Origin of the sequence: Rhizobium sp. BK049, from assembly GCF_014193135.1 — a bacterium.
GTDB lineage: Bacteria > Pseudomonadota > Alphaproteobacteria > Rhizobiales > Rhizobiaceae > Rhizobium.
Genome location: NZ_JACHYV010000023.1, coordinates 57,330 through 113,516, shown reverse-complemented (window position 1 = coordinate 113,516; position 56,187 = coordinate 57,330). Strand labels below are relative to the sequence as shown.

52 protein-coding genes and 9 pseudogenes (2 of these 61 running past the window's edge) are annotated in these 56,187 nt (G+C 59.7%); 40 read left to right on the top strand and 21 right to left on the bottom strand.

What is annotated here, in order from left to right:
• On the top strand, positions 1-460 hold the end of the coding sequence (locus tag FHT70_RS22350) for a Fic family protein (protein WP_183704908.1). 719 nt of this gene lie to the left of the window's left edge; only the last 460 of its 1,179 coding nucleotides appear in the window; its start codon lies off the left edge, out of view; its stop codon occupies positions 458-460.
• 504 nt (positions 461-964) lie between these two features.
• On the opposite strand, the gene FHT70_RS22345 is transcribed toward FHT70_RS22350, so the two are convergent.
• A complete protein-coding gene (locus FHT70_RS22345; protein WP_348649562.1) occupies positions 965-1,354 on the bottom strand; it encodes an SDR family NAD(P)-dependent oxidoreductase in 390 nt (129 codons plus the stop codon).
• Positions 1,355-1,682: 328 nt separating this feature from the next.
• On the opposite strand from FHT70_RS22345, the gene FHT70_RS22340 reads away from it, so the two are divergent.
• The 9 genes from FHT70_RS22340 (at position 1,683) to FHT70_RS22300 (ending at position 10,140) form a co-directional block, all read left to right on the top strand.
• On the top strand, positions 1,683-2,303 hold the full coding sequence (locus tag FHT70_RS22340; RefSeq protein WP_245421348.1) for a cupin domain-containing protein: 621 nt from the start codon (positions 1,683-1,685) through the stop codon (positions 2,301-2,303).
• A gap of 135 nt (positions 2,304-2,438) precedes the next feature.
• Positions 2,439-3,380, top strand: a complete 942-nt coding sequence (locus tag FHT70_RS22335; protein WP_183704906.1) for a substrate-binding domain-containing protein — start codon at positions 2,439-2,441, stop codon at positions 3,378-3,380.
• A gap of 70 nt (positions 3,381-3,450) precedes the next feature.
• A complete protein-coding gene (locus FHT70_RS22330) occupies positions 3,451-4,248 on the top strand; it encodes an ATP-binding cassette domain-containing protein (protein ID WP_183704904.1) in 798 nt (265 codons plus the stop codon).
• Positions 4,249-4,286: 38 nt separating this feature from the next.
• Positions 4,287-5,255 (top strand): ABC transporter permease, encoded by a 969-nt coding sequence (locus FHT70_RS22325; protein ID WP_246721920.1) that lies wholly within the window; start codon positions 4,287-4,289, stop codon positions 5,253-5,255.
• 2 nt (positions 5,256-5,257) lie between these two features.
• Complete coding sequence (locus tag FHT70_RS22320) at positions 5,258-6,349, top strand: phosphotriesterase (RefSeq protein WP_183704900.1); 1,092 nt, start codon at positions 5,258-5,260, stop codon at positions 6,347-6,349.
• 28 nt (positions 6,350-6,377) lie between these two features.
• Entirely contained in the window at positions 6,378-7,142 is a 765-nt protein-coding gene (locus FHT70_RS22315) for a glutamine amidotransferase (protein WP_097600228.1), read from the top strand.
• An 18-nt stretch (positions 7,143-7,160) separates the two neighbouring features.
• On the top strand, positions 7,161-8,066 hold the full coding sequence (locus tag FHT70_RS22310; RefSeq protein ID WP_183704898.1) for a ribokinase: 906 nt from the start codon (positions 7,161-7,163) through the stop codon (positions 8,064-8,066).
• A 5-nt stretch (positions 8,067-8,071) separates the two neighbouring features.
• On the top strand, positions 8,072-8,905 hold the full coding sequence (locus FHT70_RS22305) for a BtpA/SgcQ family protein (protein ID WP_183704896.1): 834 nt from the start codon (positions 8,072-8,074) through the stop codon (positions 8,903-8,905).
• A complete protein-coding gene (locus FHT70_RS22300) occupies positions 8,902-10,140 on the top strand; it encodes a Zn-dependent hydrolase (protein ID WP_183704894.1) in 1,239 nt (412 codons plus the stop codon). Before FHT70_RS22305 ends, FHT70_RS22300 begins: the two co-directional genes overlap by 4 nt.
• Positions 10,141-10,448: 308 nt before the next feature.
• On the opposite strand, the gene FHT70_RS22295 is transcribed toward FHT70_RS22300, so the two are convergent.
• Positions 10,449-11,174: a DUF2726 domain-containing protein gene (locus FHT70_RS22295; protein ID WP_183704892.1), complete on the bottom strand. Its 726-nt coding sequence runs from the start codon at positions 11,172-11,174 to the stop codon at positions 10,449-10,451.
• A gap of 198 nt (positions 11,175-11,372) precedes the next feature.
• Between FHT70_RS22295 and FHT70_RS22290 the strand changes: the two genes are divergently transcribed.
• The 3 genes from FHT70_RS22290 (at position 11,373) to FHT70_RS22280 (ending at position 13,166) form a co-directional block, all read left to right on the top strand.
• Positions 11,373-11,804 (top strand): SyrB2 regulator, encoded by a 432-nt coding sequence (locus FHT70_RS22290; protein WP_183704890.1) that lies wholly within the window; start codon positions 11,373-11,375, stop codon positions 11,802-11,804.
• 159 nt (positions 11,805-11,963) lie between these two features.
• Entirely contained in the window at positions 11,964-12,551 is a 588-nt protein-coding gene (locus FHT70_RS22285) for a hypothetical protein (RefSeq protein WP_183704888.1), read from the top strand.
• A gap of 168 nt (positions 12,552-12,719) precedes the next feature.
• Positions 12,720-13,166 (top strand): hypothetical protein, encoded by a 447-nt coding sequence (locus FHT70_RS22280; RefSeq protein WP_183704886.1) that lies wholly within the window; start codon positions 12,720-12,722, stop codon positions 13,164-13,166.
• A gap of 221 nt (positions 13,167-13,387) precedes the next feature.
• Here FHT70_RS22280 and FHT70_RS22275 read toward each other — a convergent pair whose 3' ends face one another.
• Complete coding sequence (locus FHT70_RS22275) at positions 13,388-13,978, bottom strand: SOS response-associated peptidase (RefSeq protein ID WP_183704883.1); 591 nt, start codon at positions 13,976-13,978, stop codon at positions 13,388-13,390.
• A gap of 57 nt (positions 13,979-14,035) precedes the next feature.
• On the opposite strand from FHT70_RS22275, the gene FHT70_RS22270 reads away from it, so the two are divergent.
• Positions 14,036-14,533, top strand: coding sequence for an SOS response-associated peptidase (locus FHT70_RS22270; RefSeq protein ID WP_183704881.1), 498 nt, complete (start codon positions 14,036-14,038; stop codon positions 14,531-14,533).
• Here the strand turns inward: FHT70_RS22270 and dinB are convergent.
• Positions 14,530-15,621 (bottom strand): DNA polymerase IV, encoded by a 1,092-nt coding sequence (gene dinB / locus FHT70_RS22265; protein ID WP_183704880.1) that lies wholly within the window; start codon positions 15,619-15,621, stop codon positions 14,530-14,532. The two genes, FHT70_RS22270 and dinB, sit on opposite strands and share 4 nt — an antisense overlap.
• 13 nt (positions 15,622-15,634) lie before the next feature.
• Complete coding sequence (locus FHT70_RS30465; protein ID WP_246721918.1) at positions 15,635-15,895, bottom strand: hypothetical protein; 261 nt, start codon at positions 15,893-15,895, stop codon at positions 15,635-15,637.
• 174 nt (positions 15,896-16,069) lie between these two features.
• Here FHT70_RS30465 and FHT70_RS22260 point away from each other — a divergent pair, with 174 nt between their 5' ends.
• From FHT70_RS22260 to FHT70_RS22250, 3 genes are read left to right on the top strand one after another with little or no spacing between them, the layout of a single operon-like run.
• Positions 16,070-16,831: an ImuA family protein gene (locus FHT70_RS22260; protein ID WP_183704878.1), complete on the top strand. Its 762-nt coding sequence runs from the start codon at positions 16,070-16,072 to the stop codon at positions 16,829-16,831.
• On the top strand, positions 16,752-18,266 hold the full coding sequence (locus tag FHT70_RS22255; protein WP_183704876.1) for a DNA polymerase Y family protein: 1,515 nt from the start codon (positions 16,752-16,754) through the stop codon (positions 18,264-18,266). The genes FHT70_RS22260 and FHT70_RS22255 overlap by 80 nt, the downstream gene beginning before the upstream one ends.
• Complete coding sequence (locus FHT70_RS22250) at positions 18,266-21,529, top strand: error-prone DNA polymerase (RefSeq protein WP_183704929.1); 3,264 nt, start codon at positions 18,266-18,268, stop codon at positions 21,527-21,529. Before FHT70_RS22255 ends, FHT70_RS22250 begins: the two co-directional genes overlap by 1 nt.
• An 80-nt stretch (positions 21,530-21,609) precedes the next feature.
• On the opposite strand, the pseudogene FHT70_RS30460 reads toward FHT70_RS22250, so the two are convergent.
• Positions 21,610-21,878, bottom strand: a pseudogene (locus FHT70_RS30460) (LysR family transcriptional regulator); the annotation flags it as partial.
• On the opposite strand from FHT70_RS30460, the pseudogene FHT70_RS22245 reads away from it, so the two are divergent.
• The 6 genes and pseudogenes from FHT70_RS22245 to FHT70_RS22220 form a co-directional block, all read left to right on the top strand.
• A pseudogene (locus tag FHT70_RS22245) lies at positions 21,879-21,956 on the top strand (Atu4866 domain-containing protein); the annotation flags it as partial.
• Positions 21,957-22,056: 100 nt separating this feature from the next.
• Positions 22,057-23,061 carry an AraC family transcriptional regulator gene (locus FHT70_RS22240; protein WP_183704874.1) on the top strand — a complete coding sequence of 335 codons (1,005 nt, stop codon included), beginning with the start codon at positions 22,057-22,059 and terminating at the stop codon, positions 23,059-23,061.
• Positions 23,062-23,210: 149 nt separating this feature from the next.
• Positions 23,211-23,960: an SDR family oxidoreductase gene (locus FHT70_RS22235; protein ID WP_183704928.1), complete on the top strand. Its 750-nt coding sequence runs from the start codon at positions 23,211-23,213 to the stop codon at positions 23,958-23,960.
• Between the two features lie 57 nt (positions 23,961-24,017).
• Positions 24,018-24,563, top strand: a pseudogene (locus tag FHT70_RS22230) (flavin reductase family protein).
• Positions 24,564-24,615: 52 nt separating this feature from the next.
• The gene (locus FHT70_RS22225; protein ID WP_183704872.1) at positions 24,616-24,900 is read left to right on the top strand and encodes a DUF1330 domain-containing protein; all 285 of its coding nucleotides are present in this window, start codon (positions 24,616-24,618) and stop codon (positions 24,898-24,900) included.
• Positions 24,901-24,925: 25 nt separating this feature from the next.
• The gene (locus tag FHT70_RS22220) at positions 24,926-25,147 is read left to right on the top strand and encodes an antibiotic biosynthesis monooxygenase family protein (protein ID WP_183704870.1); all 222 of its coding nucleotides are present in this window, start codon (positions 24,926-24,928) and stop codon (positions 25,145-25,147) included.
• 186 nt (positions 25,148-25,333) lie between these two features.
• On the opposite strand, the gene FHT70_RS22215 is transcribed toward FHT70_RS22220, so the two are convergent.
• Positions 25,334-25,951: an isochorismatase family protein gene (locus FHT70_RS22215; protein ID WP_183704868.1), complete on the bottom strand. Its 618-nt coding sequence runs from the start codon at positions 25,949-25,951 to the stop codon at positions 25,334-25,336.
• Between the two features lie 487 nt (positions 25,952-26,438).
• On the opposite strand from FHT70_RS22215, the gene FHT70_RS22210 reads away from it, so the two are divergent.
• The 5 genes from FHT70_RS22210 (at position 26,439) to FHT70_RS22190 (ending at position 31,419) form a co-directional block, all read left to right on the top strand.
• Positions 26,439-26,756 carry a hypothetical protein gene (locus FHT70_RS22210; protein ID WP_183704867.1) on the top strand — a complete coding sequence of 106 codons (318 nt, stop codon included), beginning with the start codon at positions 26,439-26,441 and terminating at the stop codon, positions 26,754-26,756.
• Between the two features lie 294 nt (positions 26,757-27,050).
• Positions 27,051-27,962: a LysR substrate-binding domain-containing protein gene (locus tag FHT70_RS22205; RefSeq protein ID WP_183704866.1), complete on the top strand. Its 912-nt coding sequence runs from the start codon at positions 27,051-27,053 to the stop codon at positions 27,960-27,962.
• Between the two features lie 105 nt (positions 27,963-28,067).
• Positions 28,068-28,844, top strand: a complete 777-nt coding sequence (locus tag FHT70_RS22200) for a pirin family protein (protein WP_183704865.1) — start codon at positions 28,068-28,070, stop codon at positions 28,842-28,844.
• 126 nt (positions 28,845-28,970) lie between these two features.
• Positions 28,971-29,918 (top strand): alpha/beta hydrolase, encoded by a 948-nt coding sequence (locus FHT70_RS22195; RefSeq protein WP_183704864.1) that lies wholly within the window; start codon positions 28,971-28,973, stop codon positions 29,916-29,918.
• 28 nt (positions 29,919-29,946) lie between these two features.
• On the top strand, positions 29,947-31,419 hold the full coding sequence (locus FHT70_RS22190) for a GMC family oxidoreductase N-terminal domain-containing protein (RefSeq protein WP_348649563.1): 1,473 nt from the start codon (positions 29,947-29,949) through the stop codon (positions 31,417-31,419).
• Positions 31,420-31,768: 349 nt separating this feature from the next.
• Here the strand turns inward: FHT70_RS22190 and FHT70_RS22185 are convergent, their stop codons facing one another.
• The gene (locus FHT70_RS22185; protein ID WP_183704863.1) at positions 31,769-32,125 is read right to left on the bottom strand and encodes an MFS transporter; all 357 of its coding nucleotides are present in this window, start codon (positions 32,123-32,125) and stop codon (positions 31,769-31,771) included.
• Complete coding sequence (locus FHT70_RS22180; RefSeq protein ID WP_183704862.1) at positions 32,103-32,843, bottom strand: SDR family oxidoreductase; 741 nt, start codon at positions 32,841-32,843, stop codon at positions 32,103-32,105. Before FHT70_RS22180 ends, FHT70_RS22185 begins: the two co-directional genes overlap by 23 nt.
• A gap of 326 nt (positions 32,844-33,169) precedes the next feature.
• Between FHT70_RS22180 and FHT70_RS30455 the strand changes: the two are divergent.
• Positions 33,170-33,280: pseudogene (locus FHT70_RS30455) on the top strand (homoserine dehydrogenase); the annotation flags it as partial.
• A 133-nt stretch (positions 33,281-33,413) separates the two neighbouring features.
• Here FHT70_RS30455 and istB read toward each other — a convergent pair.
• A pseudogene (gene istB, locus FHT70_RS22175) lies at positions 33,414-34,098 on the bottom strand (IS21-like element helper ATPase IstB); the annotation flags it as partial.
• Between the two features lie 250 nt (positions 34,099-34,348).
• Between istB and FHT70_RS22170 the strand changes: the two are divergent.
• Positions 34,349-34,657, top strand: coding sequence for a type II toxin-antitoxin system RelB/DinJ family antitoxin (locus FHT70_RS22170; RefSeq protein ID WP_183704861.1), 309 nt, complete (start codon positions 34,349-34,351; stop codon positions 34,655-34,657).
• Positions 34,654-34,947, top strand: coding sequence for a type II toxin-antitoxin system RelE/ParE family toxin (locus FHT70_RS22165; protein ID WP_183704859.1), 294 nt, complete (start codon positions 34,654-34,656; stop codon positions 34,945-34,947). Before FHT70_RS22170 ends, FHT70_RS22165 begins: the two co-directional genes overlap by 4 nt.
• Positions 34,948-35,200: 253 nt before the next feature.
• Here FHT70_RS22165 and FHT70_RS22160 read toward each other — a convergent pair.
• The 4 genes and pseudogenes from FHT70_RS22160 to FHT70_RS22145 form a co-directional block, all read right to left on the bottom strand.
• Positions 35,201-35,812: pseudogene (locus FHT70_RS22160) on the bottom strand (2'-5' RNA ligase family protein).
• Between the two features lie 104 nt (positions 35,813-35,916).
• Entirely contained in the window at positions 35,917-36,348 is a 432-nt protein-coding gene (locus FHT70_RS22155) for a DNA mismatch repair protein MutT (protein ID WP_246721916.1), read from the bottom strand.
• 53 nt (positions 36,349-36,401) lie between these two features.
• Positions 36,402-37,829 (bottom strand): annotated as a pseudogene (locus FHT70_RS22150) (ATP-binding protein); the annotation flags it as partial.
• 127 nt (positions 37,830-37,956) lie between these two features.
• A complete protein-coding gene (locus FHT70_RS22145; protein ID WP_183704857.1) occupies positions 37,957-38,697 on the bottom strand; it encodes a response regulator transcription factor in 741 nt (246 codons plus the stop codon).
• A gap of 215 nt (positions 38,698-38,912) precedes the next feature.
• Here FHT70_RS22145 and FHT70_RS22140 point away from each other — a divergent pair, with 215 nt between their 5' ends.
• The 5 genes from FHT70_RS22140 to FHT70_RS22120 all read left to right on the top strand — a co-directional run bounded on the left by FHT70_RS22140 (position 38,913) and on the right by FHT70_RS22120 (position 45,310).
• Positions 38,913-39,935 (top strand): ABC transporter substrate-binding protein, encoded by a 1,023-nt coding sequence (locus FHT70_RS22140; RefSeq protein WP_183704855.1) that lies wholly within the window; start codon positions 38,913-38,915, stop codon positions 39,933-39,935.
• A 120-nt stretch (positions 39,936-40,055) separates the two neighbouring features.
• Positions 40,056-41,084, top strand: coding sequence for an ABC transporter substrate-binding protein (locus tag FHT70_RS22135; protein ID WP_183704853.1), 1,029 nt, complete (start codon positions 40,056-40,058; stop codon positions 41,082-41,084).
• Positions 41,085-41,152: 68 nt separating this feature from the next.
• Entirely contained in the window at positions 41,153-43,375 is a 2,223-nt protein-coding gene (locus FHT70_RS22130) for an iron ABC transporter permease (protein WP_183704851.1), read from the top strand.
• Complete coding sequence (locus FHT70_RS22125; RefSeq protein WP_183704849.1) at positions 43,372-44,433, top strand: ABC transporter ATP-binding protein; 1,062 nt, start codon at positions 43,372-43,374, stop codon at positions 44,431-44,433. Before FHT70_RS22130 ends, FHT70_RS22125 begins: the two co-directional genes overlap by 4 nt.
• A gap of 79 nt (positions 44,434-44,512) precedes the next feature.
• Positions 44,513-45,310 carry an inositol monophosphatase family protein gene (locus tag FHT70_RS22120; protein WP_183704926.1) on the top strand — a complete coding sequence of 266 codons (798 nt, stop codon included), beginning with the start codon at positions 44,513-44,515 and terminating at the stop codon, positions 45,308-45,310.
• Positions 45,311-45,632: 322 nt separating this feature from the next.
• Here FHT70_RS22120 and FHT70_RS30735 read toward each other — a convergent pair.
• The 7 genes and pseudogenes from FHT70_RS30735 to FHT70_RS22090 all read right to left on the bottom strand — a co-directional run.
• Positions 45,633-45,812: pseudogene (locus tag FHT70_RS30735) on the bottom strand (SAM-dependent methyltransferase); the annotation flags it as partial.
• An 81-nt stretch (positions 45,813-45,893) separates the two neighbouring features.
• Positions 45,894-46,628, bottom strand: a complete 735-nt coding sequence (locus tag FHT70_RS22115; protein ID WP_183704847.1) for a phosphotransferase — start codon at positions 46,626-46,628, stop codon at positions 45,894-45,896.
• 114 nt (positions 46,629-46,742) lie between these two features.
• Positions 46,743-46,820: pseudogene (locus FHT70_RS22110) on the bottom strand (histidinol phosphatase); the annotation flags it as partial.
• 38 nt (positions 46,821-46,858) lie between these two features.
• Positions 46,859-48,187, bottom strand: coding sequence for an aspartate aminotransferase family protein (locus tag FHT70_RS22105; RefSeq protein ID WP_183704845.1), 1,329 nt, complete (start codon positions 48,185-48,187; stop codon positions 46,859-46,861).
• Between the two features lie 13 nt (positions 48,188-48,200).
• Positions 48,201-49,334, bottom strand: a complete 1,134-nt coding sequence (locus FHT70_RS22100; protein ID WP_183704843.1) for a phosphotransferase — start codon at positions 49,332-49,334, stop codon at positions 48,201-48,203.
• Between the two features lie 146 nt (positions 49,335-49,480).
• On the bottom strand, positions 49,481-50,149 hold the full coding sequence (locus FHT70_RS22095; RefSeq protein ID WP_183704841.1) for a haloacid dehalogenase type II: 669 nt from the start codon (positions 50,147-50,149) through the stop codon (positions 49,481-49,483).
• A gap of 405 nt (positions 50,150-50,554) precedes the next feature.
• Positions 50,555-51,430 (bottom strand): GNAT family N-acetyltransferase, encoded by an 876-nt coding sequence (locus FHT70_RS22090; protein WP_183704839.1) that lies wholly within the window; start codon positions 51,428-51,430, stop codon positions 50,555-50,557.
• A 669-nt stretch (positions 51,431-52,099) separates the two neighbouring features.
• Here FHT70_RS22090 and FHT70_RS22085 point away from each other — a divergent pair.
• The 4 genes from FHT70_RS22085 to FHT70_RS22070 form a co-directional block, all read left to right on the top strand.
• Positions 52,100-53,095 carry an ornithine cyclodeaminase family protein gene (locus FHT70_RS22085; protein WP_183704837.1) on the top strand — a complete coding sequence of 332 codons (996 nt, stop codon included), beginning with the start codon at positions 52,100-52,102 and terminating at the stop codon, positions 53,093-53,095.
• 153 nt (positions 53,096-53,248) lie between these two features.
• Positions 53,249-54,223 (top strand): threonine/serine dehydratase, encoded by a 975-nt coding sequence (locus tag FHT70_RS22080; protein WP_183704835.1) that lies wholly within the window; start codon positions 53,249-53,251, stop codon positions 54,221-54,223.
• Between the two features lie 253 nt (positions 54,224-54,476).
• The gene (argE, locus tag FHT70_RS22075) at positions 54,477-55,601 is read left to right on the top strand and encodes an acetylornithine deacetylase (protein WP_183704833.1); all 1,125 of its coding nucleotides are present in this window, start codon (positions 54,477-54,479) and stop codon (positions 55,599-55,601) included.
• Positions 55,602-55,610: 9 nt separating this feature from the next.
• Positions 55,611-56,187: the 5' portion of a glyoxylate/hydroxypyruvate reductase A gene (locus FHT70_RS22070; protein ID WP_183704831.1), read on the top strand. The gene runs 347 nt beyond the window's last position; only the first 577 of its 924 coding nucleotides appear in the window; it begins with the start codon at positions 55,611-55,613; its stop codon lies beyond the right edge, outside the window.

Below are 56,187 nucleotides of genomic sequence, written 5' to 3'. Positions count from 1 at the left end.
CGTTCTACGCAAACCATTGCTCTACCTCAGTCTTTACCTCAAGGCCTATCGAAGCGAATATTATCGATTACTGCAAGAGGTCCGTGAACATGGAAACTGGGAAGGTTGGCTAGACTTCTTCCTGACGGGTGTAGCCGACACCGCCAACCAAGCATTTGAAGCTGCCACTCGGATTGTCGATCTTTTCAAGGAGGACAGGGAGAAAATCACAGTCGAGAGCGACCGAGCCGGATCGGCCCTTCGTATTCACGAACTCTTTCAGCAAAACCCCTTTCATACGGCAAATCAGGTCGTTCAAATGACAGGCCTTTCAGCGCCGACTGTCAATGCAGCGCTCGCTGACTTGGAGCGTTTGGGGATTGTCGACGAGGTGACAGGTCGCAAGCGTGGCCGTGTTTTCAGCTACCGTAGATATCTTGCAATCCTAAGCGAAGGCACTGATCCCCTGCCTGCTACGTGACTAAATCACGGATCGCAAGTTCGAATCTCTTCAAGAGCCTAACCAATTCAACAAAGCAGCTTTCAATCCGAGGCGGACAATTGGCCGCTGGTCGGCTCGTGAGTCCAGCAGACAAAGCCCACGATGCGACGGTCGTTTGGTGATAACGCGGCAGCAAGGCGGGTGCTACTGCCTAATGTTGTCTGATCGCGCCAAGCCGGACTAACGCATATCCGACGCCACCAATCTGAATCAAAAGGTCTGCTCTCATTTCTCTATCGGTGACCACCTTAATTTTGGTCCATTTGTCTACCTTGGTATCGAGCGGGAGAGGCAATCCTTCTCGCAGCAGGAGGGTAAGCTCAGGTGCTCTTTCCGACTTATAGATACAAATCCTCATCGAACGGAACCTTAACTGCACAGGTTTGTGACAGCTATATTGCAGTGCGTTATTAATTATTGCAATGCCGCAAAGCCATTCTGTGCAATGTGCCGAGGTTATGTTCCCGTACTCCTGTCCATCTACTACCGCTTCTTCCGGCTATGCGTATGAGCAAGCACTGCCTTGACATCCGCCGCGCTGCGCCTTGCGACCAGAAAAACGCGCCCCTGAGGTTGGTGCCGATGATCTTGTCCCAATTTGTTCATCGATCTCGAGCGAGGGAGATACCTGTTCGTACCCGCATTATTGACAAGGATATCGACAGCGCCAGCGATGTTTTCGAACTTGCTTAGCGTTTCGTCGATGGACGAAATATTTGTCACATCCTGGGCGCCCGTGATACAGGTCCTGCCAAGGGCTTCGCTACTCGCTTTGGTTTCGATTAGCGAATTTTGATCGCGCGCCGTACGCAAATAACGGCACCCGCTTCGGCAAGCGCCAGCGCAATCATTGGCCCATGCCGCGGCTCGCACCAGTCACAACTGCCACTCTTCCTGCCAGATCGAACATCGTATTGGCCATGATGATCCCCCTGTTTTTGCGGGATAGAACCACCGTTCAACAATAATGTCTATACATGTACTAACAAAAAAGGGACATTCCGATTAGTCGACATTATAGTCAGAAATCCCGGTCGGCAGCATGTTCACGCCGTCTGGCCCAAGCATTGTCGTCACCTTTTGTTTGATAGCCTTGCTCCACGCAAGCAGGCCTAACGTTCTACGCCTAAAGCATCCTAACTGGACAGCGCTTGCCTGAAGGATTTATGATTGTGGCACCGATCAATGCGATGCTTCTAACATGAATATGGTCAAGCCGCCTTTGCCGTCCGAAAGCAACCGAGAGGACAAGGTCCAATCGAATCCGGTGCGGCTTGGTGCACGCCTCAAGCTTGCGCGGCAGACGCGCGGCTTGACGTTGAAGGCACTGGCGCTGGCTGCGGATTGTTCAGAAAGCCTGCTGTCCAAGATCGAAAACGGCAAAGCTTCGCCCTCGTTGCCCATGCTGCACCGGCTGGTGCAGGCACTGGATTCCAATATCGGCTGGATGTTCGAGGAGACGGATGCCGATGAGGGGGTGGTATTTCGCGCTGGCACGCGACCGCTGATCTCGCTCGATCCGCTGCGGCGCGGCGAGGGCATATCGCTGGAGCGCATCATTCCCTATTCACAGGGCCATCTGCTCCAGTGCAACATTCACCATATCGATGTGGGCGGCGAGAGCGCCGGGCCGATCCAGCATGTCGGCGAGGAAGTGGGCTACGTTCTCGTCGGCGAGATCGAACTGATGATCGGCGATAAGACCTTTCGTCTGGCCGCCGGAGACAGTTTCGTTTTCAATTCCGAACTGGCCCATTGGTATCGCAATGTCGGAAATCAGCGTGCCTCGATTTTCTGGGTAAATACCCCGGCAACATTCTGAGTTTACTTAGGAAAAGTTACGATTTAACTTTTGTGATTGCTTGTATTCAAGTGACTTGACAAGAATTCAAGTCACTTGAATAATGCCCCTGTAAATTCTGTTGCCGCCAGCGGCTTCTAACAAGGGGAACCTAAAATGGGTCGGACCAAATATCTTCTCGGCTGCGCTGCAGCTGCAGCCATGACGCTTTCCATGGCCGTTTCCAGCGCCTTTGCCGATACATTCGCGCTCGTCACCATCAACCAGCAGGCACTGTTCTTCAACCAGATCAATGACGGTGCCAACGCCGCAGCCAAGGCTGCAGGCGCCGATCTCGTGATCTTCAACGCCAACAATGTGCCCGCGGCGCAGAACGATGCGATCGAAACCTACATCACGCAGAAGGTCGACGGCATCATTCTGGTTGCCATCGATGTCAACGGCGTAAAGCCGGCCATCACTGCTGCTAAGAATGCCGGCATTCCGGTCATCGCCATCGATGCGCAGATTCCGGAAGGCGACAACATCGCCTTCGTCGGTGTCGACAACACCGCAGCTGGCGCCGAGATCGGCAAGTTCTTCTCCGATTATGTGAAGAGCGACATGGGTGGTGCTGCAAAAGTCGGCGTCGTCGGCGCGCTCAACTCCTTCATCCAGAACCAGCGCCTTGATGGCTTCAAGGCAGCCGTGGGTAAGGGCGGCCAGAAGGTTGAGTTCTTGAATACCGTTGACGGCCAGAACGTGCAGGACGTTGCGCTGTCGGCCGCTGAAAACCTGATGACCGCCAATCCCGACATGACGGCACTCTACGCGACCGGCGAGCCGGCGCTGCTCGGCGCGGTATCCGCCGTTGCCAGCCAGGGCCGCGGTGATAGCATTAAGGTCTTCGGCTGGGATCTGACGAAATCCGCCATCGATGGCATCGACCAGGGCTTCGTGACGGCAGTGATCCAGCAGGATCCTGCCGGTGAGGGCAAGGCCGCGGTCGAGGCGCTCGTCAAGGTCAAGAAGGGTGAAAAGATCGAGCCGATCATCAACGTGCCGGTCACCATCGTCACCAAGGCGAACGTCGATCAGTATCGCGAAATGTTCAAGTAAGCCGAACTGCCGCCGCCGCCCGGCCTGACGATTAGGCTGGGCGGCCGGATTTCCAGCAAGGGCGTTGAATATGACCGACACGCAAGTCAGCCGCGTCCGCATGACCGGCATTTCCAAGCGCTACGGCGCTCTACAATCGCTCGACAACGCCTCACTCGACCTGAAGCCCGGGGAAGTCCTCGGTCTGGTGGGTGACAACGGCGCGGGCAAGTCTACCATCAGCAAGGTTCTCTCCGGCGCGGTGATCCCCGATGCCGGCACCATCGAGATTGATGGCAGGGAGGTTGCCTTCACCTCGCCGGCGGATGCGCGCGCAGCTCGGATCGAGATGGTTTACCAGGACCTGGCGCTCTGCGACACGATCGATGTCGCCGGCAATCTCTTCCTTGGTCGCGAGCCGAAACGACGGATAGCCGGCGTGCCGATGCTCGACAAGAAACTGATGCACGAGCGGGCGCGCGACATGCTCTCCAACCTCGGTATCGTCATTCCCGATACGCGCATGAAGGTGGAAAACCTTTCGGGTGGCCAGCGCCAGTCCATCGCCATCGGTCGCGCCGCATCCTTCAATCCGTCTGTGCTCATCATGGACGAGCCGACCGCGGCACTCGCCGTCGCCGAGGTGGAGGCGGTGCTCGAACTCATCCGCACCGTCTCGCAACGCGGCGTGTCCGTCATCCTGATCACGCACCGTCTGCAGGATCTGTTCCTCGTCTGCGACCGCATTCAGGTCATGTACGAGGGCCGAAATGTCGCCGAACGCCGGATCGAGGACACCAATATCGAGGACGTCGTCAATCTCATCGTCGGGCGAAAATTTGCCGCCCAGTCCGCAGGCCATAACCGGGAAAAGGGCGTCTCCGCATGAGTTCCGAACCCAACGCCTATGCCAGCCATCCGCCCCGCATGCGCGAGGCAACGATCCTCGACAAGGTCGTGGCCAATGGCGGCGTCATGTCGATCGCGCTGTTCTTCGTCGTCTGTTGCCTGTTCTTTGCGGTGACGACCGATTCCTTCCTGACCGCGCCAAACCTTCTCAACGTCATCCGGCAGTCCGCCCCGCTGCTCATCGTTGCAGCCGCCATGACCTTCGTGATCACGACGGGCGGCATCGATCTTTCGGTCGGCTCCGTTCTCGCCTTGACGGCCACGCTTTCGGCGGCAGCCCTTCAGGCTGGTGTTCCCTGGCCGCTGGCTATCCTGCTGATGCTGCTTCTCGGCGGCCTTGTGGGCGTTATTCAGGGCTACTTCATCGCCTATGAGCGCATCCCCGCCTTCATCGTCACGCTTGCCGGTCTTTCCGTGATCCGTGGCTTGGCGCTGCTCATCACCGGCGGTTATTCGATCCCCATCGAGCCGACGAGCCCCTTCGTGGCGCTTGGCCGCGCCTGGGTGTTCGGCATTCCCGCGCCGGCTCTGATCGCCATCGTCATCCTCGCCGTCGCCTACATCGCCTTCAACGAAACCCATTTCGGTCGTTACGTCACGGGCGTCGGCGCCAATGCCGAGGCGACAAGGCGGGCAGGCGTCAACACGCGCCGGGTCATCCTCTGGGTCTATGTGCTCTCGGGTACGGCGGCGGCCGCCGCTGGCGTCATCCTCTCCGCCCGTCTCGGTTCCGGCTCCTCGAATGCGGGACAGGGCTTCGAGCTCGATGTCATCGCAGCCGTCGTGCTTGGTGGCACCAGCCTCTTCGGCGGACGCGGCTCTCTGGTGGGGACCGTGCTTGGCGCGCTCACCGTCGCGGTGCTCGCAAACGGCCTCATCCTGTCGCACCTCTCGCCCTTCTTCACGCCGATCGTCACCGGCTTCATTATCCTCGTCGCGATCTGGCTGAATTTCCGCCTGTTCCGCGGCGGCGCAAAGGGGCGCTGAAAATGCTCGATGACCTCTTCAAGGACGCGCCGAAAGCGCGCCAGCCCATCGGGGTGAATTCCGGCGCTGCCATGACCGTCACCGGCCCCGTGCCGGTGGAGGATCTCGGCGTAACGCTGATGCACGAGCACATCTTCCTTGATGGCGCGACCAGCTGGATCTGCCCCTGCCATCCGGACGAAAAGGCAATCGCCGAACAGAAGGTCTCTATCGAGATCATCGGCGAGTTGCGCATGAACCCCTATATGAACCGGGACAATGTCTCGCTCGACGACGGGGATCTGGCGCTTGGAGAGCTCAAGCGGTTCCAGGCGCTCGGCGGCTGTACCGTAGTCGAAACGACCAATTTCGGCATCGGCCGTGATGCGGCAGGACTCGCCCGCATCGCGCGCATGTCGGGGCTGAGGATCATCATGGGCACCGGCTTCTATCTGGAGCACACCCATCCCGACTGGCTGAAAGCCATTGACGTCGATGCGGTGACGCAGTTCATCGTCGATGATGTCGGTGGCGGCGAGACGCAGCCCGAGATCATGGCCGGTATTATCGGTGAGGTTGGCGTCAGCCGGAATTTCACCGCCGAGGAGGAGAAGTCTCTTCGTGCTTCGGCGCGGGCGTCGCGCATCACCGGCCTGCCGCTCTCCATCCATCTGCCGGGCTGGGAGCGCCTGGCGCATCGCGTGCTCGACATGGTGGAAGAAGAGGGCGCCGATCTGCGCCACACCGTCCTTTGTCACATGAACCCCAGCCATAATGATCTCGATTATCAGATGGCATTGGCCAAGCGCGGTGCTTTCCTGGAATACGACATGATCGGCATGGACTATTATTATGCCGATCAGGACGCCCAGTCGCCGTCCGACGAGGAGAATGCCCGTGCCATCGCCGCCCTCATCGACAAGGGTTTCGGCGACCGGCTGCTCCTGTCGCAGGATGTGTTCCTGAAGATCATGCTGACGCGCTACGGCGGCTTTGGCTACGGCTACATCCTCAAGCACTTCCTGCCGCGGCTGAAGCGCCATGGCGTCGATCAGGCGGCTATCGATCGCATGCTGATCGACAACCCGAAATCCGTCTTTTCCGCCGTCGCCTAAGCGCTGGCCCATCGTTCAAGGAGTTTCCATGACCAAGAAAAAAGTGCTGCTCGCCGGCGAATCCTGGGTGTCGACTGCCACCCACATCAAGGGTTTCGACCAGTTCCCGACCGTGACCTACCACACCGGCGCGGACGAATTGCTGAAGGCCCTGAAGGATAGCCCCTTCGACGTTACCTTCATGCCTGCGCACGAGGCGCAGAAGGAGTTTCCGAGCACGCTCGAAGGCCTTCAAGCCTATGACGCCATCGTGCTTTCGGATATCGGCGCCAACACGCTGCTTCTGCATCCCGATACCTGGATCCACTCGCGCCGGACGCCCAACCGCCTGAAATTGCTGCGCGACTACGTTGCCCAGGGCGGTGCGCTCCTGATGTTCGGTGGCTATTATTCGTTCCAGGGCATCAATGGCGGCGCGCGCTTCCGCAACACCGCGGTCGAAGAAGTGCTGCCGGTGGCCTGCCTTCCCGTCGATGATCGTGTCGAGGTGCCGGAGGGCTTTACGCCGGTTGTTTCGGGCGATGCTTCGCATCCGATCCTTTCGGGCATTTCCGGCGAGTTCCCTTATCTGCTTGGCTTCAACGAAGTGACGCTGAAGGAAGGGGCAAACCAGCTCATGACCGTTTCCTCGGAATATGGTTCGTTGCCGCTGCTCGTCACGGGAACCTACGGCGAAGGCCGTACGCTCGTCTGGACGTCGGATGTCGGCCCGCACTGGCTGCCGCCGGAATTCATTGCCTGGCCGGGCTACAAGACCCTGTTCGAGCAGATGCTCGCCTGGGCAACGGACTGAACGGAAGGTCTTGAGGCCATGACCATCCATGTCGTCGGCAATGTCTGCGTCGATGCGAGCTTTCGCCTGGAGCGGCTGCCGCAGCCGGGCGAAACGCTGAACGCAACGGCTGCCGGCGAAGGCCTGGGCGGCAAGGGGGCAAACCAGGCCGTCGCTGCCGCCCGGACAGGGGCGTCGGTCACGCTCTGGGCGCCTCTGGGACGGGACGCGGCCGGCGACGGGATGGAAAGCCTGCTTTCCTCGGAGATTTCCGACCTGCGCCTCTCGCGTCTGGACCTGCCCAGCGACCGCTCGGTGATCCTGATCGATCGGTATGGCGAGAATGTCATCATTACCGCCGCCGCCTGCGCCGAGGCGTTCAATCCGCTGACGATGTGCCCGCTCGCATCGACCTGGAGCGCCGGAGACATGTTGCTGATGCAGGGCAATCTTGGCGCCGATGTAACGGTGCAGTGCTTGGAGGCAGCGCGGAGGGCCGGGCTTTTCACCGTTCTCAATCCGAGCCCGCTTGCTTCCGATGCGCCGGATCTTTCGGCGGTGTCACTGCTGATCATCAATCGACCGGAGGCCGAAGCCTTGACCGGCGAAACCTCTGCTGACCGCGCTGCCGACCGCCTGCGCGTGAGGGGCGCAACCACCGTCATCGTAACGCTCGGTTCGGAGGGCGCCCTCGTTCTGGACGCCTCTTCCCGGCTCCACATCCCGGCCGAAAAACGCGAAGCCGTGGATGCCAGCGGCGCCGGGGATTGCTTTGCCGGAACGTTGGCCGGACTTCTTGCGCAGCGTGCGACGCTTGCCGATGCTGCGAGACTTGCAACACGGGCGGCGGGTCTAGCTGTCGGCCGTGCCGGTACCCTCGCCTCTTTCCCCACCTCGGCAGAGCTAGCCGCCCTTACAAAGACATTGAAACTGGAAAACGTGTGATCGCCATGAGCAACCCTATCGGACGGCAGGACAAGGACACACTGAGGACGCTTTTCGGGCGCGACAAGCCGGTGATCGGTGTGGTGCATCTGATGCCATTGCCGGGGGCGCCACGCTATGACGACGAAGGCGTCGAGACGATCTACGAGCGCGGTCTTTCAGATGCACGGGCCTACCTTTCGGGCGGCTGCGACGCCGTCATCGTCGAGAACCACGGCGATGTTCCGTTTGCCAAGCCTGATGATATCGGCCCCGAGACATCAGCGCATATGGCCGTTGTCGCGGATCGCATCCGCCGCGAGCTCGGTCGCCCGATCGGCATCAACGTTCTCGCCAATGCGGCGATCCCGGCGCTTGCCATCGCGTCTGCCTCGTCAGCATCCTTCATTCGCGTCAACCAGTGGGCCAATGCCTATATTGCGAACGAGGGGTTTGTGGAGGGAGAATCGGCACGCGCCATGCGCTACCGTGCCCATCTTCGCGCCCGTGGCGTCCGCATCTTTGCCGACGCCCACGTCAAGCATGGGGCGCATGCCATCGTGGCGGATCGGCCGGTCGAAGAACAGGTCAAGGATCTCGTCTTCTTCGATGCCGATGTCGTCATCGCCACCGGCCAGCGCACCGGCCACGCCGCCGATCTCGGTTATATCAGCATGATCAAGGAGGCGGCGTCGCTGCCTACACTGGTGGGCAGCGGCGTCACGCATGATAATGCCAACGATATTCTGTCCGTCGCGGACGGCGTGATCATTGCAAGCGCCCTTAAATACGATGGCGTCTGGTGGAATGCGGTTGAGCTCGAGCGGGTCAAGCGGTTCATTGCAGGCCTTGGCCGATGACCCGGAAGCCGGAGGTCAACGCCGCGCGCCTGCTCGCGTCTGTCGCCGATTTCGCAGCGATCGGCGCGACGCCTGCCGGTGGTGTCAACAGGCAGGCTTTGGGCATCGAAGACCGTGCGGCGCGCCGGCTGCTCGCGGAGCGAGCGCTTGCCCGCGGCTTCACCGTCTTCCAGGATGATATCGCCAATCTGTTCATTCGACGGGAGGGCCGGGATGCTTCCCTGCCACCGATCCTCATCGGCAGCCACCTCGACAGCCAGCCGACTGGTGGCCGTTTCGATGGCGCTCTCGGCACGCTCAGTGCTTTCGAGGTGCTCGAAGCGCTGAGCGACGCCGGCATCGAAACCGACCGTGCCGTCGAAGTCGTCGCCTTCACCAATGAGGAAGGTAGCCGCTATTCGCCGGGTTGCATGGGATCCATGGCCTTCGCGGGGGTAGGAACTATGGCGGACTGGGAGCCAATACATGCGACGGACGGCCCGCGGCTGGCCGATGAGCTGGCGGCAACGCTCGCAGCACTGCCTGAAGCTGCGTTGCGACCAACAGGCCACGCTATTTCCGCCTTTGTCGAACTGCATATTGAACAGGGCCCGATCCTCGAGCAGGAGGACGTGCCCATCGGTGTCGTCACGGCGGTGCAGGGCACGAAATGGCTTGAAGTTGTCTTCTCCGGTGTGGCCGCGCATGCCGGCACGACGCCGCTTAAATTCCGCAAGGACCCCATGGGTGCGGCAGCCGCCGCAATCGCAAGCCTTCAATCGGCGGTCATGCCTGCGGACCCCGAGGCACGGCTGACGGTTGGCCGCATTACTGCCGAGCCAGGTTCCATCAACGTTATCCCCGGTTCTGTTACCTTCACCGTCGATATCCGCCATCCGGACGCCGCTATCCTTGCTGCGATGGACCAGCATGTGCGAAAGGAATGCGAGGCCGCTGGCGCCCGCTGGGACTGTGACGTTAGCGTCAGCCAGCGCGTCAACATGGCGCCAGGCCGCTTTTCACCAGCTATTACAGGGGCAATTGAGAAGGCCTGCAAAGCTCTCGGTCTCAAGAGCCGCCAAATGGTTTCCGGTGCTTTTCACGATGCGCTGTTCATAAACCGCGTAGCTCCAACAGCCATGATCTTTGTTCCGTGTCGCCATGGCATCAGCCATAACGAGGCGGAGTTCGTAACTGACGCGCATATGATTTCAGGTGCCCGGGTGTTGCTCAACGTGGTCGAAGCGCTGGACTAGCGCCTATCGTTGTTTCGTAGATGGGGACCTTTGGATTGACTCGCCCAACGCTCCCCTAGAGTTAAGCTCAAACGCCTTTTGAGGTGGAACGGTTGGCAATGGGTCGGTGGACGTTTTAGTACTTGCCCTCTTTGCGGGCGAGCACGCCGTCTCCCCTCGATGGCTCCGTGGCTGGCCGGAAACAGATTTTCGCAAACGGCCTGGAGATCGGAGATCATCCCGTTTGCGCCTCCACACCATCAAGACCAGGAGACGGTTCCGTCCGCTCGAAGCGGCTCGGGTGTGCAGGCGTGAGTAACGGGAGCGCGTTAGCTGACAATCGGTTTATCCACCAGCTTTTCGACCAATCGTCTGAGTTCCGATGGGGTCGTTTGCCCAGCCACCACCTCGTGGTACCCGACCCCGGCTCGTCGAAGCGCCTCCTTCTTGACCGCATCGCGCGCGGCCGCGGTGCCTCGATGGTGTCCTCCGCCCTGATATTCGATGACATGCCGCGGTTGGCAATTGCTGTCCACGAGCAGTAAGTCGACACGCTTGGAGTTGATGCAACTGTAGGCGTCCACATCGGTGCTTCGCAGGATCTCGCCTAACGACACCTGCGCCATGACCTGCCAGGAGGAATTGCAGCCGATTACGATGCTGTCGAGTTCGCGAAACACGCGGGCTTCGCTCTTGTTCAGCAATGGCTGAATGGTGAAGTTCGAGCGCATCACGATACGCAGTTGATCCGCCGGGTCGACTGGTCTCAATAGCTCGGCAGTTTGCATCGGACGCCAGGGTCCCAACAGGATGCGCTCGTTGCTGCGTCGCTCCTCGGAGCGTAACCTGTTTCTCACCTGCCACGCCTGTTTTCTTTTCGCCGTTAAGAGTTGTTCGACTGCCATGCCGGTGGCGAAGCCGACAAAGAGTGCGGCAATCAGCAGTTCTGGCTTATCGAGATCCGCCACAGTTATACCGCCTGACGCGCCTACTGCGGCAATTCCGATGATAAGCCAAGGCGCCACGAACAGCACCGACCTTTGGCGATAGTGCATGCCCCTCTCCAGATTTCCCGCCAGCATAGTAGAGCGCATGCCTGACTTGCGAAAAGTTAGCCAAAAGAACTAGGGCCACAGCCGGTCAAGTAACACGCTGTCGAATTCATGATATTAGGCGGGCGATAACCGTAGCGCCTTTGTTGACTCCGTCTTTCACCCAGTTGAAAAGAGACATGGCTATAGAGGAGAGGTCTGATGGCTGAAGAGAATAATACCGGCGCCGTTGCTGCGGTCGCGGAAACGAATGCGCCTGTAAAAGCGGACGTTAAGAAGAAGCGTGCGCCGCGTCGTCAAAAGCAAGCTGCCGAACCGGCTTCTGCCGCGACCGAGGCCGTCACCGAACCGGCGCCGGCGGCAGGTGAGGCAAAACCTGCTGGACGGGGCAGGGGAAGAAAGCCGAGGTCGATCGAGGCGAGACCTTCCGATGCCAAAGGCACTCTCAGGGGGAGAGGAAGAAATAAAATCGCCAAGCCTTCCCCGCAAACGGCAAAGGCGTCCGCACCGGTGATTGATGAGCTGGAAGATCTGCTTCAGCTTGAAGAAGAGAACAAGCGTTTGCGCAAATTGCTGGCGGACAAGCTACGCCAGGAAAATACCGACCTGCGCAAACGGCTCGGCCTGGATTGACCAGCGCTCAGACATGTAGGTCGGCCGCCATCGGCTTCAGCCACCGCATCTTCAGCAGAAAAATAGTCGCCGGGCGCCTCCATCGTGCCCGGCCGACCTGCGAGTGGGGACAGGGCGCTACGCAGCATCGCAGCCCGGCTTGATCGAGGTGAAATGCCGATGAAAACACCGTGGAAATTCCTCGTCGATTTGACGTCGCGGCGTCGAGCGGCAAAAGGGCTCGAGAGTTCCATCGGGCATGATACGAATCCCGCTCTCGATTATCAGGCGGAGCAGACGCCGGCACTTCCCTCAACCGAAGTCACTACCTCTGCGGATGACGACGAGGTTGTTCCGGTCGAGCAGGTGGCATCAGATTCGAATGGGCTGGAAGGCGATCGCGATGCGGCGCAGGCATTGGCACCGCCGGTCGTTGGTGACGAGGTTTTGACACCCTCACCAAGCGAAGCGCGTCGTTCAGTTGAAAGCGCCGATGAGCCAATCGAGACAAATTCGAAGTCTCGGACAAGGTCTCCGCACCGCCGCGGTGAGCGGAGGATGGGAGCCCAGGCTAACACAGGCGCGCGGGCCGGTGTCGTGACACATGAAGGTCAAGGCGTGCCTCGGTCGTCTGCGCGCGACGCGTTCTTCGACGATGTGGCAAGCCTTGATGAGGACATCAAAAAACTGAAAAGAGAGCTCGCCCGGAAGCTCCAGCTGCAGAACGCCCAGCTCAAGACGATGCTGAAACGGTTCGACGTCAATTGAGCTTGGCACAGAATCTAAAGGTCTAATGTAAATATGAAAACACCACAGCGAAACTTCGTCGTCGAATTCAAGTCGGGTCGCCGGCGATTGACAACCCAGGCAAATTCGATCTGGGGAAACACCGATATCAAGGCTTTCATCCGTCAGGCAGAGACGGAAGCGCCGCACTTGTTCGAACCCAAGCACAAACTGGACGCTGTCGGCGAACCCAACGAAATGGCCCAGTACCGAGAGCCAGCAAATCAGCTCGACCAGAGCGATGACGCCAGCAACCAGTTTCCGCTCGCCGCTTCTTTGGTCGAACCGATGCCAATCGACCCATCGCAAAGCCATCACGATCACGTTCGCTCCATCGCCCGATCGAACAGACAGTCGGCCAAGAGGCCGGCTCGAAAAGCAGCGACGCGCATCGGCGAGAGCCGCTCGGGAAATCATGCCGACAGCGCAAGCGGCGAGCGCCGCAAAGGATCTTTCGCCGCTTCCGTCGAAGCTCCCGTTGATGAACTGGCTGCGCTTGATGCGGAAAACCGGCGTCTCAAGGCATTGCTGATAAAGCGACTCCGCGAGGAAAATCTGCAGCTTCGGACGATGCTCCAACGACTTGGCGTTGTCTGAGAGGTGACTGATGTGCCAGCTTCTCCGAGTTCGGCAATGTGTCCTCCAAAGCCTCCTTCGCCGAGCGCCGGTGACTTTCCAAACTCCGATTTCCGGACGTCCTTTGCCACCATTTCTGAGAACAGCTGGGTGAATAGTCCGACTCCCTTTCACCGCAGACGTGCTCCGCCCAAGAAGTCTTGTTCCGGCACGTCCCTTCGACGAGTTGCTGCAAGAGGGCGCTAACCGACCTGCTCCACCGCCAGCGTCCCCGCCGGAAGCGGACTGATCAGAGACTTCGCGGAGACGGTCGGATCGAGCCAATCGGCCCAGGCATTCCGCTCGAGGATAACAATCTGCCGGTCGTGGTAGGGAGCAATGTCTGGCCCCGGCTCCATGGTCAGCATGGTGAAGGCCTGTCCCACATCCGGCGTTTCGCGCCAGATGCCGGCAATGCAGAAGATCGGCTCGTCCTTCTGGGTGAACAGCCACTTGTCCTTGCGCTTCTTTTTCGGGTCCTTCGGCTCGGTGAACTCGTAAAAACCATCGGCAATGATCAGGCAGCGATTCGAATTGAACTCCCGGCCTTCCGGCCGGAAGTTATAGACCGGACGCTTGTTCGGCCCGGGCCAGCTCCAGCGCCGCTGCACGAGCTCGGCCTCGTCCCGGGTCCCGTCGATCGTTCGGACAATGGGTCCGAGATCGGTGATCTTGATGTCCTCACGCCCTTCGAGGTTCGGCGCGCCTTCGCCGAAGCGGATCTTGATCTTGAGCTCGGCGAAGTCCTCGACGATCGAGGCGACATCCACCATCAGCCGATAATCATTGCACATACGTCCTCCGTCTAAGATCTGGTTGTGTGGGAATGTCGTTCCTGATATGTTCTATCTATGATGAGTGCGACCGTTTTCCAGTCCGACGCCCCGCTCGATGAGCGCCGCGTGATCATAAGGCGCCATGACGGCGATGTGGAGATGGTGGAGCTGCCGTGGGGCCTGCGCCCGCGCGACGGCGATGCGCACGCCGTGACCGTCGTCCGGGCAGAAGGATGGACGTTTCCGACCGACCGCTGCCTGGTGCCGGCCTCGGAGTTTCGCCACAAGAGCTTCAGCTTCTCGCTCGCCAACGGCGACTGGTTCTATTTCGCGGGGATTTGGCGGCCGGAGACTGAGGACTGGCCGGAGGCCTACGCCATCCTGACAATCGAAGCGAATTCCGATCTCGCGCCGTTTCATAACCGCCAGATGGCGGTGCTGAGACGAGATCAACGCCTGGCCTGGCTCGACGGGCTCATGCCCGAGGAGGAAATCCTGCGGCCGTTGCCGGCAGGGACATTCCGGGTCAAGCGCCATTCGACCGATCCAACCCAGGCGACGCTGGCGATCTAAAGCGCCAACCGCAACTGGGGCACCACTTCAGAGGTCTGCCGTTCCAATGATGACAGCGTAACGCCGAGCAGGCGGATTCCCTTGCGCGGCGGGAAGATCGGCGCGAGAAGCAGGCTGACCACCTCCTCGAGATCGCCGATCGTTTGCAGAGGTGCCGCAACCGTCTTGCTGCGGGTGATCTGGGTGAAGTCGGCATACTTGACCTTGAGCGTCACCGTCTTGGCGCCGATTTCATTGGCCTCGCAGTAACCCCAGACTTTCTCGATCAGCGGCTGAAGGCCTTCGCGTGCCGGCTCGAAAGAGTGGATGTCCTCAGAGAACGTGTCTTCCGCGCCGACGGATTTCCGCACCCGGTCCGGCTTGACCTGACGATTGTCGATGCCGCGGGCGATGCCATAGAAATATGGTCCCGACTTCCCGAAATGTTCGACCAGAAACTCGAGTGTCTTTTCCTTAAGGTCCGCACCTGTTTCTATCCCGAGCCGATGCATCTTTTCGGCAGTCGCCGGTCCGGCGCCATGGAATTTCTTGATCGGAAGCTGCTCGACGAAGGCCGGGCCGTTCTTCGGCGTGATGACGGCCTGACCATTTGGCTTGTTCAGGTCGGATGCCATCTTGGCGAGGAACTTGTTGTAGGAAATCCCGGCCGACGCATTGAGGCCGGTGACCTGCTTGATTTTCGCCCGGATCTCCGCGGCAATCTCGGTGGCGATCTCCATGCCCTTCAGGTTTTCGGTGACATCAAGGTAGGCCTCGTCGAGCGAGAGTGGCTCGATCATCGGCGTGTATTCGGCGAAGATCGCGCGGATCTGCAACGAGACAGCCTTGTAGACATCGAAGCGTGGTTTGACGAAGATGAGGTCAGGGCATTTGCGCTTCGCGGTCACCGAAGGCATCGCCGAATAAACGCCGAACTTGCGTGCCTCGTAGCTGGCGGCAGCCACGACGCCGCGGGCGGCAGGATAGCCGACGGCAACCGGCAGGCCGCGCAGCTCGGGATTGTCGCGCTGCTCGACCGACGCATAGAAGGCGTCCATGTCTATGTGGACGATCTTGCGCGGCCGCTCGCTGCCTTCGTCGTTTGTCATCGCCTAGCTTCCATCACGACCCTCTGTATCGCTCGCTCAGGCATGGGAAGTGCGCGCCGCATTTGTCACCCTCCGGCGTTTGCATTCGCTCGCAGCCCATCCCCATGCGCCGGCGGATCACCGCGAAGCTGGCACCGGCGCCGAATGCTTTCACCAACAGCTTGCGCTCAAGCGCGCAGTGGCGATGACATGGGTGACAGATGAATTCGATGATCGGCTCACGGTGATCCCTCAGTCTCGGATCCAGATCGTTCACAGGCTCCGGTCGCGCCATGCGAAAAAATTCCCATTCACGCCATCGAATTGAATCCGTTCACGGATTTTCTCCATCGGCACTATCGCTCAACTTCCGCTCGCCACATGCGCATTGACTCATTTCCGCTTTGAGAACAAATACAGAACATATTTCATCATCTCAAGCCGAAAACGGGTTGCCGTAAAGGAGATCATGACCGCAGCCGTCGCCACTTCGAATGCCGTTCTCGACGAGTTGCGCGAGAAAATCGCCAGCCTGGAAGGGGCCGGCTTGCGCGCGCGCAGTGTCCTACCGTTCGGGGTTGGCGAGATCGATGCGCAACTGCCGGGAGGGGGGCTGGCATATGGCGCGCTGCATGAAGTCGCCGGCGGTGGCAATGGCGCCGTCGACGGCGCGGCGGCAGCCCTTTTCATCGGCGGCATCGCCGCCCGCACCACCGGCAAGGTCGTGTGGTGCCTCACCCGCTTCGATCTGTTCTTCCCCGCACTTGCCCAGGTCGGACTGCATCCCGACCGCGTGATCTTCGTCGAATGCGACAGAGAAGAGACCGTGCTCGCAAGCTTCGAAGAGGCCCTTCGCTATGGCGGGCTTGGCGCCGTCGTCGCAGAACTGGTGCGCCTACCGATGACGGCATCGCGCCGGCTGCAGCTGGCGGCAGAGAAATCCGGGACATTGGGCCTGGTGATCCGCCGCTGGCGGCGCCAGACAGAAGCGTCGGATTTCGGCATGCCGACGGCGGCGGCAACCCGCTGGCGGATCTCGGTGCTGCCGTCCGAGCCGTTGCCGGTCGCCGGTGTCGGGCGGGCGCGTTGGCTGGCGGAGCTGATGCGGGTCAAAGCAGGGGAGGGAGGCGAATTCATCATCGGAGCATGTGATGGCCAGGGTCGTATCTGTCTTTCTTCCGACACTGCCGACCGACCGGATCAGGCGGGACGATCCTTCGCTATCGGTTGAAACGCCGCTGGTGGTGATCGCCAGGAGTGGTTCGAAGCGATGGATTGCCGCGGCTGATCTGGCAGCGACCAAACTCGGCCTTCGTCTCGGCACGCCGGCGGCCAAGGCGCAGGCATTGGTCCAAGGCCTGATGATGATCGATGCGGATCCGGCAGCCGATCTCGCGGCGCTGGAACGGCTGACACTCTGGGCCTTGTCACAATACTCTCCTGTCGTTGCCATGGATCCTCCTGATGGCATCGTCATGAACACCGAAGGCGCCGATCATCTTCAGGGCGGCGAGGATCTGATGCTGTCGGGTCTCGTCAATCGGCTTCGTGGCCGCGGCCTCGCGGCGCGTGCGGCGATCGCCGACACTTGGGGCGCGGCGCATGCGCTCGCCCGGACAACGGATCGCGAAACGATCATCATCCCACGCGGCGAAACGGCCCGGGCGGTGAACCGCTTGCCCTTGTCGTCGCTGCGACTGCCGGGGGAAACTGTGGCCAGCCTCCGCAGCCTCGGCTTTGCCACCGTCGGCGATCTCGCCGCCACGCCGCGGGCGCCGCTGACGCTCCGCTTCGGTCCGGAGGTCGCACGGCGTCTCGACCAGCTGTTCGGCCGCGTCGCCGAGCCGATCGACCCGATCCGGCCCGCGGATCTCGTCGAAGTCCAAAAATCTTTCGCCGAGCCGATCGGCGCCCCGGAAACCATTGAGAAATACGTGAGCCGCCTCGTGCGCCAGCTCTGTCTGGAGCTCGAGAAGCGCGGACTTGGCGTTCGACGTGCCGATCTCATCGTGCACCGCGTCGACAACACGCTTCAGTCGCTCCGCGCCGGTACGGCCAAGCCGGTCCGCGATATCGCCTGGCTGACGAAACTCTTCCGCGATCGGATCGAGAGGATCGAGCCTGGCTTTGGCATCGAAAAGCTCAGTCTTGCCGCGATCATCGCCGAGCCGCTGATCGAGGCGCATTCGGCGTCGTCGCTCATCGAGGAGCAGGTGACCGATGTGACGCCGCTCATCGATGTGCTCGACAATCGCGGCGGCCAGCGGATTTTCCGGGTGGCGCCGGTGGCGAGCGACGTCCCGGAGCGCAGCGTCCGGCGGATCGCGCCGACGGCGGCGGAAGACGGCGCCACCTGGCCGCTGCACTGGCCGCGGCCGTCGCGCCTTTTGCCCCATCCCGAACTGATAGAAGTGATTGCGCTTCTGCCCGATCATCCGCCGGTCTCGTTTACCTGGCGCGGCAAGCGGCGCCGGGTGAAGCGCGCCGACGGGCCGGAACGGATTTTTGGAGAATGGTGGCAACGCAGCGCCGAATGGATCGCCGTGCGCGACTATTTCGTCGTCGAGGACGATACCGGCGAACGGTTCTGGATTTTCCGCTCCGGCGATGGTGTCGATACGGACACCGGCTCGCACAAATGGTTCCTGCACGGGGTGTTTGCGTGATGCGCTATGCCGAGCTGCAGGTCACCACGCATTTCTCGTTCCTCCGCGGCGCGAGCTCGGCGGAGGAGCTGTTTGCGACCGCAAAACTGATGGGCATCGAAGCCCTCGGCGTCGTCGACCGCAACAGCCTGGCCGGCATCGTCCGGGCGCTGGAGGCATCGCGCGCCACCGGCCTGCGGCTCGTCGTTGGCTGCCGGCTCGACCTGCAGGACGGCATGTCGATCCTCGCCTATCCCACCGATCGCGCCGCCTATTCGCGATTGACGCGGCTTCTGACCCTGGGCAAGGGCCGCGGCGGCAAGGCCAACTGCATCCTGCATCTCGACGATGTCGCGCTCTATGCCGAAGGGCTGATCGGCATCCTCGTGCCTGATATGGCGGACGACACCTGTGCCGTGCAGCTTCGGAAGATGGCGGAAGTCTTCGGTGATCGTGCCTATGTTTCGCTTTGCCTGCGCCGGCGGCCCAACGATCAATTGCGTCTGCATGAGCTGTCGAGCCTGGCGGTCAAGCATCGGGTGAAGACCGTCATTACAAACGATGTGCTGTTTCACGAGCCGGGTCGGCGGCAGCTGCAGGATGTCGTCACCTGCATTCGGACCGGCACCACCATCGACGATGTCGGCTTCGAGCGCGAACGGCATGCCGACCGCTACCTCAAGCCGCCGGAAGAAATGGCGCGTCTGTTTCCGCGGTACCCGGAAGCGCTGGCGCGAACGACGGAGATTGTTCAGCGCTGCAAATTCTCGCTCGAGGAGCTGGTCTATCAGTACCCCGATGAGGCGCTGATCCCGGGTATGACCGCGCAGGAGTCGCTGGAGCATTATACCTGGGAGGGCGTCAGGACGCGTTATCCCGAAGGCCTGCCTAATCATGTCGAGAAGACCATCCGGCACGAACTCGCGCTGATCGAGACGATGCGCTACGCGCCTTACTTCCTCACCGTCTTCTCGATCGTCCGCTATGCCCGATCGCAGGGCATTCTCTGCCAGGGCCGAGGATCGGCGGCTAATTCCGCCGTCTGTTATGTGCTCGGTATCACCTCGATCGATCCCGACACCAATGATCTGCTCTTCGAACGGTTCGTCTCCCAGGAACGCGACGAGCCGCCTGACATCGATGTCGACTTCGAGCATGAGCGGCGTGAGGAGGTGATCCAGTGGATCTACAAGACCTATGGCCATGACAAGGCGGCACTCTGCTCGACCGTCACCCGCTATCGCGCCAAGGGCGCCATTCGCGATGTCGGCAAGGCACTGGGTCTGCCCGAGGACCTGATCAAGGCGCTCTCCTCCGGCCTCTGGTCCTGGTCGGAAGAGGTGGGTGAGCAACATGTGCGCGATCTCGGCCTCAATCCCGAGGACCGGCGTCTCGCGCTGACGTTGAAGCTTGCCCGGCAATTGATGGGCGCGCCACGGCATCTCGGCCAGCATCCCGGTGGCTTCGTGCTGACCCATGACAGGCTTGATGACCTGGTGCCGATCGAACCGGCGACGATGGTCGACCGGCAGGTGATCGAGTGGGACAAGGACGATATCGAGGCGCTGAAATTCATGAAGGTTGACGTGCTGGCGCTCGGCATGCTGACCTGCATGGCCAAGGCCTTTGCGCTGATCGGAGGCCACAAGCATCAGGATCTCGATCTCGCCACGATACCGCAGGAGGATCCTGCGACCTATGCAATGATCCGCAAGGCCGACACGCTCGGCACCTTTCAGATCGAATCCCGCGCCCAGATGTCGATGCTGCCGCGCATGAAGCCGCGGACCTTCTACGATCTCGTCATCCAGGTGGCGATCGTCCGGCCCGGACCGATCCAGGGCGACATGGTGCATCCTTATCTGCGCCGGCGCGAAGGCAAGGAGAAGGTCGAATACCCCACACCTGAACTGGAGGCGGTGCTTCATAAGACGCTGGGCGTGCCGCTGTTTCAGGAGTCGGCGATGAAGGTGGCGATGGTCTGTGCGGGGTTTACCGGCGGTGAAGCCGACCAGCTGCGGAAATCCATGGCGACTTTCAAGTTCACCGGCGGGGTCTCACGGTTCAAGGACAAGCTTGTCTCGGGGATGGTACGGAACGGCTATTCACCGGAATTCGCCGAGAAGACATTTTCCCAGCTCGAAGGCTTCGGTTCCTATGGTTTCCCGGAAAGCCATGCCGCTTCCTTCGCGCTGATCGCCTATGCCTCCAACTATGTGAAATGCCATTTTCCGGACGTCTTTTGCGCTGCGCTCCTGAACTCACAGCCAATGGGCTTCTATGCGCCTGCGCAGATCGTCGCCGACGCGAGAAAGCACGGTGTCGAGATCCGTCCCGTCTGCATCAACCGCTCTCGCTGGGACTGCACGCTGGAACCGATCGAAGGCAGCAACCGGCATGCCGTTCGCCTTGGCATGCGTCTGGTGCGCGGCTTGGCGACTGCGGATGCAGCGCGCATCGTCGCCGCTCGAGCCGATGAGCACTTCGCCTCCGTCGACGACATGTGGCGGCGCTGCGGCGTGCCGGTCGCCTCGCTCGTCGAGCTTGCCGAAGCCGATGCCTACCTGCCGTCTCTCCGTCTCGAGCGACGCGATGCGCTCTGGGCGATCAAGGCGCTACGCGACGAGCCGCTGCCCCTGTTCAGCGCTGCGGCAGAACGGGAGGCACGGGCGATCGCCGAGCAGCAGGAGCCGGCAGTCGAGCTCAGGCAGATGACCGAAGGCCACAACGTCGTCGAGGATTACAGCCATACCGGCCTGACGCTCCGGCAGCATCCCTTGAGCTTCCTTCGCAGCGAACTCGCCAAACGTCGGATCGTGACCTGCGCCGAGGCCATGACGGCGCGCGACGGCCGATGGCTGATGGCGGCCGGCCTGGTGCTGGTGCGCCAGCGGCCGGGCTCGGCGAAGGGCGTGATGTTCATCACCATCGAGGACGAAACTGGTGTGGCGAATGTCGTCGTCTGGCCAAAACTCTTCGAGCGGTCCCGCCGCGTGGTGCTCGGCGCCAGCATGATGGCGATCAACGGCAGGATCCAGCGGGAAGGGGATGTGGTTCACCTGGTCGCCCAGCAGCTCTTCGATCTCTCCGCCGATCTGTCGAGCCTTGCCGAGCGCGACGGGGCATTCCGGCCGCCGACCGGCCGCGGCGACGAGTTCGCCCATGGCTCTCCAGGGAGCCCGGATTCCCGCGAGCCACCGGTCCCGGGTGTTCGACCGAGGGATCTGTTCGTGCCGGATCTTCACATCGATACGCTGAAGATCAAGAGCCGGAATTTCCAGTAATCCTGAACGAAGACGACAGGGCCGGCGGTGCGGATCCGTTCAAGGCGAGGCCTTCAAACCCACGCTGCGCTCTTTACACCTCACGCTGCAATTTTAGCGACGCTTCCCTCGTTCGTCCGTAGCATCGCCTCGCGGATTTGCTGTCGCAACCATGCGCAGCCGAGATCGCTGTCCATTTGAAGCGGCCAGATCATTGCCACCGGTGGAAAGGAAAGCGCCAGCGGCACAGGGCTGACCTCAAGCCCCAACAACGGCCCGTAACGAAGCGCAATCCGTGATGATACGGTGGCAATCACCGCAATGACCGCGCCGTGGCCAATATCGACATGAAGTCTGGAGTTGCGGCCATACCGGCTTTAAGGCCGACGGCGATTTTGTCGATGGCGTTCTGTACCACGCGGGAATGGTTCTTTATCGCAGGCGTTAGAGCCGATTTAACGAGGCCGGCCTGATCAGAGCCGGCCTGATCTTTTTAAAGTTCTCTGCTATTTAAAGGGCCGGTTATCCGTTTGTAGTGAGCGCCCGAAATGGTGGATACTGAAACATCCCGTCAACAGGCTGCACTCTCGCTCCCGGCAGCCCCGCGAAATCCCGGCGATCAAACAGCAACTGTATCTGACCGCGACGAAGTTGTTGCGAGGCCTGAGCGGACCTCTCCGCTTGGGCTTGAACAGTATATTCCCGGTCGCATGCTTGTGAGTGGCGATAGCCCCGCGTGGACTGATCTGTTCGTGAAGGTCTACTCGCGCCTGATGAACCAAGAGCCATTTCTTGTTCCCGCAGTCGCAGAACCACTCATCGTCTGGGTGATCTCGGGTGAAGCGGTCGTCGAGGAGCGGGACCTGGATGGCGACTGGGTTGCCAATACGGTGTCGGCGGGCGATTTCTTCCTGACCCGTTCTCCCACACCGTACCAGATGCGCTGGCGCGCCATCGGCGACGCACCTTTCCAAGTCATGCACCTTTATCTCTCAGTTCCGCTTTTCGAGCGCGTTGCCTACGACGTGCTAGGCTGCTCCGCTCCTCCTGCGCTGCGCGACATTTCGGGGGGCAAGGACACGCAGCTGTCACACCTTTTTGCATTGATTCATCAGGAGCTGACGTCTGAAGGCAAGGGGAGCCAGTTGTTCGTTCAGGGTCTTGCCCAGAGCCTTGCCGTGCATCTGATCCGGAACTACGCGGCCAGTGAAGCTGCAGATGATCGCCAGAATGCACTTCCCGGCTTTAAGCTTCGGCGGGCCTTCGCTTATCTTGAAGAACATTTAGCCGAGCCGTTCAACCTCGTCCAATTGGCCGAGACGGTCGGCATGAGCGAATTTCATTTCAGTCGTTTGTTCAAGAAGGCGACCGGGCTCTCGCCCTCGCGCTACTTCATTCGCCAGCGCGTTGCGCGGGCACAGCTTCTTCTGCAGGAGACGGGTACCAGCATCATCGAGATCGGCATGTCTGTCGGGTATTCCAGCCCTAGTCACTTCGCCCAGGTTTTCCGACGGGAAACTGGTCTGCCGCCGAGCCACTACCGGCAAGGCTAGATTTTCTCTTTCCTGTGGCGATTTCGAGCAAGATCGCGACAGGTCGAGCAAGGACCCGAGAGAAGGTTGGAGGTGGAAGGCATAATTTCATCCTTGTCAAAAACGAAACGCCCACCGCGGTGGTGGGCTTCAGACAAGGAGTGAAGACAATGACCAACCTTAACGGAAAGATCGCACTGGTCACCGGCGCATCGAGTGGCATCGGCGCGGCGACTGCTGCAAAGCTTGCTGAAGCGGGTGCTAAGGTCGGTATCGCTGCACGCCGCACCGACAAGCTCTCAGACCTTAAGAAACAGATCGAAGCGAAAGGTGGCGAAGCTCTTGTGATCGAGTTGGACGTTGTCGATACGGCTTCGGTCGACGCGGGTGTCAAAAAGCTGATCGACGCGTATGGTTCGATCGACATTCTCGTTAACAATGCCGGCCTGATGCCGCTCTCCGATATCGACCAGTTCAAGGTCGACGAGTGGCTGCGAATGGTGGATGTGAACGTCAAGGGCTTGCTCAACACGACGGCTGCCGTTTTGCCTCAGATGATCAAGCAGCATTCCGGCCACGTGTTCAACATGTCCTCAATTGCTGGTCGCAAGGTCTTCAAGGGCCTCTCGGTCTACTGCGCGACAAAGCATGCGGTCACCGCTTTCTCTGACGGCCTGCGCATGGAAGTCGGCCAGAAACACGGCATCCGCGTGACCTGCATCCAGCCGGGCGCCGTTGCCACCGAGCTCTACGATCACATCACCGATCCGGGGTATCGCAAGCAGATGGATGAACTGGCCGGCCAGATGACCTTCCTCCAGGGCGAGGATATTGGCGACACCATCGTCTTCGCGGCCCAGGCCCCGGCTCATGTCGATGTCGCTGAACTGTTTGTCCTGCCAGTAGAACAGGGCTGGTAACAGACCGGTCCTGAAGGGTCCCTGCATTGATGCAGGGACCTCTCAAGGGAGATTGTCATGAAGGAATTACCCGCATCCCAGCCTATCGCATTCTGGAACCTGGCCCGATCGTCATGGTCTCAACGAGTGATAACGGCAAGCCCAACGTGATGAAGATGAGTTTCCATATGATGATCCAGCATGATCCGCCGCTGATCGGTTGTGTCATTGGGCCGTGGGATCACAGCTATCAGGCTCTGCGGGAAACCGGAGAGTGTGTCATAGCTGTACCCGGTCTGGATCTCGCCGAAACCGTTGTTGACGTCGGGAACTGCTCGGGCGATCGGGTGGATAAATTCCAGAGGTTCGGTCTAAAAACCCTACCTGCCAAGGACGTATCAGCCCCGCTCCTCTCCGACTGCCTGTCCAACATCGAATGTCGGGTCGTCGATAGCCGGCTCTCGGACCGCTACAGCCTCTTCATCCTTGAGGCGACGAGAATCTGGATCAAAGAACCGCAAAGAGCGGCGAATGATGCATCACCGCGGTGACGGCACGTTCACCGTCGACGGCGGCACGCTCGATCTCAAGGACCGCATGGTCAAATGGCGCCATCTCCCCTGACAGCGCCGTGAGTCCCGGAAACCATAAATACCCGACAGAAAAGTAAAAACCTATGTCTGCCTATCTAGTTGTCGATCTCGACATCCACGACATGACGTCTATCCAAGACTACCGGTCGAAGGCACTGCCGCTCGTCGGCAAAGCCGGCGGCAAGCTTATCGCCATTGATGAAAGCCCCTTGGAGTTGGAAGGCTGGGCCGCCACCAACATGCTCATCATCGAGTTTCCGAATAAGCATGCGATCCGTCAGCTTTTCGCATCGCCGGAATATGCACCGCTCGCCGCACAGCGGCAGGCTGCGGCCAAGTCGAGGATTATTGCCCTCGACGCGGTGTAACCAGACGTGGGCGAGGAGCACGGATATGGCTGAACTGACCAACGTAGCATTCTTCAGGGCAAAGCCGGGCAGATCTGAGGATCTCGGCTCAGCACTCCTCGCCCTGGTTGGCCCTTCGCGACATGAGCCCGGCAGCCTCCGCTACGAGATTCATCAGTCGACTGTTACCGCAGAGGAGTGGATGGTCGTTGAAGACTGGCGCTTTGCTTCAGACTCGGCTGAGCTTCCCTTGGACCCCAGTCCTTAAAAAAGATCTCCGTACCGTCGTTTGTTGTTACTTAGCCCATATCTAGCTCTCCGTTGAAACGTTCCTAGTTCTGGCAAGAGTGACCGCAAGCGCGAAACCGGTCGAGTTCGTGACAGAAGCGGCTAGCTAAGCCGCTCAGGCGAACAGGTCTCGCGACGCGTGATGGTCGGATATAGTCGTTGGGATTTACTTGCCGTATGCCTTGGCGACCTGGCCGACAAGCGTGGCCCAGGGCATGTCGAGGGCGGCATAGACCGCTGCTGCTTCCGGGCGTCCATTATCCTTGAGGATCTCGACCATCAGGGTGGCGTAGTCGGACAGGATGACGCCAGCTTGCTGCATGCGAAGAAGGCCTGCCTGCCGCTTGGTTTCGCTGAAGGTGCCCGACGCATCGACCGCAACATAAGCGTCGAGGCCGCGGGCAACTGCCGTCATGGCTGGGAACGCAGCGCAAACTTCCAGAGATATTCCTGCGAAGATGAGCTTCTTGCGACCGGTTGCCTCGATCGCCTTGGCGACGCGCTCATCGTCATACGCATTGACCGAGGAGCGGTCGATGATCTCGATGCCGGGCAGCGCTTCAACAAGTTCAGGAATGGTCGGTCCCCACATGCTGTCGCGCGCCGTCGTGACGACGATTATCGGCAGGTTCAAAGCCTTTGCCGCCTTTGCGAGCGCAACGACATTGTGTTTGAGTTCGCCCGTCGAATAATCACGCACGCCTGTCATGAGACCAACCTGATGGTCGACCAGAATGACGGCGGCATTATCGGCGGTAAGAGGTTCGTAGGTGCGGTTGGTCATTGCGTTTCTCCTTTTGAACTCAACCGCTCAGCTCACTTGCGGCGGTTCATTTCGTTCGTGACCAGGATAAGTTAGCCTTGCCACGAGCAGCCCAAAAGTCAGCAAAAACGCAACCTAAAGTCCTACCCATTGGACGACGGCGTGATGTTAGTTTCGTCGTTTCAATGCAGATCTGTCGGGTCGGCGCGATCGTAGACGCGCCTGAACTCAACCGCACTTGGCCATCGTAAAACGATCCTCTGGTACAAGCGAGTGAGCGGCGCGGCCATCCACAATGCCTGAGGTTCCCTGAACTTTTGTTCATCGCGACGCAAGGAGCAGATGAACCAAATGCACGGAGTTCTCACACTCTGTCACCGCTAAAGCCTGAACAGGGACCGCGCTCCCGATCGGCTTTTCTTTCGAGCAATCTTAAAATCAACGTTACGCAAGTGGGCATCGGACCCGATGCAGCCAAAGGCATTCCCTTGCGCCAGAGGATCAAACCATGACCACCACTAGAAACCTCCTGCAGGCAGCTCTGGCTGCCTCAGCAAGCTTCTCCGTTCCGGCTTTTTCTCAGGCCGCATCGGCTCCGCATCTGCCGATCGTACGGGGTGACACCAATCTGCAGCGCCACGGCGAATACGTTGACCAAATGATCGCCGATTTCGCCACAGGGCACGGTCCGCCCGGTATCTCAATGGCGATTGTGCAGGCGCCTTACATCCCTTGGTCTGCAGGCTGTGGCGGCAAGATCACATCTCCTGCCTTGAGCGTGACAAGCTTAAATCCGGGCTCTCCATCGCCCCTGATGACGATATGAAATGCTGCCCATCCTGAGCCTGCATCGGGATGGGATAGGCTCCACGAGCCTGAAATGACAAAAGTACTGGAGCTCGGGACGAACCCTCAAGACCGTGTCAATGCGAGCCAGTGGCTCATGGCCTGCAGACATCGGTTTCCTCGCTAGCGGGTAGGTGAACAAGAGAGTCGTTTAACGCGACCCTGAGACAGCAAATCCCTCAAATTCAGTATCCGGCATTAGCTAGTGTCTGGACGAATGGCTCAAAAGCCGTCAAAACCACAACGCAACGTCCGACCAAATGAACGATGTGTGATGCTCGATTTAAATGATTTCTTTTACTATGTGCAAATCGTCGATCGCGGAGGCTTCACGGCAGCTGGCCGAACACTTCGGGTGCCGAAGTCGACACTCAGCCACCGTATGCAGGAGCTCGAGAAGGAACTCGGGGTCCGCTTGCTCAACCGAACGTCACGTCGTTTCAGTATGACGGACGCGGGAAGCGACTTTTATCGCCACGCCGTCGCCATGCTGCGTGAAGCCGAAATGGCGGAAACGACAATAAGGCACCGGCTAACCGAGCCGACCGGCACTGTGCGCTGCACGGCGGGTGTCGCAACGATGCAGTTTGCCATGGCGGATATTATTGCCGATTTTCTGGTGAAGTATCCCAAGGTCAATATCTTCGCCCATGCTGCCGACCGGACGGTGGATATCGTCGGTGAGAATTTTGACCTCGCGGTCCGGGCGCATTCCGATCCTCTTCCCGATTCCAACCTCGTCCAGCGGACGCTTGCGCCCGCCCCCTGGTATCTCTTTGCCGGAACTGATTATATCGAAAAAAATGGTGCTCCAAAACGCCCTCAAGATCTCCAGACTCATCCGTCGCTGTTCATGATGAGGACCGGGGTTTCGCCGGTCTGGCGATTACGTCATGCGCGCCAGGCGAGAGACGAAGTTGTGGTGCCGCTGACACCCCGACTGATTGGAGACGACATGGTTGGTCTTCAGCAAGCGGCCATCAAAGGAATTGGTGTGGTCGCTCTACCAGGTTACATCGCCAGGGCAGCAGTTCAATCCGGTGCCCTCAGGCGCATCCTGCCGGATTGGCTAGCAGGCGATTCCACACTGACGGCACTTATTCCTTACCGGCAAGGCCTGCTTCCATCGGTTCGCGCTTTTCTCGATCATCTGGCTGCGGAATTTCCGAAAGCAGTCTTGTTATAGGGATCGTCCAGTTTCTTGAACGCAAGGTTGGGACATTAGCGACTTCTCGTCCGATGCAGTTGGCCGCAAATTCGTTGGCAGACACCTGTCAACGGAGCGAACGAGATGCAAACGGCTGCAACATTTGAGATCCCGCGGGATGATGCGGCGAGAATAGGTGCGATCGTCACCGGTTTGCCACGTGAAATCGGCAGCGGATTCGTCGCAATCCACTTCTCCGAGAAGATGTTCGATGGTCGGATGAACCCGCTTCTCATGATCGATCATTTTGTCATGACGGCCCCTACCTTCGACCCGCATCTTCATAAAGGTATATCAGCTGTCACCGCTATCTTCGAAGATTCCCAAGGGGCGTTTCTGAACCGGGATACACTCCGGAATAATGTCGCCTTGAAGCCAGGAGATCTTTACTGGTTGGCTGCGGCGAGCGGTGCAGTGCATGAGGAAAAGCCCGAGGAAGGTGGAAGAACCCACGCACTGCAAATCTTCGTCGATCTGCCGGAGCGCCTGAAGAGGGAACCGGCCCGAGCGCTTCATGTGGAAGCGCTTAGCATGCCAGTCATCGAAACGCCGGACTTTCGTATCCGCGTCGTTCTTGGCCGCAGCGGTCACGTCGCCGGTGCCCAGGGAACGCCGGAGGAAATGACCATGCTGGATGGCTTCCTCCATTCAGGCGGACAGTTTTCACATCTGATGCCGGAGGGCCGGGGGGCATGGATCTATGCCGTCTCGGGCACGATCACGCTCAAAGCGGCCAGCGAGAGCCGAGACCTTACTGCAGGAACCGCAACGACGGTGGCTGCAGGATCGGAAACGGAAGTTCACATCGAGGCCAATGAAGAGGCTCATTTCGTACTTCTCGCGGCAAAACCGATCCCCTGAATCCTGCCTTGGATGAAGACCAACGGCGGCGCCTGAAGGCGCCTTCGACGGCGACTTTACATCGGGCAATCCCGAAATCCTAATCCTCGAACGCCGCCGGACGAGCGGTACAAACGGAGTAAGACCATGCTGGATGTTCTGAAGACCACTGATATCAAGGCCAAGACCGAAGTCGTCACGATTTCGGACGTAGAGCGTGCCCGCGAAGACGCCCTTCGCCAGCGGTTTGCTGATTTCTGGGCATCGGCCACGAGCGACCTGCGCACCACTTACGAAGCGTTCATCTCGGCAAGCCCACTTGTGGACGGCGTAAGCTTCGAAGCTGTCGATGAGGGTGGCGTCAGCGGCTGGTGGGTTCGTCCGGAACAGGCAAGCACCTCCAAGGCATTCCTCTATATCCATGGTGGCGGCTACGTTCTTGGTTCGTCGCAAGCCTATCGCGGTTTTGTAAGCCAGATCGTTGCCCGCACCGGGGTTCCGGCTTTCATCCTCGAGTATCCACTTGCGCCTGAAGCGTCTTTGCCGACGGCGCCGAACACGGCACTAGCTGCCTGGGACTGGCTTATCGCTCAGGGCTTCCAAAAAATCGCTATCGTCGGCGATTCTGCCGGCGGCGGACTTTCGCTGGTGACGTTGACGCAACTTGGCAACGGGAACTCGGACGTGAAGCCAGTCGCCGGCGTCGTGTTTTCTCCCTGGGTCGATCTGACCCTCTCTGGCGCTTCGATGGTGGATCAATCCGTTGTCGATCCGCTGATCGGTTATGACTACCTCAAGGACTGCGCCCAAAAATATATCGGCTCGTTCAGCGCCTCCGATCCGCTGGCGTCGCCTCTGCTGGGTGATCTTCAAAAACTGCCGCCATTGCTGATCCAGGTCGGCACCGATGAGCGCCTGCTCGATGACTCCCGGCAATTCGCCGACCGCGCAGCTCAATCTGGCGTCCCTGTCCAGCTCGAGATCTGGGAAGGCATGCACCACGTTTTCCAGCTCGACGTCGAGCATATCGAGAGCGCCAGAACAGCACTCGACCGTGCAGCACAGTTCATGCTCGCCGCTTTCAACCGTGGTTGAGGCGAAATTGGGCCAACTGCGAGAGGAGATGGATATGCCAACCGTTACCACATACGACGTCATCATCGCAGGAGGAGGTTCTGCCGGCGCGGTTCTGGCGAACCGATTGAGCGAAGATGCCAGCAGGAAGGTCCTGCTCATCGAAGCCGGCCCGGCCTATGCGGCCGCCGACTTTCCCGACGTCATCGCTAATGCGAACCGCGTGGGTGGCGATGCGGAGCATGACTGGGGCTACCGCACGCAGGATCATTTTGGTCTCGGGCATGATGTCAGGGCATTGCGCGGCAAGGTTCTCGGTGGTGGTTCGGCTGTCAATGCGGCTGTCGCAATGCGTGCGCGCAGGTCCGACTTCGCACGCTGGACAGCTCGCGGAGTCAAGGGCTGGACCTTTGAAGACGTCCTGCCAGTCTTCAAATCGCTCGAGAATACTCCGACCGGAGACGACGCCTGGCACGGTCGTTCTGGCCCGTTCCCGATCCGACAGAGAACGATGGGAGAAAATACGCCGTCGATGCAAGCCTTCGTGTTGGCGGCGGAAGCTGCAGGCCTCGCCCGTATCAGCGATTTCAACGGTGCCGAGCAGAACGGGGTTTCGCCCTATCCGCTGAACGTTGTGGATGGCCGCCGGATCAACACCGGCATGGCCTACCTAACGGACGATGTGCGTTGCAGGCCGAACCTTACAGTTATGGGGCATGCCGAGGTCGATTCCATCCTCTTTAGCGGGCGTCGTGCCATTGGCATCAAGCTCATCGGCGGGGAGACGATCACCGGCGGCAAGATCATCCTGTCCTCCGGGACCTATGGCAGCCCCGCTATCCTCATGCGCTCCGGTATTGGGCCGTCCTCGCATCTGCGCGAGCTGGATATTCCGGTTGTCGTTGACGCACCCGTTGGAAACCTGCTGAAGGAACACCCATTCTACTACAATATCTACGCTCTGAAGCCGGATGCCAATTCGATGACGCCAGCGGCAGGGGCCATTGTCTGGACCAATTCCAGCGAGGCTGGCCCGGATGAGCTCGATCTACACGTCTCGGGAACGCATATCTTCGACCCGGCTCAAAGTCCGACGGGCGGTGCGATTGTGCTTGCCTGCTCGGTAACACTGCCAAAGTCCAACGGATCGATCCGCCTTGCTAGTCGCGATCCACGCGCCATGCCGCTGATCCGCTTCAACTTCTTCCAGGATCCAAGCGATCTGCGCCGGATGATGGAAGCCGTAAAGCTGTCGCGCCGGATCGGCAGAACGGCACCCTTCAGCGACATGATCGAGATGGAGATGTTCCCTGGAAAGGATGTCGATGACGACGCTTCGCTAGAGAAAGCGATCATCGAGCAGGTCGACGGCTATTCTCACCCCACGTCCTCCGTTCCGATGGGAAGTGCCGAAGATCCTACCGTCGTCGTTGACGAGAATGGAGCAGTCCGCGTACGGAAAACCTGCATGTGGTCGACGCATCCATCATGCCCGATATCGTTTCAGCACCGACCAATGTGACCACGATCATGATGGCCGAGATGATCAGTCGAAGGCTCTGATCGAACGAGCCAAACGAATGATCGGGTGACCTGAATCTATGCCGGCGCGTCACGAGAGGGTGCCCCGGCATCTCTTTACCAAAGTGCGGGTCGAGGCCCGAGATCGACAGCTATTGGAGAATTCCGATGAGATGGCTCACCGTATTGTTCTTTCTGCTCATCGCTTCCGCGTCTTCGGCCCAGGCGCTCTTTGAGAAGAATTCATCTTCGTCGATCGCGGCACCCGCCCAGGTTACGCAGGCCAAGATAGATGATTTGATGCGTCTTTTGCAGGACGCCGATGTCCGTCGGTGGATACAATCGCAATCTCAGCCGGCGATCCCGATTTCGGCGAGTATGGCGTCGCTATCAGCTTTGCCATGATTACTGTTCCAAGCGACCAGCAAAGCTTCATTCGGCGAAGCGCCTACCCGCGCCGCCATCCAGCTCGCAAGTAACGTGACGAAGGGGCCGGCGACCGCCGCCGAAAATGCCCACCAGCCCGCCAGTTCTCCCTCCTTTGCAAGGGGGATGCGCAGATCCTGCGAAACCAGGGGAAGGAGCCCGACAACGATGAATTCGGAGGCAACAACGATTGTTATCGCCGGCGCAGCAAAAGCAGGGCTTTGTTCAAGATATGTTCGGAATGGTCGCCGGCGGAGTTCATGCGTTTGCTCCACCGTCAACAACGATACCCGTCCCGTTGATGGACCGCGCTTCGTCGGTTGCGAGGAAAGCATAGGCTGCGGCGACATCCTCGGCCCGACCATATTGCTTGATGGCCATGCGCTGACGTTGGGCTTCGGCGTGAGGACCGTCGGCGGGGTTCATGTCAGTATTGGTCGAGCCAGGATGCACGAGGTTGACAGTGATACCGCGCGGGCCGAGATCGCGGGCTGTGCCCTGCGTCCAGGCGAGCAACGCTGCCTTACTAGCGGAATACAAAGCCTTGCCGGCGTCCGGCACGCGTGTGGCCAGATTGCTGCCGGTCGAGATGATACGGCCGCCGTCAGACATGTGGGGCAGCGCTGCCTGGCTCGCGAGGATGACCGCCCGCACGTTCACGTGCAGCATCGCGTCGATTTGCTCAAGAGTGACCTCTTCGAGCGTGCCGTAGCTGATAATGCCGGCATTGTTCACGAGGACATCTAGGCCGCCAAGTTCGGAGGCGGCCTGGTCAACCGCCTTCTTGATCGAGATCGGGTCGGCAGCATTCATTTGGATTGTGACGGCGCGGCCGCCGCCTGCTTCAATTTCGTTGGCGATGGCGTTGGCGGCCTCGGCTGACCGCTCGTAGCCGATGGCGACAAATGCGCCTTCCGCTGCGAAGCGGCGTGCGATCGCGGCGCCGATGCCGCGGCTGGCGCCAGTGACAAAGGCACGTTTACCTGTAAGCGACTTCATAACTTGGCTCCTTCTTTGATGATGAGGCCGGCCAGCGCTCGAGCCGAATGGATCGGCTGCCTCGCTTTTTCCCGTTCTCATGGCAAGAAGTTAGTCACTCACCGCGCGTCTCAGAAGACAGCAAAAATATAACTTAGCGTCCATGACATTGAACAATTAGAGACGTCAGAGATCGCACGTATTGGCCGTGAACGTTCTGGATTGTTGAGTTGGTCGACCCCCGTGCGGAGTGCACAGAAGTGGGCACTCCGGTAAGCAGTTTGGTCGAAATGCCAACGTAAGTTGGCAATGGGAGCCTTCGTGGATAACACTGATGGAGGCTTTACATGACTATCTACAATGTTTCGCTCATCGGCTTCGGAGGGGTTAACCTGGCGGTTGCCGAACTCATCGCAACCAAAAATGAGCAATGGAAACGCGAGCTGGGGTTCGCTTTGCCAACGGCGGATTAAAAACCTGCCACGGAGCGGAGCAAAAGTCGGCCACCATAGCGCCGGCATGAGCCCCCGGGAGGCCGTAGCCCGAGCGGGGCTCATGCCGGGGCGGCGATTTTTTGAGAAGAGTTTTAGCTGCCTTGCGGGCTCGGCTTTGGGCGAGACGATAGCTGTCGCCGTTCATTTCGAGGATGTTGACATGGTGGGCGATGCGATCGAGCAGCGCGCCGGTCAGACGTTCGGATCCCAAGGTCTCGGTCCATTTGTCAAATGGAAGATTGCTGGTGATCAGGGTGGCACCGCGCCCGTAGCGTGGTGAGATTAACTCGAACAGCAATTCCGCGCCAGTCTTGGACAGCGGCACGAAGCCCAGTTCGTTGATGATCAGCAGCTCGTAGGTGGCCATCTGCTTCTGGAAGCGGAGCAGACGCCGCTCGTCACGGGCCTCCACCATTTCACTGACCAGAGCGGCCGCTGTGGTGAAGCCGACAGAGAGGCTTTTTTGGCAGGTCGCCAGCCGGAGGCCGAGCGCCACATGCGTCATGCCGGTTCCACTGGGGCCGAGAACGATGACGTTGTCCCGACGCTCGATCCATTCGCAGCCTGCATCTTGTTGAGCTTGTGGATGGCAGCGAAGTCGAAGCTGTCGAGGCTTTTCACGACAGGGCATTTAGCAGCCTTGATCCGGCGTTCGACCTTAGGCGATCCCGTTCGATCATCTCCCTTTCGGAGAGCCGGAACAGGTAGCCGACATGATCGTCGCCCTCGGTGGCACACAGCAGCGTCGCGAACTCGTCCGGCCAAAGCCTGGAGAGGGGCACTCCGGCCGCGGTCGGATTATTCCGCTACTACCGATGGCCGATGTTTGCACCGCCGTTCTCAGTTTAATAAGCTATCTAACGGCAGCTTTCAGATAAGAAGCACCGTTTGCGAGTCCGCCCGCTAGTTCCATGATATGCCGCACGAGAAAATCGCGTCGTCGATGATCTGAATAGGGCCTTGTCGGCCGGAAACTTACTATGGATTTCGTCATTCAAATGCATTACCTTGCTATTAAATTTGGAGATAGCCATGGCTGCAAACGCACTTGTCCAAACACGTATCGATGCCGAAGTTCGGGATCGTGCTTCCGCCGTCCTTGAGAACATGGGCCTGACGGTATCAGATGCAGTCCGCATCCTGCTCACGCGGACAGCTAACGAGGGTGCGCTGCCACTTGAACTTTTTTCGGGAAGCGAGGCTCACGATGCCTGGTTTCGCACGAAGGTACTCGAAGCACTGAACGACACTCGACCGGACGTGTCAGATTTTGACGTCGAGGCGCACTTCGAGGAGCGCCGGGCGATAGCGCGCGTCAAAGCAGGTGCTCTCAAGTCGTGAAGCTTACATGGTCTGCGTTCGCGCTGTCAGACCGAGACGCCATATTCACCTATATCGAGGCAGACAATCCTTCGGCCGCTGTAATGATCGACGAGCGGATCATGGCCGCTGCGCGCCGCTTGGTCGATTTTCCAGCAAGCGGTCGCGTTGGAAGAATTGCTGGGACACGCGAACTGGTGATCAACGGAACGCCATATATCGCTGCATATGTCGCTACGGAAACAGCAGTTCGTGTCCTGCGCGTCCTTCATGGATCGCAGGAATGGCCCGACACTTTGCCCGGCTGCTAAATTCTCAGATTGGCTCGCAAGATGCTACGTCTTCTGAGACAAGCGCCGCTTGACCCGAACTACAGTTGCGATCCAACGAGATCGCGGCAGGTTCGAGTGGGTAGCCATAGCCGCTAAGTTGCAACGAAAAATCATGGTCTGATGCTCGCAAAGCGACGGGTCAACGGTTCGAGTTGGTTCAACTGCAAAGAGATTTATATCGACCATGGAAAGTTCCACCCACCAATGGGGCATGGCCGCGTGCTCGCGAGCTTCATCCGCCCACACCCTGTAGCAGCGGCGCACTCAGCCTTTTGATCTCGAGACTTGGATAGACGCGCTCCTCCAACAATTGAAGAGATCGAACGGTGACCTTTATCGGCGCAAAACCGGAACCCACATTGACCTTTGATATCCATTCCGCAGCAGAAAACCTGAACAGCGTTATGTGGGCGATCTGGGGCGGTCTCGGACGCCAATCTCGATGCAGAGGGCATGTCAAATGGCCGAACGCAGTTTGCGCAGTTCTGGCGGCTCCTGCGCCTTTACGAAGACAGCAGCAGCTGAAGTCTCGACCTCGGTGAATTCGAGATCAATCGGCAGCGTCTTCTCAGCAATCTGATCGACGATTTCCGTCCATTGGTCTCCTGTCGACTTCCAGATCTCATGGTTTGGAACTGCAAATTGGGCCGCCGCGTCGATCAAGGTGGCGACCGTCATGTGCAGGCTTGTCAGGGGGACGCGCAGAAACGGTACATCGCTATTTCGTTCGATGCGCTCCTGCCAGTCGCAGAGCTTTGATAGAAGCGTGGAGTCAGGAAAAATACTGTAAGTGAAAAGCGCAACACTGCCTCAGCCATAGAATGTCAATCTTCGTTCGGATCACAACGGGCTCTCCATAGGATGACTTTTGTCTACCGCCGGCCTTATTCGACACGCAGGACGTCTGAAACCGCCTGCTTTTCCATACGACGCAGTAGGCCTTGCTATTCAGGCTCCTTGACGAAAGACGCAGCCTCGGCGGGTCGCATCCAGGCGAATGTACGATTTTTGCACTCTGGAAAACGCTTTTGGTGTCGCGCGCTTCAAGCAGATGAACCTCAAGAAGGCGGGAACCTGCTGTCCATCTGCGAGCGACTTGATATAGCCAAAGTGGCCAAAGATCCGATTCTTTGCCCGTCCTTTCACACCAGCTTCTTCCCAGGCTTCTCTTTCGGCCACTTCGTGGGGGGCTAGCCCCTCAGTTGGCCATCCTTTGGGAATCCAGCGCCGAGTTTCGCGGGTTGTGATCAGGCGAACTTCGACGCCGTCGCCCGCGATTGGGCGAAAACAAAGAGCACCATACTGCTGTGCGGACCCGCCCTCGAGGATCGTCTTTGTATGGTCAGCTAACCGGTTTAATTGAGTTCTGACCTTTTTCATTTTCAGAAGTTGGGGCGTAATTCGATTCCTGACAAGCTGGCGTAGAACGCAATTCACGCCGGAAACAGCAGTTCCACGATCGTTCCCTTACCCGGCGCCGAGGCAATGCGCGCGTCGCCGCCGCTCTGGCGGACGAAGCCATATACCACGGCCAGGCCGAGACCTGCGCCGCCTTCGGCATCGCGGGTGGTGAAATAGGGTTCGAACGCCTTATCGATTGCCTCGGCCGACATGCCGATACCGTCGTCGATCACGCTGACGGTCACCCCGGCCTCGTTGCGGGCGCAACGGATGAGGATCGTTCCGCCCGCTGGCATGGCCGCGGCGGCGTTAAGGCAGAGGTTGAGGACCGATTGCTCGAAGAGCGCTGTATCGATGAGGACGGTGGGCAGGTCATCGGCTATGTCGAAGGCAAGCCGGCATTTTTCGCCGATGGCGATTTCAAGCACGTCGGCCATGCCGCGCAGCACGACGCCGATCTCCACCGGACCCGGATGGATCGGCTGCTGGCTGCCGATGGACAGCATGCTGCCGGCCAGCGACCTGCCCCGGTCGGCAGCCTTGCGAATGCGGGCGAGGTGTCGCTTTTGCCGGTCATTGAAGCCGGTTTCGCGCTCCAGCAGCCCAAGGCTGCCGGTGATGATACCGATCATGTTGCCGACTTCGTGGCTCACCTGATGGGTCATGCGCATGATGCCATCGAGCCGCTGGATCTTTGCTGCCTCCGCCTCCTGCCGGTCCATGTCGGTGATATCGCGCGCCAGCAGCACGATGCCGCCGTCGGGTTGACGCGATAGCGACACCTCAGTCACCCGGCCGGCGTCGGAGCGGTGGCGCAGCACCGACCGGTCGGAGAGCAGGCCGGCATCGTTTTCGGCCGGCAGGAGCGCCGGATCGATCTCCGGCAGCGGTGTCACGAAACTGCGGAGCGGCAATTTCCTGGCCGAACCAGACCAGCCGACAAGCTCGATGACTCGGCGGTTCATGGTGATCGGTCGGCCGCGCGCATCGAACAGCGCGATGCCCTCGTTCATGCTGCGGAAGGTGGAGCGGATGGTGCGGGCGGCGGCCTCTGCTGTCCGCCGCAGCCGCGTCACGCGCTCGACGCTCTCGCGGAACGCACGGAAGGCTTCGAGCAGGCGCACCAACTCGGTTTCCGTCCCGTCATAGCGCGGCGCATCGACATCTTTGCGCCCTTCTGCCAGTGCGTTCATGCCGTTCGAAAGCGCGACAATTCCGCGTGAGACGCGCATGACGGAGCGGATCGAGACCACGGCCATTGCCAGCACCAGCAGCGAGGCGACGGCGACGATGACCAGGATGCGGCTCAAGGCATCGGAGGTGGAGACGAGGTCGTCGCTGAGGCTGCGGGCAATGGCCTCGCTTTGGGTTTCCGTTGCATGCGACAGATCGCGCGAGACCGTATGCAGGCGCGAGACGGCGGCGCGGATGGCGAACATTTCGAGGAGATAGCGCGTCTGGCCATCTCCTGGCGAGCCCGCTGCAAGCCATAGACGGCGATGGTCGCCAAGCTGAAGACGAGCACGCAGATGAAGGCGATGGCAAAGGGCAGGCGAAAGGCGATGGAGGAGAGGAAGGGACGGCTGATCACGATACGATCTCGCCATCGTCGGTGTCGAGAACATAGCCCTTGCCGCGGCGCGTCTTGATATGGCGCGGCAAGTCCGGATTGCGCTCGATCTTGCGACGCAGACGCAGCACGAGCACGTCGACATTGCGGTCGATGTAGCGCTCGCTTTCGGCGCCCAGCCGGTCGAGGATCTGTGCGCGGCTGACGGGTGCGTTCGGCGTTTCTGCGAGGATTTCGAGCAGCGCGAATTCGGCGCTCGTCAGCGACCTAGCAGGATCTGTGCGGCAGATGGCGCGGCGGCTCTGGAGATCCACCGACCAGTCGCCGAGTTTCAGGGATGCGGGCTCGTGCTCCCGTTCGCTTTCCCGCTCCGGCTTCAGCGAGGGGATGGTCCGGCGCAGCACGGCCTTGATACGCGCCGTCAATTCGATCGGCTCGAAGGGTTTCACGACATAGTCGTCGGCCGCCGTTTCGAGGCCGAGCACCCGGTCTGCGGCGCTGCCGGCAGCCGTCACCATGACGATGCCGATATTGGTCTGGGCCCGCAGGCGCTGCGCGAAGGTACGGCCGGAGGTACCGGGTAGGTTATGATCGACGAGCACGAGATGCACTGTTTCGCGCGAAAGCACGATCGCCGCTTCCTCCGCCGACGGCGCGGTGAGCGGCGTCCACCCCTCCGCCTCCACGAGGTCGGAGATAAGCTCCGCCATGTCCGGATCGTCCTCGACGATCAGAATGCTGATCCTCTCATTCAACACATGCACGTCCTCCCGCATCCATTATAGGCAGGGCTGTCACGATCTTCAAAGCGCGCTCGTGTTATGCGCTTTGTCACATTTGTAACCTTTGTCATTTTTGAGGGGTACGTCGCGGGCAAAGCTGTAAGAACCGTAACCATTCTTTGATTGCGCAAGGCAGCAGATGTGACATCCTGACTGCGGAGATGGGGCGCAAGGTCCAATGGGAGGAAATCGTGAGAGGCATCACCGCTTTCAGCGCGGTCGCGGCTTTGTGGCTAGCGAGCACCGGCACCGGCACGGCTGCCCCGTCGCTCACCGTTTTGTGCGGTGTGGACGAGATGTGGTGCGCCGCGATGAAGACGGCCTATGAGGCAAAGAGCGGGCACAAAATCTCGGTAACCCGCAAGAGCACCGGCGATATCCTCAATCAGATCCGCGCGGAAAAAGCTGCGCCGACCGTCGATGTCTGGTGGGGCGGCACGGGCGACACCCATCTGCAGGCTGGCTCTGAAAATCTTCTCGAAGCCTACCAGCCGGCCCATGAGCGCGACATGCTGCCCTGGGCGCAGAATTTTTTCGCCATGTCCGGCGGCCGCTCGGCGGGCATCTATGCCGGGGCGCTCGGCTTTGCCTACAATGCCGATCTGCTACGCGAGCTGAAGTTGCCGGCGCCGACTTGCTGGAAGGACCTGACGGATACCGCCTATCGCGGCCGCATCCAGAGCGGCAATCCGAATTCGTCCGGCACCGCCTTCACCACGCTTGCGACGCTGGTGCAGCTCTTCGGCGAGGATGAGGCGTTCCGTTATCTCGCCGCGCTCAACCGCAATATCGAGCACTACACCCCTTCCGGAGCTGCGCCTATCAAGGCGGCGGCGCGGGGAGAAACCCTTATCGGTATTTCCTTCATGCATGACGCCGTCACGCAGAAGCAAGCGGGCTTTCCCCTCGTGATCGTCGCACCCTGCGAAGGCACCGGCTACGAGATCGGCGCCGTGAGCATCGTCAAAGGTGCGAAGAACATCGAGGAAGCAAAGCGCTTCGTCGATTTCGCGTTGAGCCCCGAAGGGCAGGGGACCGGAGCGGCGTCCGGCCAGAACCAGGTGCCATCAAACGCGAAATCCAGTCTGCCGCTCGCAGCACCTGACATTTCGATGATCAAGATGGTGGACTATGACTTCGCCACCTTCGGCTCACCGGAAGAACGAAGTCGACTGCTCCGCAGATTCGATGCGGAAATCGCCGTGACGAACTGATCGAGCCCTTTAGACAAACAGCAATCCAAAATCGTGAACGCGCCGCCGCGGGCAGGCCGAAGGCCCCGCTGTGTCTTGTTCATGCGAATAATCAAACCCAGGCAACAGGAGGATGCCCGCATGAAAATCAACACCCTTTCCCTCATGCTCTTCGCCGGCACGGCGCTCGGGGCGCTGCCGGCGCAGGCCGCTGGCGAACTCAACCTCATCTGCTCGGCCGACGTCGTCATCTGCGAGCAGATGAAGGGTGATTTCGAGAAGGCGCATAGCGACATCAAGGTGAACATGGTTCGCCTCTCGTCCGGCGAGACCTATGCCAAGGTTCGCGCCGAGGCACGCAACCCGAAGACCGACATCTGGTGGGCCGGCACGGGCGACCCGCATCTTCAGGCGGCATCGGAAAATCTGACGCTGGAATATAAATCGCCAAAGCTCGATGAACTCAACGATTGGGCGAAGAAGCAGGCCGAAAGCTCCGGCTACAAGACGGTCGGCGTCTATGCCGGCGCGCTCGGCTGGGGCTACAACACGGAAATCTTCAAAACCAAGGGCTACAAGGAGCCTGTCTGCTGGGCCGACCTTCTGGCGCCGGAATTGAAGGGCGAAATCCAGATCGCCAATCCGAATTCTTCCGGCACCGCCTACACGGCGCTCGCCTCTCTCGTGCAGATCATGGGTGAGGACCAGGCCTTCGACTACCTGAAGAAGTTGAACGGCAACATCTCGCAATATACTAAATCCGGATCGGCGCCCGTCAAGGCGGCTGCACGCGGCGAGACGGCACTCGGCATCGTCTTCGTGCACGACGCAGTGGCGCAGACGGCGGAAGGCTTCCCGGTCAAGTCGATCACGCCCTGCGAAGGTACCGGCTATGAGATCGGCTCCATGTCGATCATCAAGGGTGCGCGCAATCTCGACAATGCGAAGATCTGGTACGACTGGGCGCTGACGGCGGAAGTCCAGTCCCGGATGAAGGATGCCAAATCCTTCCAGCTGCCTTCCAACAAGAGCGCGACCATTCCGAAGGAGGCGCCGCGCTTCGAGGACATCAAGCTGATCGACTACGACTTCAAGACTTATGGCGACCCGGCAAAGCGCAAGGCATTGCTGGAACGCTGGGTTCGCGAAATCGGCGCCGCCGCCAACTGATGTCCTGACAGGCGGCGCCTGCCTCCACAGGCGCCGCCCTCCTACACTCAAAAACAGCGAGGTCAGCCATGAGACATGGCAATCGCAGGCTGGACGTGGTCCTGCTCCTGGGCGTGGTCGCATTGACCCTGTTGCCCTGGTATCGGATCGAGAACGGCTTCTTCGGGCTCGGTTGGCTGGCCGGTTTCCCCCTTTCCACGGAGGCCGCCCCCGGTCTCGTACAGATATTCGCCCATGGCCGGCTATGGCTTGCCGCTGCGCTCGTGCTCGTTCTCCTGGCGGTCGCGGCTCGCGGCATGGCGGACCCCATGCGCCGCGGCGCCGTGCTCGCCTGGATCGGCGCGATCGGCGTTCTCTTCCTCTCGCTCCAGGGCCTCGCCATCGGCTTTTCCGGTTGGAACTGGACGGTAAGCGACACGCTCTTCGGCCCGCTCTCGACCGGCCAGCCTGCCATGGGGGCAGGCGCGGTCCTCTCTTCCATCACCTTCGTGCTGCTCTTCGCCTTCGGCCTTGCCGAGCGCGGCGTGATGAAGGGCGATGCCTTCGTCGTCAGCGCAATCGCCCTGCTGGTCTTCCTCGTCGCAGTATTCGTCTTCTACCCGATTGGCAGCATGTTCGTCGGTTCGGTGCAGGATTTCGACGGGTCGTTCAATGCGGATAACTTCATCCGCAACATCCAGGATCCGAGCATCTGGAGCCTGAACTGTGTCATCGGGGCCGGCCGCTGCGGCGTCGCCTGGCGCACGCTGTGGCTGGCCATCATGACCGGCCTCGGCTCGACCCTGCTCGGCCTTGCCTTCGCGCTCGTCGCCACCCGCACGCGCTTTCCCTTCAAGAAGGGCCTGCGGCTGCTGACGATCCTGCCGATCATCACGCCGCCCTTCGTGATCGGTCTGGCACTCACGCTGCTCTTCGGCCGCGCCGGTGTCGTCACGCAGGGGCTGTCGGAACTGTTCGGCCTCGAGCCCGGCCGCTGGCTGTATGGCCTCACCGGCATCTGGATCGCGCAGGTGCTGTCCTTCACGCCGATCTCCTTCCTCGTGCTGATCGGCGTCGTCGAAGGCGTCAGCCCGTCGATGGGGGAGGCCTCCACGACGCTGCGCGCCGACCGTTGGCGCACCTTCCGGCGGGTGTCGCTGCCACTGATGAAGCCCGGTCTCGCCAACGCCTTCCTCATCGGCTTCATCGAAAGCATGGCCGACTTCGGCAATCCGCTGGTGCTGGGCGGCAGCCATGGCGTGCTCTCGACGGAAATCTTCTTCGCCGTCGTCGGCTCGCAGAATGACCCCTCGCGCGCTGCCGTGCTCGCCATGGTGCTGCTCGCCTTCACGCTCTCCGCCTTCCTCGCCCAGCGCGTCTGGCTGTCGGGCAAGAACTTTGCCACCGTCACCGGCAAGGGCGACAGCGGATCGCATATCGCCTTGCCGCGTGGGCTGTCGATCGGCGTTCACGCCGTCGTCATCCCCTGGATCCTCTTCACGCTCGTCATCTACGGCATGATCCTGATCGGCGGCTTCGTGAAGACATGGGGCCTCGACAATTCGCTGACGCTCGACCACTACGCCAAGGCCTTTTCGATCAGCTTCGAAAACGGGATCGCCTGGACGGGTGTCGCCTGGAACTCGTTTTGGACAACGATGGAGATCGCGCTGATCTCCGCCCCGCTGACCGCCGCCGTCGGTCTGCTGACAGCCTACATCATCGTGCGTCAGAAATTCGCCGGCAAGAATGCCTTCGAATTCGCCCTGATGATGAGCTTTGCCATTCCCGGCACGGTCATCGGCGTCAGCTACATCATGGCCTTCAACCTGCCGCCGCTCGAAATGACCGGCTCGGCGCTGATCCTGATCGCCTGCTTCGTCTTCCGCAACATGCCGGTCGGCGTGCGCGGCGGCATCGCGGCGATGAGCCAGCTCGACAAGAGCCTGGACGAGGCCTCCCTGACGCTCCGGGCCAACAGTTTCCGCACTATCCGCAAGGTCATCCTGCCGCTCTTGCGCCCCGCCATCACTGCTGCGCTCGTCTATTCCTTCGTGCGTGCCATCACCTCCATCAGCGCCGTGATCTTCCTAGTCAGCGCCGAGTACAACATGGCGACCTCCTACATCGTCGGCCTCGTCGAGAATGGCGAATACGGCGTGGCGATCGCTTATTCCTCCATGCTGATCGTCGTGATGATCACCGTCATCGCCGGCTTCCAGCTCATCGTGGGGGAGCGGCGCCTGCGCCGTGACAACCGCGTCGCCGGCCTCGCCACCTCCGCTTCCTCTCGTCAGGAGAAAATCGCATGATCAACCAGAAAGCCGGATCCGTCGTCTTCCAGAACGTGCGCAAGACGTTCGGCGCCTTCACTGCAATTCCCGACCTTTCGCTCACCATCGAGCCCGGCACGCTCGTGACCCTGCTCGGCCCCTCCGGCTGCGGCAAGACGACGACGCTACGCATGCTTGCCGGCCTCGAACATCCTTCGGCCGGCAAAATTCTCATCGGCGGCAAGGACGTCACCATGCTGCCGGCCAACGAGCGCGATGTCTCGATGGTGTTCCAGTCCTATGCGCTTTTTCCGCATATGAATGCGCGCGACAACGTCGCCTATGGCTTGGAATCCTCCGGCCTCAGCCGCAAGGAAGCACGCGGGAAGGCGGAGGAGGGGCTGGCGCTCGTCGGTCTTGCCGGCATGGGCCACCGCCTCCCCGCCGAACTCTCCGGCGGCCAGCAGCAGCGCGTGGCCGTCGCCCGCGCGCTGGTGCTGGAGCCGCAGGTGCTGCTGCTCGATGAGCCGCTCTCAAATCTCGATGCACGCCTGCGCCGCAAGGTGCGCACGGATATCCGCCAACTCCAGCAGCGCCTGGGCTTCACGGCCGTCTACGTCACCCACGATCAGGACGAAGCGCTTGCCGTGTCCGACCGCATCATCGTAATGAAGGATGGCGAAATCGCCCAGTCCGGCGCCCCGCGCGATCTCTACGAAGCGCCGGCTTCCGCCTTCATCGCCGATTTCATGGGGGAAGCGAATGTCATCCCATGTGAGGTGGTCGGCATCGATGGCGACGATGCTGAAATCCGCATCGGTGGTTTCAAGCACCGCGTGCGTGCCGGTCGGGCGACGCCGGGTGCGGCAAGCCTTGCCGTTCGTCCCGGCGCCATCGCGCTTTCCGAGGGACGTGGACAAGGGCTTGCCGGCCGTATCCTGCATTCGGCCTATCTCGGAGATCATGTCGAGTACGAGGTCGAAACCGACGTCGGCACGCTCTTCATCGTCGACCACGCCGTCGACCGCATCCTGCCGGCCGCCGCCGACGCGACGCTCGGATTTCGAAGCCGCGGCATCGCCCTTATCAGCGGGTGAGCCTCTAATATCTGAACATTCGGTCGGTGCGGGCCGCTCAATTCCCGCACCGACGACAGCCATTGCAAGGGGTACCAGCATTATGTTGCAAGAGACCGAATTTGATACACGCTTCGCTTTCGCCAAAGCGATGGCACAGGAGGCGGGCGCCATTGCGCTCGACTACTTCAACAGGCGCGAAACGCTCGTGGTCGAAACGAAGCGGGATCTGCAGGATGTCGTGTCCATTGCCGACCGTAACGTCGAGACGTTCATCCGCAGGCGCGTGGCGGAAGCTTTTGGGGCAGACGGATTTCTCGGCGAGGAATACGGGTATCAGGAAGGGCAGTCGGGATTGACATGGGTAGTCGATCCGATCGACGGAACGGCGCCCTTCGTCAATGGCATGCCGACGTGGTGTGTGTCGATTGCGGTTCTGCACCGCGGTGTACCGGTGATCGGCGTCATCCATGTTCCATGCGCTGATGAACTCTACGCAGCGGCAGCGGGCATGGGTGCGAGCCTGAACGGCAAGAATCTCAGCCTCGACCCGTCGAGGACTTTGCAGAATGCGATGACGGGCATCGGCTGCAATACCTATGTCACCCCGGAACGGGTAGGCGCGATTGTCGCCGCCGTGCTTGGCAAGGGTGGGAATTTTATCCGCAATGGCTCCGGTGCCCTGATGCTCGCCTATGTGGCCGCTGGTCGGCTTGTTGGCTATTACGAGCCTCATATGCGTGCCTGGGATTGCATGGCCGGCTATTGCCTCGTCAGGGAGGCAGGTGGAACTCATCTAACCTTCCCGGCTGAAGGCGAAGCTTTGCTACAGGGCCATCCGGTGCTGGCGAGCAATCAGACAGTCTATGCTGATTTGCTGGCAATCCATACCGGCTGAACATCCCAGCGCCCATCGGGAGTCGGGGCTCCGGCGACTGCGCTCCCATTCAGACGTATTCTCGGAGACCCTTGATTTTCACCAGAACGGAGCCGATCGCCAAAATTTCTGTGTGAATGCCGGTTGCCGAACGTCCTTTATATCACCGGGAGAGAAAATAGCTGGGTGAATAGTTCGAATACGTTCAACTGCTAGGGGGAACGGGAGTTCAATCGCCTCCATACGTTCGTCGCGAACAGACAAACACCAATGGAGGCGGCAAGTATAAAGCAGAGGCTGCCGGCGTTCACTAGGGACGAGGCAATTCATTCGTCTTATCGGCCGGGATCGCAGAGAATGTCCAATATTCGACGCGGCCCTCGGTCTCATCGAAATAGTCTGCCACCTGGACGGCGATTGCTTCTCCCTTGTCATCACGGATGTTCCGGAGGGTCGGAGGCAGGAAAACATGGATGAAGGATGGAGAACTGCAGAAATTCGCCCGGTTGAGCACGCGGCCGATTTCGGGGTGCACTTCAAAATCCACTAGAGCAACTCAAAACTGGATAAAACCTGGGGCAAGGTCAGCGGATCGTCGAACTCCTCAGACCGGCCAAACTTCGCCCAGCCGCCTGACCGAGTATTCGTCCGGCCAACACACGGCGGCTTCCCATGCGGCGGACGCTTGTGTGGCGATGTCATAGGCGCGGTCGTCGAGACCGGCGGCATTGCCGGGCAGCACCAGGTCGAGGTCGGGAGCGTCGACATGTGACTCGTCCCAGTCGATCAACGCGACCCGATCGGCGGTCATGCGGACGTTGGCAGCACTGTTGGGGTTGCCGTGGACAACGCATGTCTGAGGTCCGACGAGCCGCGCCCACGCGGCTCGACATCGCATAACGCCCTCGGGCGACATCGCGGCAAGGTCGATCCTCGTTCCGGTTTCGGCGTGAAGGAGGTCGGTCGATGATCGCCAGCCCGGGCGCTGCGGCCAGCCCTGCGTCAACCGATGCAGCTCGCGGAGCGTATCAGCCATGCGACGCCAGTCGGATTCCGTTTCGGGCGGTCCGCGCTCGATGTATCTCATCACCACCAGACCGTCCACGAACAGCCGGCCGTCAGTCGTCGGGATCGGCACTGGAACGTGCATGCCTTCACGGTCGGGGTGTTTGATCAGCTCGGTTTCCCATGCGAGATCGGCGTCGGTTCTGCGTCCGAGACGACCGACGGCGACCTTCCCGTTGACGCGAACGCTCCACACGTCGTTGGCAACGCCGCCCGTCAGCCGTTCGATGCGAACCGCGTCTTCACCCCATTGCCTGAGTGCGTCCCATCCCATTGGCGATATCATTGGCTGACGTTCTTTGAATCAGTGGAAGCAGTAAGCTGCCATTTCGTCGTCGGCCACCGCTGCTGGGTGTGACCTAATCCCCGCATGCTCGGCGGCTTCGTTCGTCCACCCGGAGAACATGGATCGATCTGGGAAGCGCCCGAGCTTGACGACATCCACGACCTTCAGGTTAGGGTTGGTTGGTGTCCGCGGGTGGCAACTAACCCCTGTCGAGGGCATTAACCTCCGGCCCTGTTCAGAGCACGCCTGATGGCAACAAGGAACAGGTCGACGTCTCCGGATTGGCAGATGAGCGGCGGGCGCACTTTGAGTGTATCTTCATTGGCTCCTGTCGTGCTGATGAGCACGCCATCATCCCGCATTGCATTGACCAGATCCAGAGCCATTGCGCGCCTATCCAGCGTCGGCATCTCCGCGGGTCCGATGTCGATGCCGAAGAATAGACCTGCGTTGCGGATGGCGCGAATGCCATCGTGCTTCCTTGCTAACTCCTCCAGCCCGACTCTGAGCTGCTCGCTCATGGCAAGAGCGTTTTGAGGAATTTGGTCACGCTGCAAGATCGTTAGCACGGCGTCTGCAGTCGCAATCCCAACCGTATTACCGGCAAAGGTGTTCGAGTAGCGAGCGGTGGCGCCAAACCGCTCCATGGGCGCTTTGCGACCAACGACCGCCCCAATCGGAAAGCCGTTACCCATTGGTTTGCCGAGAGTTACAAGGTCGGGTACGATTCCGTGCCGTTCAAAGCCCCACATATGAGCACCAGTTCGTCCGAAACCCGGCTGAACTTCGTCGGCGATGACGAGGCCGCCCGCGTCCCACACCGCCGCAACTCCGCCCGCAATGAAACCGGGCGGATCTACCCACACCCCGTCACTTGAAAAGATGCTGTCGATGAGCAGGGCGGCAACGCCTATGCCGCGACGGGTCAGATCCGCTATTGCTGAACGCACCTGAGCCTCGAAAAAGTCGGCGGCTTGCGTTTCTGGTATACCTGCCGGGCCGGGGAGAGAAACCATCCGCACGAATGGGCTGAGCCTGACGGCGTCTCCCAAGTTCGGCGAAACCGCAGCCACAGCCGCGCTCGTGCCGTGATACGCATGCGAGGAGACGATCACCCCCTCGCCGCCACTTACGAGACGCGCGATCCGTAGGGCAAGATCGTTGGATTCACTGCCCGTGCATGTGAAGACCACGCGGTCGAGCTCGTCTGGGAACGTATCAACCAGCCGCTCGGCATAGTCGACAAGTCTTGGCTCGAGATAGCGCGTGTTGGCGCTGATACGCGCCGCCTGTTCTGCCATTGCCGCATTCACCTCCGGGTGGCAATGACCGAGGGAGGGAACATTGTTGTAGAAGTCGAGATAAGCCTCGCCGTCCGGATCATAAAGCCACATGCCTTCACCGCGAACGAAATGCACGGGCCGTCTATATTGCAGTCGATAAGATGCTCCGAGAACTGCGTCACGGCGGGCAATGAGTTCGGCTTCGCGCGCTGGGAGGTCGGACTCACCTGGTCTGAAGCGATTGGGCATAAGGTCTGTGGACATGTTCTCCGCCTGTCTAAGGTTTCGGTGAAGGCTTTGACGCTGCCGAGAGGACTGCGGCCTCGCCTGATGCAGTGGAAAGAGGCGCCAGGATAGACAGGCCGCGCTCGGCACGAGCGACGTTCTTTTTGATGTACTCCGCGTCGGCCGGAAAGAGATAGGAGCGCCAGTAATTGACTAATATCAGTGCGCTTTGTCGTGCCCGCATCAGTCCGACCAGCAGCTTTGCTTCGAGAGCAGAAAGTGGAACGACCGCCGCATAGCCTGCAATGAGGTGCTCGGCTCCGCCTAAAGGAAGAGTTGGATCCGTCACGACGTGACTTGCCGCGATCGCCAGATCTTGGATCCTTGGGCTCCAGCTGCCATCGCCAAAATCGATGAAACCCAAGCCATCGCTGGTAACGATTGTGTTGAACGGGCTGGGATCGTTATGAGTAACTTGCCAATCCAAATTCTGGATCTGCGGCTCGATGATCCGCATGTATTCCGCCATCGCTGCCCCAACGCTTTCAGCTACGCTTCCAGCCGGTAGGTATCCCTCTAGTTCCATCAATCGCGACCAGCACCCGATATGCCAGAGAATGGGGCGTTTGGCCGAGGGTAGGTTGACTTGCCCAAGCGCCATGTCCAGCCGGCCAAGAGCGCTTCCGGTACGAAAGAGGAGACCAGGTGTTGGCGTCTCTTTGTGCAAAGAAATGCCCTCGATACGGGTCTGCAGGTAACCGCTAATACCCTCTTCCTCAAACATCAATGCGCCGCCACTCGTGCGAATAAGTGTGGGTGCGACAAATCCCGCGCTATTCTGTAATGCCGCCAAGGCAGCGCTTTGGAAACGGAAGCTGTCGATCGCCTCACGTCGTGCCGACGTCTTCAGGATCAATCGGCGACCGTCAAGCAGAGAGACCTCAGCAGTGCGTTCGACCTCAGACGACAAGACCGCGATCGATCCTTCCAACCCGTAGTGCCGCTTTAGCAGTGTTGCCGAAATGTCGGGTTCCGACAGGTCTGGCGGCGTGGAGAGAATCGCGGCTGCGGCGCGAAAAAAAGCCTCTGTCGATGCTGCAGCATGCGGTGGTTGACGGAAGGCCGCAGCCGCGGGGCTGCTGAGCCGGCCGAAGTCCCGATCGGCATCAAAACCACGATCACCCAATTCGAAGATCCTCGCCGTTTATGGTGCTTTTCGTGCGGCCGAGCTAGAAGCTCTGACCTAGTGTGACTAGATCAGAGCAGGCACTCTAGCACCGCCAACTGGCTCGCGGGTCTTTCGATTCGTGAGCCGCGGTCGCCTTATTCAAGTTAGAGTCCGAAAACGCCGGGCAGCTGCGAAATATCGCGAATCTCGGTGTATTCATAATAGGGGTTGGCTGGCTCATGGCCACGATTGACCCACACCTTGCTCTTGATACCCAGATCATAGGCGGACATGAGGTCGTGACGGAAAGACGACGAGACGTGCGTTATGTCCTCCGGTCCGCATCCGAGCATGTCAAACATATATTCAAACGCCTTGAGGTGCGGCTTGTAGGCTCCTGCCTCCTCGGCAGTGTAGACAGCATGAAACGGCGCGCCGAGCTTTGCCACGTTCGACGGGATCTGAGCCACCATGGAATTTGTCAGAATGACAAGGGGGATTTCCTTGGCGAGCTTAGCTAGTCCTTCGGGCACATCCGGATGCGGTCCCCATGTCGGTACGCGGTTGTAGATGGTTTCGGCGTCTTCGGGCCGGAAGTGAACCTTATTACGGCGGCACGTGCGCTCCAAGGCGTTGTGGACAACGTCGGCGTAAGGTTTCCAATCCTGCATTACCTCATCAATGCGGTACGCCTGGAAGTTCTTGATGAATTCGTTCATGCGCGGCCCGTCCAGGAGATGACCGAACAGATCCCGAGCGGCTTCCGCCATCTGAAAGTTGATCAACGTACCATGGCAGTCGAATGTTACGTATTTAGGCCTGAAGCGATCCATGTCCTTGGCTCCTGTGAACTGTACGGCATGGACGAAGCATAGTTGCAGTCGTTTGGCAGAATGTGCCGGAATGTTTCATCTTTCAGCAGAAGTCTCTTCGGTCGCAGCAAATCCCGCACAACCTTCCGCTGGCGGCGGGTCTCGCATTTGGTTGTGTCCTGAGTTGAGTTGCTCCAGCGAATGCAGCGGTTCGCGAGGCCGCGTTGTGTTGGAACAATTGCGTCTGCCTTTAACGGCAACTGACGAGACGGAACTAGCTGGAATACTGAAAAGGCGCCATTTCGAGCGTCGGCAGTCGAAGCGAGAGCGATCCAAGAGCTGGCATTCCGAGGCTCCTTTGCACAGGCTTCCTGCGTGTATGAGCCGATTAAAGCTAGCAATGCCGTCATCGGGACGGGCTATGGTTCACCCGAGTGCGTGACCAGCCAGGCCATAAATCCAAGGTTCGCCGGCCTTACGGTTCAAAAGGAGTTGGCCCCGCGACATAGTTGTCACTCGTTCGGCCACTTGAAGGTCGCACGCGCGTAGAAAGTTCACCAATGGTCCTGTTTCGCGCGTGTCGACGCGCGCAAACTGGCCCTTCAGATTCCGTAGATGGACCGCAATGAGCTGAAGCGCGTCATCGTCGTTGCTAGCTACAACAGGGCCGATCACATGGCCGCGGCCGAACTCCCTGCATATGGAATAGCCGACGATCCTCCCATCGCGGCGGAGGGTTTGGATAGTGGAAATCGGAACCAGTGCCGAGATCAGTTCCTCGCGCTTCCAACCGAACGCCTGGGTATCAAGTTCGATGATCTGCCCTAGTGCATCGATCCCCGCTTCAGTCAAATCACCGTTCGGAGCGGGCAAGTTGGGCAGGGAGGAAGCAACTGTCCCCTGGTGCATCCATACCGTCGCCTCGTTTGCAAAACCCAACGAGACATACAGATTGTGGGCCGCACGAGTTGAATTGAGATACAGATTTCTGCCGCGACATTCTTCGAATACCTGCTCCATGAGCCAACGGGCATTACCCTGGGCTTGCGAGCGCGGGGTGGTGATCACTAGGCCAATCATCGCAACTTCTTGGCCGTAGGGGAACCACATGGCGCTCCCGAAAACCCGCCCGATGCTATCTACTACCGCTATACCCCGACCGAACTGGCGAAGCCAATCCCAGTCCTTGGTACGGTGTGGCCATCCGACAGCCACGGATAAGGCATGGAGCGAGCCGACATCAATCTCGTTGATATCCCGAGCCACCAACTCGAATGATTTAAGTCGAACAGACTTCGGCATTGACTTTGAGCTCCTTCGCCCGTCACCAGTGGAACGGCCTTGGCGACGCTACTACCAAGCGCCAATGACCTCATGATTGCACGTCAGACTCGGCATCTTTCACTAATTTGCCCTCGGGTGTCGAAATCTTCTCCCGAAATTTGCGGCGTCGGGATGACAACGCAACTTTGCTAAACTTAGATAAAGCAAAGTTCGACAGACTGCAGGGGGCCGCACAGAAACCGCAGCATAAATCAGCTCTGCGAGGCGTCAAGAAATGCCAAACGAGCCAAGTATTTTGGAATTTCGTGCTGTTGCGGCAGCATAATTCGGTGACTCCTTCGGCAGGAGAAGACCATACTAACCTCATTCCGTCGTGGCATGTCCGCATGTTTCGGTAGGAGCTCGGCAGTTTGTGTCAGTGGCTTGGGGGCGATTCGATTGTCAACGCAACCCTGTTGGGCCTTGTAGCATTTCGCGACACCGGGAGTGTGAAACGGCCTCGTCGTTCGGCCGAGGCGTCGAAATTCAGCAAGATCGGCTTCAACAACTGATGCGATCACCACCGAAGTGACCACAAGCAATCTGGTTTGGGCGCGAAGGCGGCCAGGCAGGCCTCCAATAGCCGGGCTTAAGTTTGCAGGCCCAGCGTGACGTTTTTGCCTTCGTACCAATGATGGGAGAAAGTTCGTGAAAACTCTGCTTCTCAAGAAAGAAGAGGTCGGCAGATTGATCACTATGAGGGACGTGATTGGCGCCGTCGAGGAGGCGTACAAAGCTTTCAACAGCGATCAGGTGGAGCAACCCGATTATATAGGAATGCATCTCCCGTCACCGGGTAGCGAAATCGACTTCAAGCTCAGCCACTACAAAACCAATGAACTTATTTCGATGAAGACGTCCTCGGGAGGGTTTGTCAACAATCCGACTGCATTTGGGGTGCCGAGCGGGATGGGAACCATTCTGCTGTTTGACGCCAGAAACGGGGCGCTGATCTGCGTCATGGACGGCAGCCTGATCACGGGCTTGAGAACCGGCGCCGCGGGAGCTGTTTCCGTAAAAGTGTTGGCGAGGAAAGATGCTCGCAGGATCACATCCATCGGGACTGGAAATCAGGCAAGAATGCAGATCCGAGCGATCCGGGAGGTCATCAATATCGAGGAGATCCATGCCTGGGACAATAGCGCGGATACGCTTTCCCGTTACAAAGCAGATATTGAAAGCGAGTTCGGCATTCCCGTCGTCATTGCGCGTTCCAAGAAGGACGCGGTCGAGCAGGCGGATATCCTCGTTACGACGACACGCGGTAAAGGCTCACTCGTGGAAGCCGATTGGGTAAAGCCGGGCACGCATATCGTCGCGGTCGGCACTGACCAACGAGGCAAACAGGAACTGGATCCAGAAGTATTCAGAAATGCCAAAATCGTCGTCGACTCGATCGCGCAGTGCAGCGAGAAAGGCGAAACATGGCATCCGCTCGATAGGCATGTCATCACCAACGACAGGATCCATGGTGAAATCGGAGAGATATTGCTGGGAAGGAAACCAGGAAGAGAACACGACGATGAGGTGACCATTTTCGACTCTACTGGAATGGCAATCCAAGACAACACAACCGCATCGAAGATCTATAGCAATGCGATAGAGAGAAGAGTTGGAACCTTCTTCGAATTTTTCGAGTCCTGACCTCCGGTACGATCTTGGCAAAGCGGCTGGAAGGTTCCAGCACGTGCGGGCACATCGTTCGCTCGCGATCCGGCGCCGAAAAACAAGCAGTCTTCAGGCCGATCCTTTCCATCAAGGAAACGCGAACTCCAATATACTAAGGCGAGCAGCATCATGCTAGACTATCCAACTATTCAGGACATTTGGGAAGCCCGGGAACGATTGGCGCCCCATATCAGACACACTCCGTTGCTGCGTGCGGACAAGATCGAAAAGGCTGCAGGTTGTCAGCTCTATCTCAAACCCGAAACGCTGCAGATTACCGGCGCATTCAAACTTCGCGGCGCTCTCAACAAGATGCTTTCGCTCCCGCGAGAAGTCATCGCAAATGGCGTCATCGCCAGTTCCTCGGGCAACCATGCCCAAGGACTCTCATACGCGGCTCGAATGCTCGGTGTGAAGGTTGTCATAATTGTCCCGGCCACCACGCCTAAGATCAAGATTGCCAATACCGAAGCATTGGGCGCCGAGGTCATTGTCTTTGATGGCGACACCGCCGCGAGATGGAAGCGGGCCTATGAAATCGCCGAAGAGAACAACTACGCGACCGTCCACGGCTTTGAAGACCCGCTGGTCATGGCCGGTCAGGGCACAATCGGCTGTGAAATTCTGGAAGATTTGAAGGACGTGGAGACGGTCATAGTTCCCTTGGGCGGTGGAGGCCTGATCTCGGGAATTGCGACCGCCATCAAAGAAACCAAACCGTCGGTTCGAGTCATCGGTGCTGAGCCTGCTCTGACACCGAAATACTATCAGAGTCGGATCAACGGCCAGCGCACCTCGTTGCCCCTGAAAAACACGATCGCGGACGGCCTGAGAATTAGTGTTCCGGGCCAGAACCCGTATCCAATAATTGAAAAATACGTCGATGAAATCATTCTCGTCGAAGACGACGACATCATCGCGGGCATGCGCGCACTTGCAAAAGATGCCAAGCTGATTGCGGAGCCGGCAGCTTCGATCGGCATCGGGGCTCTGCTCGCGGGCTCCATAAAGGTCAGGTCGGATGAAAAGGTCTGCGCAGTGCTGAGCGGTGGCAATTGGAACTTGCCGGACCTTGCCGAGATATACAAGGACGGCTCGGAATGACCTTTTGTGATACTTGCTGGATGCGCAAGGCGCCTGGACGAGGTGGCCGTACCGACCATGATGCAGATAGCACGCTCCCGCAACATAATACGTCTCTCACTTCGGAGATGTGCGCCAAACTTTCTGCTTTGACGTAGCTGGATTCAATAGATCCTGCTGCTCAACATGGAGCGTTCGGCAGGAAATGGTCCCCACCAAGCCGTAATGTGGAGATCAGAGCGCCGCTTGGGCGGCTACGTCAAGGAGACCTGCGATGAACGCCAAGGAAATCCTCGACCGCCTGGTCGGTTTTCCCTCCGTCGTCGGAACGCCGAACGATGGCATTGTTGCATGGATCACCGACTACGCAGAGCGCTGCGGTGCCAAGGTGACGGTGTTGCCGGGGCCGGAAGGTGACCGCGCCAATCTGTTTGCAACGATCGGCCCCAATCATGTGCCCGGCTATGTTCTCTCCGGACATATGGATGTCGTTCCCGCGCTTGAGACGGCCTGGACATCCGATCCTTTCCGCCTGCGGGCGGACGGTGATCGGCTCTTTGGCCGGGGGACGAGTGACATGAAGGGCTTTCTCGCCGCACTATTGGCTGCTCTGCCGGCAATTGCCGAAATTCCGCTCGCGCGCCCCCTGCATTTTGCATTTTCCTATGACGAGGAAGCCGGCTGCCGAGGTGTGCCTCATCTCATCCGCCAGTTGCCCGAGCTTTGCGCCAAGCCGATCGGCGCGATCATCGGCGAGCCCAGCGGTCTGCGTCCGATCCGCGCCCATAAGGGAAAGGCCGCAGCAAGAGTCGAGATCCGCGGGCGATCCGGCCATTCGTCGCGACCTGATCAGGGTCTGAATGCAATCCATGGCTTCGCCTGCGTCCTGCTTGCCGCCGTTCGTGCCGGAGACGCGCTACAGAGCAGCCGATTGGACCCGTGCTTTGAGCCACCCTATTCGTCGCTCCAGGTCGGAACCGTGTCCGGCGGACAAGCCGTGAACATCATTCCGGATTGCCTCACGGCGGAAATCGAGGCCCGGGGGATCACCGGAGTGACACCCTCCGATCTCCTCGAGCCTGTGAGGCTTGCCGCACTCGGGCTTGAGCAGCGAGGATTTCAGACAAAGTGGGAGCTTCTGAGCAGCTATCCGGCGCTATCGCTCGCAGCCGATGCACCACTTGCTACGCTAATGGAGGGCCTGACAGGGGTCGAAACGCTCGCCGCCGTGAGCTACGGCACCGAAGCCGGGCTTTTTCAAGCGGCCGGCATCGATGCGATCATTTGCGGCCCTGGCGATATCGCGAGAGCCCATCGGGCCGATGAGTTCATCCGTGGCGACGAACTCAGTGCATGTCAGACGATGATCGAGCGGCTCGCTGAAACACTCCGAAACTGAGGCATTCCAATGACGTTCTGGTTCAATTCTGATCGAGAGCGAGGGCGCATCTTCGCCGAAGCATTCGCCCGCGACCTGCCCGATCTCCCTTTCATCATGGATGCAACGCAGGTCGATCCCGATGATATCAGTTACGTCCTGACGTGGACCGCTCCGCCGGATCTCGACCGCTTCAAAAACCTGGAAATCGTCTTTTCGATCGGCGCCGGCGTCGATCAGTTCCGGGTTGAAAACCTCCCTTCGGGGGTGAAGCTCGTCCGAATGATCGAGGATGGCATCGTGCGCATGATGCAGGAATATGTGACGCTTGCGGTGCTGGCGCTCCACCGCAATCTCAAGGCCTATCTCATGCAGCAAACTGAAGGGAAATGGCAGGCGCTGCCCGCCCGGCAGGCGGCAGACCGCCGGATCGGTGTGCTTGGTCTCGGGATGCTCGGGCAGGCGGTGATCGCGCGGCTGAAGCCATTCGGCTTTCCACTGTCCGGCTGGAGCCGTGCTCCGCGCCAGATCGATGGGGTGCGCTGTCATCACGGCGCCGAGTCGCTGGCGTCCTTTCTCGGCGAGACCGACATTCTGGTCTGTCTGC

What these genes read in the sequence shown, in the direction of transcription:
- FHT70_RS22340 (WP_245421348.1), top strand. Translation starts at nt 1,683, where the DNA reads ATGAATATGGTCAAGCCGCCTTTGCCGTCCGAAAGCAACCGAGAGGAC.
- FHT70_RS22335 (WP_183704906.1), top strand. Translation starts at nt 2,439, where the DNA reads ATGGGTCGGACCAAATATCTTCTCGGCTGCGCTGCAGCTGCAGCCATG.
- FHT70_RS22330 (WP_183704904.1), top strand. Translation starts at nt 3,451, where the DNA reads ATGACCGACACGCAAGTCAGCCGCGTCCGCATGACCGGCATTTCCAAG.
- FHT70_RS22325 (WP_246721920.1), top strand. Translation starts at nt 4,287, where the DNA reads ATGCGCGAGGCAACGATCCTCGACAAGGTCGTGGCCAATGGCGGCGTC.
- FHT70_RS22320 (WP_183704900.1), top strand. Translation starts at nt 5,258, where the DNA reads ATGCTCGATGACCTCTTCAAGGACGCGCCGAAAGCGCGCCAGCCCATC.
- FHT70_RS22315 (WP_097600228.1), top strand. Translation starts at nt 6,378, where the DNA reads ATGACCAAGAAAAAAGTGCTGCTCGCCGGCGAATCCTGGGTGTCGACT.
- FHT70_RS22310 (WP_183704898.1), top strand. Translation starts at nt 7,161, where the DNA reads ATGACCATCCATGTCGTCGGCAATGTCTGCGTCGATGCGAGCTTTCGC.
- FHT70_RS22305 (WP_183704896.1), top strand. Translation starts at nt 8,072, where the DNA reads ATGAGCAACCCTATCGGACGGCAGGACAAGGACACACTGAGGACGCTT.
- FHT70_RS22300 (WP_183704894.1), top strand. Translation starts at nt 8,902, where the DNA reads ATGACCCGGAAGCCGGAGGTCAACGCCGCGCGCCTGCTCGCGTCTGTC.
- FHT70_RS22295 (WP_183704892.1), bottom strand. Translation starts at nt 11,174, where the DNA reads ATGCACTATCGCCAAAGGTCGGTGCTGTTCGTGGCGCCTTGGCTTATC.
- FHT70_RS22290 (WP_183704890.1), top strand. Translation starts at nt 11,373, where the DNA reads ATGGCTGAAGAGAATAATACCGGCGCCGTTGCTGCGGTCGCGGAAACG.
- FHT70_RS22285 (WP_183704888.1), top strand. Translation starts at nt 11,964, where the DNA reads ATGAAAACACCGTGGAAATTCCTCGTCGATTTGACGTCGCGGCGTCGA.
- FHT70_RS22275 (WP_183704883.1), bottom strand. Translation starts at nt 13,978, where the DNA reads ATGTGCAATGATTATCGGCTGATGGTGGATGTCGCCTCGATCGTCGAG.
- FHT70_RS22270 (WP_183704881.1), top strand. Translation starts at nt 14,036, where the DNA reads ATGATGAGTGCGACCGTTTTCCAGTCCGACGCCCCGCTCGATGAGCGC.
- dinB (WP_183704880.1), bottom strand. Translation starts at nt 15,621, where the DNA reads ATGACAAACGACGAAGGCAGCGAGCGGCCGCGCAAGATCGTCCACATA.
- FHT70_RS30465 (WP_246721918.1), bottom strand. Translation starts at nt 15,895, where the DNA reads ATGGCGCGACCGGAGCCTGTGAACGATCTGGATCCGAGACTGAGGGAT.
- FHT70_RS22260 (WP_183704878.1), top strand. Translation starts at nt 16,070, where the DNA reads ATGACCGCAGCCGTCGCCACTTCGAATGCCGTTCTCGACGAGTTGCGC.
- FHT70_RS22255 (WP_183704876.1), top strand. Translation starts at nt 16,752, where the DNA reads ATGGCCAGGGTCGTATCTGTCTTTCTTCCGACACTGCCGACCGACCGG.
- FHT70_RS22250 (WP_183704929.1), top strand. Translation starts at nt 18,266, where the DNA reads ATGCGCTATGCCGAGCTGCAGGTCACCACGCATTTCTCGTTCCTCCGC.
- FHT70_RS22240 (WP_183704874.1), top strand. Translation starts at nt 22,057, where the DNA reads ATGGTGGATACTGAAACATCCCGTCAACAGGCTGCACTCTCGCTCCCG.
- FHT70_RS22235 (WP_183704928.1), top strand. Translation starts at nt 23,211, where the DNA reads ATGACCAACCTTAACGGAAAGATCGCACTGGTCACCGGCGCATCGAGT.
- FHT70_RS22225 (WP_183704872.1), top strand. Translation starts at nt 24,616, where the DNA reads ATGTCTGCCTATCTAGTTGTCGATCTCGACATCCACGACATGACGTCT.
- FHT70_RS22220 (WP_183704870.1), top strand. Translation starts at nt 24,926, where the DNA reads ATGGCTGAACTGACCAACGTAGCATTCTTCAGGGCAAAGCCGGGCAGA.
- FHT70_RS22215 (WP_183704868.1), bottom strand. Translation starts at nt 25,951, where the DNA reads ATGACCAACCGCACCTACGAACCTCTTACCGCCGATAATGCCGCCGTC.
- FHT70_RS22210 (WP_183704867.1), top strand. Translation starts at nt 26,439, where the DNA reads ATGACCACCACTAGAAACCTCCTGCAGGCAGCTCTGGCTGCCTCAGCA.
- FHT70_RS22205 (WP_183704866.1), top strand. Translation starts at nt 27,051, where the DNA reads ATGCTCGATTTAAATGATTTCTTTTACTATGTGCAAATCGTCGATCGC.
- FHT70_RS22200 (WP_183704865.1), top strand. Translation starts at nt 28,068, where the DNA reads ATGCAAACGGCTGCAACATTTGAGATCCCGCGGGATGATGCGGCGAGA.
- FHT70_RS22195 (WP_183704864.1), top strand. Translation starts at nt 28,971, where the DNA reads ATGCTGGATGTTCTGAAGACCACTGATATCAAGGCCAAGACCGAAGTC.
- FHT70_RS22190 (WP_348649563.1), top strand. Translation starts at nt 29,947, where the DNA reads ATGGATATGCCAACCGTTACCACATACGACGTCATCATCGCAGGAGGA.
- FHT70_RS22180 (WP_183704862.1), bottom strand. Translation starts at nt 32,843, where the DNA reads ATGAAGTCGCTTACAGGTAAACGTGCCTTTGTCACTGGCGCCAGCCGC.
- FHT70_RS22170 (WP_183704861.1), top strand. Translation starts at nt 34,349, where the DNA reads ATGGCTGCAAACGCACTTGTCCAAACACGTATCGATGCCGAAGTTCGG.
- FHT70_RS22155 (WP_246721916.1), bottom strand. Translation starts at nt 36,348, where the DNA reads ATGAAAAAGGTCAGAACTCAATTAAACCGGTTAGCTGACCATACAAAG.
- FHT70_RS22135 (WP_183704853.1), top strand. Translation starts at nt 40,056, where the DNA reads ATGAAAATCAACACCCTTTCCCTCATGCTCTTCGCCGGCACGGCGCTC.
- FHT70_RS22130 (WP_183704851.1), top strand. Translation starts at nt 41,153, where the DNA reads ATGAGACATGGCAATCGCAGGCTGGACGTGGTCCTGCTCCTGGGCGTG.
- FHT70_RS22125 (WP_183704849.1), top strand. Translation starts at nt 43,372, where the DNA reads ATGATCAACCAGAAAGCCGGATCCGTCGTCTTCCAGAACGTGCGCAAG.
- FHT70_RS22115 (WP_183704847.1), bottom strand. Translation starts at nt 46,628, where the DNA reads ATGGGATGGGACGCACTCAGGCAATGGGGTGAAGACGCGGTTCGCATC.
- FHT70_RS22105 (WP_183704845.1), bottom strand. Translation starts at nt 48,187, where the DNA reads ATGTCCACAGACCTTATGCCCAATCGCTTCAGACCAGGTGAGTCCGAC.
- FHT70_RS22095 (WP_183704841.1), bottom strand. Translation starts at nt 50,149, where the DNA reads ATGGATCGCTTCAGGCCTAAATACGTAACATTCGACTGCCATGGTACG.
- FHT70_RS22090 (WP_183704839.1), bottom strand. Translation starts at nt 51,430, where the DNA reads ATGCCGAAGTCTGTTCGACTTAAATCATTCGAGTTGGTGGCTCGGGAT.
- FHT70_RS22080 (WP_183704835.1), top strand. Translation starts at nt 53,249, where the DNA reads ATGCTAGACTATCCAACTATTCAGGACATTTGGGAAGCCCGGGAACGA.
- argE (WP_183704833.1), top strand. Translation starts at nt 54,477, where the DNA reads ATGAACGCCAAGGAAATCCTCGACCGCCTGGTCGGTTTTCCCTCCGTC.